The following is a 57,671-nucleotide window of genomic DNA, read 5'->3' as shown; positions in this document are numbered from 1 at the left end:
GTTGTCGAAATGTCAGCATCAACACGAACATCACAGGAAGCAGCAAATGCTGTCGGTTGTCAAGTGAGCCAAATTGCAAAGTCATTGATATTTAAAACAGAAAATACTGAGCGGCCAGTGCTAGTCATTGCCAGTGGCACAAATCGGGTTAATGAGAAGATAGTGGGCGACTTAGTTGGTGAAAGATTAGAAAAGGCGGACGCAAAATTTGTATTGGAAAATGCAGGATTTGCAATAGGCGGTATTCCGCCAATTCGAAGAGAAAGCTATGCTGCTGTATATATGGATGAAGAATTGTTAAAATATGAAGATATTTGGGCGGCCGCTGGTACACCTCATGCCGTATTTAAAGTAAGCCCCAATGTATTGAGCGACATTTCCGGAGCCAGTATTATTTCAATTAAATAATGGGTAAAGGCTGTCTGATGTGTATATTTTAGGAGGCGAGAGAGATGACGGTAAAAAGATTATGCGGTATTCCTGGTTTTTCAATTGACAGGGTGGCGAGCGCTGCCGGTAATGATCCGGAAATATTGAGGTTAGAAAATTTGGATACGGACATTGCGCCACCGCACGGGGTAATAGAGGCATCAAAATATGCCATAACAAATGATGATGCAAATAGTTATCTTCCGTTTACTGGTAATTTAACGCTGTGTTCGGCAGTAGCAAGTCATCTTTATAAACAAACCAATATTGTTTATGATCCTCTAAAAGAAGTTGTAATTACATGCGGAGGAACAGAAGGAATGTTCGATACCTTGCTCGCGATTACTGATCCAGAGGATGAAGTGATATTGACTGATCCTACTTATGCCGGAATGATCAATCGTGTACGGTTAGCGGGAGCCATTCCGAAATTGGTGCCTTTTCAGTTAGTTGACGGTCAATGGAGGTTGGACCTAGATATACTGCAAGCAAGGGTTACAGACCGAACTCGAGCGTTATTTATAATGAACCCATCTATGCCGTCTGGGGCTTTATTAAATATGCAAGAATGGCAGCAAATAGCTAAAATATGTATAGAACGGGATATTTGGCTTATATATAACGCGGCAATGGAGCGTATTATCTATGATAACCGACTGTACATTCATCCTGCGTCATTGCCAGGCATGGCTAAACGCACCATTACGGTTGGATCAGTATCAAAAGAGTATAGAATGATTGGTTGGCGTGTTGGTTGGGTAGCTGGACCAGAAGAGATAATTAAAGATATTTCATTAGTACACATCTATAATGTAGTAACACCGACTGGATTATCACAAACGGCTGCTTGCTGTGCGTTACAGTCACCTGATAGTGATCTGCTGGCAGCTGTTAACGAATGGGCAAGACGCCGAGATGAAATTGTTGAACAACTTGCCGGATTGCCTGTCATATCAGCAGCAGGCGGATGGTCAATGCTCTTAAATGTTAAAGAGTTAGGGTATAGTTCCTTTGAAGCATCGGATTTGTTGCTTAAGCACGGAAAGATAGCAGCTACTCCCATGCGTGATTGGGGAGAAAAAAACAGCGACCAGTTTATTCGATTGGTATTTAGCAATGAATCAGTAAAGCGCTTGAGCGATATTCGTAACCGAGTACTACGCTCGTTAACTTAGATCTGTGCGGGGTTCTCGAAAAACTAGACACGAAATAACGGTATAAAAACGAATGAATTGTAAAGTTTCGTTGAATTCCTTCATGCAGCTCGGATATAGCTGGCTTTTCGGGCGTCTAAAAAATGAGATGTTCTGAATCGCAACTGGTCAGGCGTAAACACCAGGAGCTGCGATACAAAATATGAATATTATGCTTGGACTGGATGAAGGACTGGGATTAAGTGTAAATTAGTTATCCCGTAAAATTTCTACAGTTTGGGAAGAAACAAGCTTAGAGTGTATCTTTAGGAGAAGGTTATATGGTAACCTCTCATTGGAGCGATGTGACGACAGGGGAAGTTGGTTCGATGAGTGAAGCTATTAAACGTGGCGAGGCGGCGATAAACGGCAAAGCGCATCAGAATGCTTAATAGACTAAAAGGGTTGTCTCAACTTTTTGAGACAGCCCTTTTAGTTATAATTTAACTTATTTTTAGCGTGGGAAAATATTCGGTGACCAATTGGATAGCGTTTTGAATCATAGGGGCAAGTAAACTTTTTTATAGCTATCGGTTAAGCAAATTGAATTTGGGCCAATTATTATAGGAATGGAATGTATGGAATAAAAAGCGTTATTGAAAATAGCTCGCTGATTACGTGAAAGTATTTTTTAAATGTGAAGTACAAAATAATAGTTGCAAAAAATGAGAAGATATTTTATTATTTATACATAGATATACTATGCATAGTGATTTGATGCTTTGCGAAAAGGTGGTTTTGATATGCGGGTTAATAAGGAATTGCTAAAGGGGAGTACGGTTATCCTAATTCTAAAATTACTTGAAAAAAAAACGATGTACGGTTACGAAATGATTAAGGAATTGGAAGGTAATTCTGGAGGCGTGTTTCGCTTCAAGGAAGGGACACTTTATCCCATATTGCATTCACTGGAATTAAACGGGATGGTTGAGGCGTCTTGGTCAGATGCCCAAGGAAATCGGCCTAGAAAATATTATCAATTAACCGATCAAGGTAGGGTGCAGCTTGAAGAAAAAAGACGAGAGTGGGTTGTATTTCGCTCAGCAGTCGAGCAGGTTTTAGGGGAGGCGATAGTATGTCTTTAGAAAAAAATAGTATGATACAAGTTTATTTGGATACAGTAAGTTCTCATATCAAGTGGCGTGAAGTGCATGGTCAGGTGAAATCGGAATTGCTGTCTCATCTAGAAGACATTGTCATGGAGTTGAGAAATGACGGCATTTCAGAACAGCAAGCAGTTACGGAGGCAATACATAGAATGGGAGATGCAGATGACTTAGGGCGACAACTCCAACAAACGCATGTACCACAGAAAAATTGGCCATTGGTTGCAATTGTTACGTTATTGAGCGGCGTGGGTATAGTTTTGATGTATATGCTGGAAATGAGTGGATTATTTACACCATCGGTGCATGTATTCACTAAAAGCCTTATATTTACTGGCTTTGGCGTTGCCATACTGCTTTGGCTGTACTATTGCGATTTTCGAAAGGTGCGCTCCTATACCACATATTTGTATATCGGTACAATGCTACTTTGGTTTATGGGTTTATTTCTTGGGACATCGATTAATGGGAAACAATTTTTAGCTTTTGGGCCTATAAGCATAGACTATAGCGGTATAATTCCGTATGTCTTGGTTGTTTCGCTTGCCGGGATACTTGCAGATAGAGATTGGTCAAACCAGCAATGGGTAAAGAAGGTGTTATTGCTTTTTATAGTCACTTTTCTTTTTTGTGTGATGAGCAACAACACGCCGCTTTCATTTATGTATACGCTGGTATTTCTAGTTCTTATGGCTATTGACGGTGCTAGAAAAGTGCAAATTACTGGATTTTTGATGGTGCCATTAGGGTATATATTAATTAAAATGTATCAAGAAGTAGGCAGTTTAAATTTGGCTTATTATCAATCTGCAAGCTTATGGGGGCAGAGTAATTTAGGGGTAAATGCAATAACTGCTTTTCATACCGATTTTTCCTTTCTCTACTTTATTCAGGAATACGGCTGGTTGGCAGGTCTCATGCTTATTTTTGCAGGAATTGCATTACTGTTAATTCTGGTCAGTGCAACCTTGCAGGTCAAGGACCGATTTGGCAGAATGACAGTAGGGGGACTTACTGTTTGTTTTGCTGTACAAATGACTTGGCATGTGTTGATGTCATTAGGAGTTATGCCTGTAGTATCTATAAGTATGCCTTTTATTAGTTTTGGAGGTTCGCAGACGGTTATACATCTGGGAGCTATCGGGGTTATATTAAGTATCTACAAGCGAAAGAATTTGATGAGAGCTCGTGGCTGACAATTAAATGTGTCCATTTTTAGGAGGCGAAATTTGTAACCGCCCGACTTATTTATATGTACTTGAAATGGTGGGTTTGAAAATTGAAGATGGTATAATAATCTGGACACAAAGTTAAGCACGGAAGGTGGACCAGATTATGAAGAGAGCCGTATATGACAAACAGTTTAAAATGGCAGCAGTCAAACTGTCACAAAGTACGGATAAGTCCGTTCTCGAAGTTGCTCGAGAATTAGGCATTAGCAGCAGTAGTCTATGTCGGTGGATAAATGAATATGATGAATATGGTGAGAGTGCATTCCCTGGTCATGGGAATGCGCTCTTAAACTTTACTTACGAGATTAAAAAGCTGTAAAAACAAGTAGAAGAATTGAAAATTGAGAATGAACTATTAAAAAACTCCAGGCCTTCTTGAAGCAAAAGAAAGTGTAAGATTTCTATTTTTAAGAGAGAACTGTAAAAAATACAACATCAAGAAGGCCTGCAAAATACTTAATATATCAAAATCTGGATATTATGCATATATAACGCGCAGGAAAAGCAATCGTGCTATAGAAAATGAAGTGCTTACTGAAATAATCACAGAAATATTTAAAGTGGTTGATACCCGTCAGAATTATGGTTGGTTACTATAGTTGGGGAGGACCATTCTTTTACTCCCCTGAAATGCGCTTTACTTCTGTGGTAAGCTTTCTTACGGAAATAATGCTGCCTAACAGACCAATTACGACAACGATAATTATCCAAACCATAGAACTAATTCTTCCTGTTGTTTCAGCTCGAAGTAGCTGATAGTTGATAATGGTAAACATAAGCGAAGTAAATAGAGTGATCATGCTGGTAAAACCGGCACCAAGTAGCCTGATTTCTTTCTGCTTTTCGTCTGGCAGCTTTAGCGCTTTTGTTTTATCTAATTGCGGTAAGTTGAGGTACGCCAGTGATCTTGGTGAATAGACAGACCAAAACGTTACAGCAGCTATTAAGGTAAACACTCCTAGTTGAATAAGAGGCAGTTGGAGTACCCCAATCCATGATTTCGATTCCCATCTGTTAGGAGTACCAGACAAATCAAAATGGACAGGGAAGGTATTTGGTAGAGCCGAATAGGCAGGAATGGCAAAATAGAAACTGACTATCACTAGAATAAAAGATACAAATTGCAAGGTTAAGAAACCGCACAGCTTTTTACTAGACTCCTCTTGAGATATCATGATTATCCCCCTCTGTTGACCGGAAATAAGATAGGCACAATAGTAAAATGTTACTGTGAACTGAAAATACGTTGTGGCCTGCTAGGTAATGGCGATTAGCCTAAAATAAAGAATGAACAAACAAATAAGCCGGGATAGTCTTACATCAAAACGCTAAATAAAAAGGCCCGAAGTTAGACTTCGGGTCGCCATCATCCTGGGCCCTTCCAAGATTCGCGTTTTTTCATGGTTTGTCGAACGATTTTCAGCCAAATTCTCTTGGCAAAATTTGCAACTGGTACCATAATTAGAAATGGATGGGAATTTAAAATGTCGCCGCGTCCTAAAAGTGTCACTAGCACCTTTAGGCACGCGCAGGTGAAAGGACCACCTACACGTAACAGTTCATGTCCACGACGACAATATTAATTATACCCAATGATTTCCTGAAAGACAAGCAAAGGTATGTTCGGGTATAATCGGTTTGTTCGTGGGTCAGGGCTATGCGACTGCATGCAATCATCGTAGCACAGGGAAAGCGGTTCAAGTTAGAGCCGAGTCCCCTAACGACACATCATCTATGAAACGAAGCCGCTTGTGTAGGTAAGTATATCTGGCACAGGCGGCTTTTAAATTCCCCAAAATAAGGGCGCGGTATGGTTCGCGGCCTGTTTATGGGGAGGGATAAATGTGTATCATCGTGTACTGAAATGGGAGGCGGTATTGTGGTAGAGAACCTGTTCGATTTTTTGGCTGCAGCCATCGAAACGGAGAACTGGGAACATGTTTCACTCGAAAGAGTGTCCAGCGACTATTACCACGCTTCTCAAAAAGCCGAAAACTATTATGAAAAACTGAAAGAAGTTTTGCCGCCGGAAATGCATGAAACTTTGCTCCGGTTCGATGATGAACGAAATCACATGGAAAATGCCAGTATGGATGTATATTATCGCCAAGGCTTTTCCGATGCGCTGCGGCTTATTTTGCAGGCCATGCTCTGGAAACCGGGCAGAGGGTAAAGTTTTTGCTGATTTAAAAGACTAGGGACGGTGGTTTTGTCCCTAGTCTTTGTGTATGAAATCCTCCCGACAGGACAAACTAATTATATGTTAACCGATACTATTAAAGATATAGAATTTGGGGTGTACGTATGAATACCGGCACCGACCTAAGCCAGCTAAAGCTTTCCCTGTGGAACGCGGCATATTTACAATGGAAAAGTGAAGTTCTTTTTTCAAATCAGTGGTGGCTTATTATTGCCACTATAGTAATTTCATACATAGTTTGGTGGGTTCTGATTGATAAAACACGCTTTGCTCAGCTGCTTTTATTCGGTTCGCTTGTATCTGTCGGAAGAATTGTATTTGACATAATTGGTAGTAATATGGTGCTTTGGAGTTACGATATTCGCGAATCCCCCTTTATGCCAAGCCCGTTTCTTCATAATTTGACCATCTCTCCTTTGGTATATATGCTGCTGCACCAATATACTTCAACCTGGAGAACCTTTCTTTTATGGAACGCAATCATTACAGCCGCCTATTCGTTTATATTACTTCCGTTTTTAGTTTCCACGAAGGTCTTGACGTTTTATAACTGGAACTATATGTACGCTTTCATTTCCGTATTCTTTATTACTTCGTTGTCAAGAACCGTATCTGTTTGGGCGCAAAATTTAGAGAAGAGGGCACCTAAATTCTAAACTAATTTAATCCAGGATTGAATACATTATGATCTACACGTACTTGCCATTGGTGGTAAGTACGTAAAAGTCAACAAGCTCGGAGGAAAAATAAGTAAATCATCGAATTAAAGCCTTAGCTATCATAATAATATAGCTAAGGCTTTAATCATAATATAGAACGGTTTATTAAGTAAGTGCTAAATAATTTATGGGGGACAATAATATGGTAATAGCTATTTTGCCGTTATTTTATTTAGTTCCGTCTTTAGTAGCCTTCCGATACTTTTGACTTGGGCAATTGTATCTTCCTGTTCCTCAAAATCACGAGGTAAATGTTTTTTTTCTATTTTGTTCAATACCCCATGATCCTTAACAACATTTCCGACACTGCAGTTATGTCCATAGCCACATGTATAGCATTGTGAATATCCATGTGCATTTACACCGCCGATTACTGCCATCCTGTTCGACTTCATAACTCCTCCGATAGTCATACTGATCATATCATTTTCCTGTATAATATAAGAAGTACTGACTACTACACCCAGCTTACCTGCTAAACTGAAAGCTCCTTTGTGACGAAAGCAGAAAGTTCTTTCCAGACAAGCATGCCCAAGTGCATTAATCATTCCGCCATAGTTGGGCGCACCAAATACAATTGCATCAGCAACCAGCATTTTATCTGCGATTTCATTCCAGTCATCTTTGATTTTACACTTATTATCGGCTGCACATAGTGTACACCCCAGACATCCGCTGATTTTTTTGCCAGACAATGATAGGTACTCATATTCACAATTACTGGATTCTAGCACCGCTTTTACTGTTTTAGAGGTGATTCCATCCTTTCTGCCGCTTGCACAGATTCCCAATATCATATAATTCATCTCCTTAAGATGTTTTCTTGATTTTAATACAGAAGTCGTTAATGATTCTGTAAAATATTTTACAAATGCGTGGAAAAATCCATTTCAAAGATAATTGACAGATCAAGTGCCATGGTTTATGCTAATTACAAAAAAAATATACTCAAAGTATACTTCTGTAATACTGTGAGTATATTTTTCTGTCAAGTGGGGAGGATTATTATGTATAAAGAAATATCGAAACGTAGTGCTAATAAAATAAAAAACAATGATTTAATTATAGCAGTAGCAGAAAAACTCTTTTTGCAAAATGATTTTGAGAACACAACAATGGACGATGTATCAAAAGAAGCCGGACTTACAAAGCGTACAATATACAAGTACTTCAACAGTAAGGAAGATCTATTCTTTGCTGTAGCACTTAGAGGGGTAGAACAAATCAATTCTAAGTGCGAAGAAGCATTAATGAATGGAAAGAATGCACTTGAAAAAATTCGTCTGACGAACAGAGCAATTTACCAATTCTACATTGAAAGTCCGGGTATGTTACGACTCATGAATTATCAACCTCAAAATAAGCTTAATTATGAGGCAAGTCCCAGCTACCGTGAAATGAGAAGACGGAAAGATGAAATCATTCAACAGTATATGGAAATAATTGGTGAAGGCAAGATTGACGGTAGTATAAATACAAAGCTAGACACAAAAATGGCGGTGTATTTCGCATTTTGCGCTTCTTTTGGCTTATTGAAAATGATATTCACAATGGAAAAGAGTTTCTTTTGGCTTAGGGATGGACTCGATGAGAATGAATTTCTCCTCTTCAGTATGGATTTACTTGCAGACGCTTTAAAATGAAGTTATTATCAGCACTTCAATACCATATGTATGAAATCCTCCCGACAGGAAAAGCTAACTATATCCGAAATGTGGAGGAATGCCTAGTGAGTAATCAAGTACTACAATGGTTAATGCTAATTGTACCTTGGGTAACTTTGTTTTTCATGCCCAAAGAATTTATAAAGCGGTTTATGCCCATAGCTCAATTTTCTATAATTACAAGTATATTATTTGTGGAAATGGGGCAAAATTTCGGGTGGTTCATTTTTGGACAATCAGCTTATCCATTAAGAACACCTTCATATATTTTCGGATTAAATTGTGTTACAACTATGTGGTTATTTTACTTTTTTTATGGTCGTTTTTGGAGATACATCGCAATAGATATGATAATGAACTTTGGGTTTATATATTTATTTCATGTCTATTTTCTCGGCAGTAGAGGACTTTTTTATGAGGTGAGTCTCACTCCCTTATTAAATGTAGTATTTGCAACTATACAAGGGGCTTTATTATATGCCTATCAAATCTGGCAAGAAAGTATCTTCGCCCAAGCTGAAACTAGAAGATCCACTAGTTACTTTACTAACTTTGAACCAGCAAATAAGCCTCTAACTGAAGGTCAAGACAAAGAAAAGGATAATGAACAGTAGATTTCTATATGCCGCTTAAAGCGGCTTTATTCTTTTACAACATAATATTGACAGTATAGACGCATTCGCTAAGATCATCAGGGAGGAGTTTTTACGGTGAGTTAAATAGTTATGGTCATCGTACATACCGGACAATCCAAGAGAAGCCTGCGGTTTTGTTCCTTTTCTTGATGAAGTACCATACAGTTCAAGAGTTTCCTCTGTTGTCGGTATGTTAATATCTGAACCGTCAGCGGCAAGAATAAGAAAACCATTCATCGTTTTTAAATAATGAGCATTATAGTTGTCGCACTTCATTTTACAATCCAAGAAAATAAAGAAATTAAGTCATAAATAATCCTTGATTTAATATAATTCATAAATGATTTATGAATTGGGGATGAAGGAATATGACCAAACGATATCTGACCAGTAATCAGGGGACAACAGTTATTGATGATCAGCATTCTTTAACGGTAGGAGAGAGAGGGCCGATCCTTCTCGCAGATACGGTTTATTTTGAGAAGACTGCACAATTTGACAGGGAAAAGGTTCCTGAAAGGGTTTTCCATGCTAAAGGCGCTGGCGCTTTTGGTTATTTTGTACCTTATAAATCATTCGATTTCTTGACTCAGGCGAAATTTTTACAGAATCCTGAAAAGGCCACACCCGTTTTTACCAGATTTTCGGTAGCCGGTGGCTCGGCGGGTGGTGCCGATACAGTGCGGGATGTTCGCGGGTTTGCAGTGAAATTTTATACGGAAGAAGGCAATTATGATCTCATCTGCAACCATGTTCCGGTATTCCCGCTAAGAGATCCGCTGCAATTTGCGGACTTTGTTCATGCCGTTAAGCCAGATCCGGTCACCAATGCACGTGGTGGACCGATAGCGGCCAGCCGTTTCTGGGATTTCATGTCTCTAAGGCCCGAGTCCATGAACTTTCTCATCTACCTATTTTCAGATATTGGTACTGTCAAAAGCTATCGAACAATTCAAGGCTTCGGAGTCAACACTTACAAATGGATCAATCTGCACGGGGAAGAATGGTATGTCAGGTATTGCTGGGAGCCTTGTGCGGGTGTTGAATATATAGACAGCAAGACAGCAACTCAACTTGCCGGGACTGATCCTGATGTGGCGAGCAGGGATCTCTTTGATACCATTGCGGCCGGGGAATCTGTCGAATTTGAAATGCGGATACAAACAATAAAAGTTGAGTTTGAATGCGACCAGCAGTTTGATATCTTGGATCCCACTCTTATATGGCCAGAGAATTTGTTTCCGTTGATTCCGGTAGGCAGGATGGTGCTAAATAAAAATCCTGAGAATTATTTCGCCGAAGTGGAGCAGTCGGCGTTTTCGCCTGCGGCAATTGTACCTGGCATAGATTTTTCTAACGATAGGGTGCTGCAGGGGCGTATCTTTCCCTATGGCGATACCCAAAGGTATCGTATCGGTACCAATTATTTAGAACTTCCGGTAAATATGCCCAGGAGTCATGTTGATAACAAGATGCAGGACGGATTCATGCAAATCAAGTGCAACGCAGATATCGCCAATTATTTGCCGAATACTTTAAATGGTGGAATGCCCGCGTGGGCACCTGAGAAAGGAAAGCCCTCGCAAGAATATGTTTCAGGAAGCGTGGGCCGACAGGAAATACCGGGAGACAACTATTATCAGCCCGGTTACAGATATCGAAGCATGTCGGGACTGGAAAAGAAACATCTGGTTTCTAATATAATAGAAAGTTTGAGTCTGGCTTATGAGCCTATTCAGAGAAGAATGATTGGACATTTTATGCGAACAGATAGTGAACTCGGCAACAGAATAGCTCAGGGATTAAATTTGAATATATAAGTGGCGTGGTTTTGAGAAGTTATTAAGTATTACTGGGAAGCGCAGGGACGGTTTGTATTACATTTCACCGCCTGCGAACTAATAAAGGTATAGGCTATACTCGATACGGAGAACGTACATTGGTAACGGCTAAAGCCCCTGCTAAATTATGTTAATTTAGCAGGGATTTGTATTTGTATAATGAATATTAGACGTAAGAAGTTTGGCTAGGCTAACATACAATGTGACTAGGCGAAGATTGTTACTACATATGTTAGGAAAAATTAATTTGGGTAGATACTCATATGAAGATAGGTATTGTAGGACTTAGTAACATATGTAAAAAAGCTTACTTACCAGTAATTACGGCTGTAGAAGGTATTGATTTAATATTTTGTACTAGGAATAAAGAACAGTTGGAAAAATTATCAGAAAAGTATAGAGTAAGTAGCTATGTTACATCAGTTGACGATTTAATCGCGTTAAATAGGTAAGCCTAATGATGTTACTACATTTATTTTAGATGATTTTATTCATGTAATAGATACCTTACGATTTTTAATGGATGGGGAAATAACAGATATAAAGGTTCATAGTCTTAAAAAGCAGGGATTATTGTATAATGTAGTTGTTACATTATCTAATGAAAAAATAACTGCTATAGGAATTATGAATAGAGATAGCGGAGTGGCAGAAGAAGTTGTAGAGTATATGAGTTCAGGTAATAAATTAGTGGTAAGAGATTTAGTAAATGCAACACATTTCAAAGAAAATATCGAGACAAAGATTAAATTTAAAGATTGGGACCCAATTCTTTATAGAAGGGGTTTTTACCACACGATAGAATGCTTTTTACATGCAGTAAAAAACAATGAGCCATCAACTCCTTCCATAGAGGATTCGTTGGTAACTCATCAAATATGTGAGGAAATCATTAATTTGATAAACATAAAAAGAGATAGTGGTTAGAGGATGTCTAAAGAAGTGGTAATATCGAATAAATTTCAGCTAAATTCTCTTGCAAGATTTACAATCCGTACTATAATTAGAAACGGATGGGAATTTAAAATGTCGCCGCGTCCTGAAAGTGTTAGAGCACTTCCAGGCACGCGCAGGTGGAATATCACCTACACGTAACAAATTACTGTCCACGACGACAATATTAATTATACCCAATAAATTCCTAGAAGACAAGCAAAGGTATGTTCGGGTATATTCGATTCGTTCGTGGTCAGGGCTATGCGACTGCATGCAATCATCTCAGCATAGGGAAAGCGGTTCCATCGAGAGCCGAAGTACCCAACTGACACAGAATTTATGAAATGAGGCCGCTTGTGTAGGTAAGTATACCTGGCACAAGTGGCTTTTAAATTCCCCAAAATTAGGGCGCACGCTGTTTTGTTCGCGGGTGGCCTGCATGTGGGGGGATAGATGTGTATAATATTGTACTGAAATGGGAGGCGGTATTGTGGTAAAGAGCATGTTCGATTTTTTGGTTACAGCCGTCGAAACGGAGAACTGGGAACATGTTTCACTCGAAAATGTGTCCAGCGACTATTATCACGCTTCTCAAAAAGCCGGAAACTATTATGAAAAAATTAAAGAAGTTTTGCCGCCGGAAATGCATGAAACTTTGCTCCGATTCGATGATGAACGAAATCAGATGGAGAATGCCGGTATAGATGTATATTATCGACAAGGCTTTTCCGATGCAATGCGGCTAATTTTACAAGCCGTGCTCTGGGAAGCCGGTAGAGGTTAATGCTTCTGCTGATGCACGGCTTTTATCAAAAAAACGGTGCCTGATTCAAATGGTGCGGTCCAGGGTTCTTCCTGACATACTAATACCCCAAATCATAGCTTGCTATTTTATGATTTGGGGTATTTTTGCCATGTCTGTTTAACCAGGCAGTATACCCACTCTACTAGATATAGGTGACCTTGCTATTTTTCTTTTTGTACTGTGTGGGAGTTAGTCCGGTTATTTTTTTAAAGGTTTTTGAAAAATGCCTTTCCTCAAAAAAACCAACCTTGGCAGCAATCGTATAAATCGGTTCATTGCTAGAAGACAAAAAAGTTTTGGCATTTTCGATGCGATAAGCAATGATATATTTTATGATACTGATGCCGAGCTCCTTTTTCACGATCTGACTTAAATAAGAGTGGCTGACGTTTAATTTAGCTGAAATCTCATTCAAGGTAATATTTTCCATATAATGTGCATGAATAAATTCAATTGCCTCCATGACAATGGAGTTTGTAACGGTTAATTTATTTGAAAGTTCAAATCTTAGTGAATCTAATGACTCGATAAACTTATGACATTCTTGTTCTATTGAAGTAAAAAGCAATTTTGTGGGGGGGAGATTCTCCGGCTTTCTTTTATTGTAGGTGTCATTGTATTTGTCTGCTAACGCAGTGGATAAGGCGGTATAGCAATAGTAGTAGAGATCATAGTCGAGGCTGGGTTTGACAATGTCTAAAAATAATTTTTTTATTAATCCGTTTAAGTTTGTGTTTAACAAATCATATTTAATAAGTTCTTTAATTTCTCTGAGAATCTTGTCGATCAACTTATAATCGATTTCTTGTCTGATTGAATGAAGATATTTTGAGGTGATCAATTTGGCATCGCGGCAAAAAAAACTGTATGCTTTTAAATCGTGCAGGGATTCATAAGCAGTACGGATGTTTTCAATACCTTTGATATAGTCACTCATGTAACGGAATGAAGTTTTGCAGTTGGCTATCTTGTTAAGTCTGCTAGTTATGTCGAATAGGATATTTTCTTTGCGGGCTTGACTGACAACTTTTAAATCATTGATGATGATGTACAATTGCAACGGATTCACATAAAAGACTTCACCGCCACTATAAGCATCAATAACTGCCTGAAATTCTTTGATAATTTCGTTTCCGGTAAAGTTATAGACACTTTTATTGAGGTTGTGATCCGAATACTCGATTTCCATAATATCATACATATAGAGATAGTAGCCATTGTTATTTAGATTCAGATTGACTTTTCTTTTATAATACTGGAATTCGCGGTTCGTTACACCTCGCAAAATTTCGTGAAGGTATTCATCTTTTTCTAGTCGATTGATCCTAGCAGTCATAATCAGATTCGATTCTTCCTGGTTGTCCATATTGGTAAAATAACAATGGTAATCTTTGCTGAGCGCTTGGGAAAAGAACTGCTTTATTTTATTGATATACTGGCTGTCCTGATGGTTCGTTAGCGAGCAGATGATTTGATTTTCGGCTACGATATTGAAAATGAACAGCGTAGAAACAATACCGGAACATAACAGGTCATGAAAAAGGTTCTGGATTTTAAATATGGGATGCAATAGTTGAATGATAATAATATCAGCGCGAATTTCCACTGCTTTTTTAACAACGGCTTCATAGGAATCAACAGATGAGATAGACAAATCCTTTGTATCCGCATTCGAAAATTTATAAATTCTATTTATAAATTTATCTTCCGCATACAGAATCACTTTTAGCAAGATGATCTCCTCCTCTAATGAGGTCCTTTTTTGTTTTATCAAAAGCCGCTACCCTGTCGAATATGTACTCCAATTAGTGTAAAATGATGCGTTTCGTCTCAGTAAATTTAGTGAAAAATTGAATTATGCAATTCCTTCAGTAGAGAAGAATACTAGAAATACTTTTGGTAGCAGAATCAATATTATTATATATTTTATTATTGCAAGGAGAAAGTAAATAAAAACAAAATAATCTGATGAATCAAATAAATCTCGTAATAAAACCCACATTGTCCTAAAAAAAACACACAAAAATGAGCACATAAACCTCTAGAATTATCTTGTGAGGACTAAATGGATCTCATGATGCGAGAAGTAAAAAGGAGTTGTTGGGTTAATGACAAGTACGGAGGACTTGTATGAAAAAAGTGGTTCCAGTCCTGGTTTCTACAAATTGGGTCGAAAAGAAGTTATGGGGTATTCACTTGTTGATTTTGCTATGAATTTGGTTTTTCAGTCAATCCTCATGTTTTTAACTTTTTATTATACTGATGTCTATGGATTAACGGCTGCAGAACTTTCCGTGATGTTCCTTATTTCCCGAGCCTGGGACATGATATGGGATCCTGCCATAGGGGTAGTGGCAGAAAGACTTAACCCCAAGCACGGCAAGTACAAAAGTTATCTCCTCTACGGAGCAGTTCCTTTTGGCGTAGTTGCTATTATGACTTTTACTGTACCAGAATTTAGTCATGTGGGTAAGTTGATTTGGGCTTACGCCACCTATAATTTATTAATGACTTTGTATACGTTTATCATTAATCCTTATGTTTCCTGTACTACTGTTATGACAGCTGATCCTATGGAAAGGACGAAACTTAACTCGGTAAGAATGACGTTAGCTCAGTCCGGCGGTGTTGTAGTTGCTTTATTTATTCCGGTGCTGTCCCAAGTATTTGGGCAGGGTGATATGGCGAAAGGCTATCAGCTTACGATTGCTTTACTTGCCGTTATTAGTTCATCCATCTTGCTTTACAGCTATACTACTTTGCATGAACGCATTAAAGTCAACTCTCATTTGGATCCGGTTACGGTAAAAGAGTGGTTTCGGCAAATTACCCATAATCAGCCAGGTATTATCATATTTTTGTTGTTTTTGGGCGTCTATGCATTTTCAACGATTCAGTCGGCGTCTGGCATTTACTTTATGACATACAACGCTGCCAGGCCTGATCTTGTGCCGCTATTCTCCATTCTAAACGTATTGCCGTCAGTTGTGGCAGTGCCTTTTGTACCTTTACTTGTTAGAACCATTAAGAAAAAAAATACGGTTGCCTTGGGGCTGATTCTAGGGGCTATCGGTTCCAGTCTAATGTACTTTATTCCGGTCATACAAATTACTTTGCTTATGATCAGCAAATCTATCGCCGCCTTAGGCTATGGTGTGTTGATGGGGATTCTATGGTCTATCTTGCCGGATACGGTGGAATATGCGGAATACAACACAGGCAAACGCTATCCGGCAGTGGTATATACTTTGATTACGCTTGGCTTAAAAGCAGCCTTGGCTATCGGCGGGGTAATCCCAACGATTATTTTAGCCAGTGTTGGTTATATTCCTGCCGCACAACAAACGGCAACAGCCTTGGACGGTATTTTGTACATGACCTCTATTTTGCCCTGTGTTGTTTGTATTGTGACTTTAGCCATTTTCATGTTCTTTTATCATTTGACTGAGGAACGTGTCACAAGCATAATGAACGAATTAAACGAACGAAACAAAACCAAGCTGGATGCCAGCCAGGCTGAGTCTGTTTAGGAAAGCCGAAAACTGAACAAGAGAGAATATATTTTGGAGGGGTTAAAATTGTCAAAAAAATTGCAGGACTTTTCATTGGACGTATTTTCTTTGCAAGGGAAAGTCGCCATCGTAACCGGTGCCAATCAAGGTCTCGGTATGGCCTATGCGGTGGCTTTTGCCAAAGCGGGAGCTGATCTTTTCATACCTCACTATACTGCTGATGTATCCGAGATTAAGGAACTCATTGAAGAAACGGACCGAAAAGTTGGCTTTCTTCAGGGTGATCTAACCGATTCGCAGTACCGGGAGGAGGTGGTTGGTGCCTGTTTGGCTAAATACGGAAAAATCGATATTCTGGTCAACAATGCGGGGGGGAGTATCTTTGGCGAGTTCTTGGATTATCCTGATTCAGCTTGGCAAAAAATCATTGCTATCGACTTGAATGCCGTGTACTACCTCAGCCACAGTGTGGTTAAAGAGATGATCAAGCAAGGTTCAGGCAAAATTATTAATATTGGCTCAGCCCTCTCGTTTACCGCCGACAAAAAATGTCCGCCCTATACAGCCAGTAAACATGCAATCCTTGGTTTGACAAAAGTTTTTGCCAACGAGGCTGGTCCTTATAATATTCAGACCAATGCCATAGCTCCCGGCTTTTTGGCTACCGATGTCAACAGAGAATTGCGTGAGGACAAAAATTTTTATAATAAGATCACTAACCGGATTCCTGGCGGTCGCTGGGGCGAACTTTACGATTTGATGGGTACTGCCGTATTTTTGGCAAGCAGCGCCTCGGATTATATTAATGGCTGGACCATCAATGTCGATGGCGGATTTACGACCACATTATAAAAGGAGGCTGTTTGTATGAAAACCATTGCGGCTGTTAAAATCGGCAGTCTGAAGGATCCCAATGAGCAGACCAGAGGGCGCGTAGCGGTACTTGATTTTCCCGATCAGAAACTAGGCGACGAGGATGTCAAAATCAAGGTGGCCTATTGTGCGATCTGTGGCTCAGATCCTCATTTAGTGGAAGGTATTTTCGATCTGAAGCCGCCTTTTGGTCTCGGACATGAAGTGTCCGGCGTTATTGTAGCTTTGGGGAAGCACGTTACTAAGAAAGGTCTTAAGGTCGGCGACCGGGTAGCAGGTAATTTTTTGAAGTTCTGTGGTACTTGTTATTACTGTCTAAATGGACAGGAGCAGTTTTGTAAAAATGCGAATGATTCCAACAGACCTGGCATGGCGGAATTTATTGTATGGCATGAATCCCAGGTATGGAAAATTCCTGACAGTGTCAGTCTGGAAGAGGCTTGCCTGCTAGAGCCGATATCCATTGCGGTCAGAATTCTGGATAAAACCAAGATGAAGGTTGGTCAGCGAGTCGCTATTTCCGGCGGCGGTCCTATCGGTCTGTTGACCCTTCAAATGCTGAAAATGTTTGGAGCCACTTCTTTAACTCTCATTGAACCAATTAAAGCCAGGCAAGAACTGGCGTGGGAATTCGGTGTGGAATATATCATTGATCCTGTAGATCAGGATGTATGTGAGCAGGCTAAAAAAATTACTGACAACCGGGGCTATGACCTAGTAATCGAGGCATCCGGTTCTCCTAAGGCTGCTAATGCAGCGTGTGATATTGCCGCGAAAGGAGGTACTGTTCTCTACATTGCCATGTTCCCTAAAAATTACGAAATGCCCTTTAATTTATATGATAAATGTTATTTCAATGAGCTTACCGTTTCCGGCATATATGTGGCTCCCTACGCTTATCCGCGGGCTGCCCAGATGCTCCCCAGAATGAATCTGCAACCATTTATTCAAAAGATTTTTACCATTGATCAGGCCGAAGCGGCTTTTGCTGCCCAGGTTAGCGGTAAGTATATTAAGATACTGATTAAATGCAACGATTTTTGATCAGCGGCAAGCCGAGTAAGATAAATCAAAATAAAAGGAGATGCCAATGATGTACAATTATAATTTGAATGTCGACATGGAACTTGTACAGCAACTGGAATGTAAAGCGGTAGAAATTAGAAAAATGCTTTGCAGTTTTATCTATGAGATCGGTATGGGGCATTTGGGGGGAGAACTGTCTGTTACTGATATGGCGGTAGCACTGTATTACAAATACATGACTTATGACCCTAAAAACCCTAATTGGGAAAAACGCGACAGGCTGATATTAAGCAAAGGTCACTGCGGAGAAACTTTGTATACTATTTTTTCTGATCTGGGCATGTACACCATGGAGTACATGATAGAACATTTTGAGACGCTAAAAACGGCTAAATTCGGTATGCATCCCAACCGGAAATATGTAGAAGGCATCGAAGCATCCACAGGTTCCTTGGGTCACGGCTTATCACTGGCCACCGGTCTGGCTTTGGGTGCAAGAATGTCGAAGGCGCCGTGGCGAACGTTTTGTATCATAGGCGATGGAGAAATACAAGAAGGTTCTAACTGGGAGGCATTTATGGCAGCTGGCCATTATAAACTGGGTAATTTGGTGGCTATCGTTGATAAAAACGGTCTTCAGATGTCGGGTTCTACTAAAGATACGATTGATGTCGATCCACTGGGGGACAAAATCAAGGCTTTTGGCTGGGATGTTATCGAAATCCAAGGCAATGATATGTATGAAGTTTGCAATGCATTGCAGTCTTTGCTGCCTGCAGATCCTATCACACGAAGACGGCCCATTTGTATCATATCGAACACAACCAAAGGTCAAGGCGTTGATTTCATGGAAAACAATTGTGCCTGGCATGGTGGTGGTATTGCCAAAGCTCAGTTAGATGAAGCTCTCGTATCCATAGAAAATTGTAGAAAGGTGAGATGAATCATGGCAGTTGAAACCACTTTTGATTTTAATCAGATGTTATCATCCGCAAGAGAAGCCTATGGAGTTGAATTGATGAAAATGGTGGATGAAGGCTTAGATTTTGCCTTTACCTGTTCCGATAATGTAGCATCGTCGACATCGACTGGCAAGTTTATGAGGAAATATCCTGAACGCTGTGTGAATGTGGGAATTGCTGAAGCCAATCAGGTGGGTATATCGGCAGGTCTGGCTCTTTCTGGGAAAATCGTATTTTCACAGGTATTTGGACCCTTTCTTCCCTTGCGGGCAGCCGATCAAATCCATACGGATATAGCCTATAACGATGTGCCAGTCAGGTTGATCGGTACTCATTCCGGGGTTACATCCGGCGGTGGGCCAACTCATAATGTAATCGCTGACCTGTCTTTCTATCGCGCTGTGCCTAATTTAACGATTGTCGTACCGGCAGATGCCAACCAATGTGCCCGAGTGGTCAGAGAGTCCATGAAGTATCCAGGCCCTATGATTATTCGCATTGCCAGAGGCGCCGAACCGGATGTATACAAGAATAATGATTATGAATTTACTATCGGCAAAGCTATTACTATCAAGGAAGGTAAAGATCTTACTTTGATTGGTACGGGGAATAGCGTACACTGGTCGCTTATGGCTGCCAAAGAATTGCAGGAAAAAGGCATCACAGCCAGAGTCATTGATATGCATACCATCAAGCCCTTTGATACTGAAGCTGTTTTACAAGCTGTCAAAGCGACGGGCTGCGTAGTGACGGTGGAGGATCAGAGTATCAATGGTGGGCTTGGCGGCGCTGTGGCCGAAGTGATTGCGGAAGCCGGCATCCTTTGCAAGTTTAAACGAATCGGTCTGCCTGATGAGTTCTCTGTCATCGGCGATCCTGACGAGATTTACAAGTATTATGGGTTGGATGGACATGGAATTGCTGAGACCGTAACAAAACTGTTTTTTTAAATAGCAAAGCTTCAAAACAAGTTTAGATAGAACGCAATAAAAAATGGAGCAGCAGAGGATATGAGAGCGTTAATCAAGAGTTAGCGGTGGGCGTTCATGACTTCTGCTGTTTATTTACTTCTTTATTGTGTTAATTATAGAATCCACTATTCGATTTGAAAGGATGGTTTTATGTCAACAATGAAACAGTTATGGTTTGCTGCTGAAAACAGAGTGGAACTTCGCGAAGTGGAGATTCCCAAAGTAGGACGCAATCAGGTCAAGATTAAAATCGCCTACACAGCCTTGTGCGCAACGGATATTCATCAGGTTTCGATGGGTTTACTGGGCGCCAAGCCGCCAATGCCCTTAGGACATGAAGCTTCCGGCGTGATTGAGGAACTCGGGGTAGGCACGGAAAACAGCGGTTTGAAAATTGGTGATAAAGTATGCCTTTATCCAACTATAAACTGTGGAATTTGTCCGGCCTGTAAAAAAGGGGAACCTCAATACTGCAAAAATTTCAAAACAACAGGAGCATTTGCCGAATATGTGGTTACTGACATCAGCGCAGTATTTAAAATTCCGGATGATGCCGATTTAAAGAAGTATTGCCTGGCTGAACCTGCCAACTGTACAATTCGCGCGATGGATCTGGTAGGCATCAGACATGGCTGCTCGGTTGCTATTTCTGGAGTGGGCGGCATCGGCTCGATTATGCTGAACATGATTTTATTGAGCGGGGGTGTTAAGATTACGGCGATTGATCCGGTTGAATCCAAGCGCAAATTGGCATTGGCTATGGGTGCGCAATATGTCATTGATCCGATTGATGAGAGTATCGAAAAACGTGCCGACGAGATTACCAATGGGTCTGGCTTTGATTATGTGTTCGAAATGTCCGGATCTCCTAACGCTGCCGAACCGGCTCTGCAAATTCTGGCTAAATGCGGAACGCTGGTATACTTTGCGGTTTATCCGCCGAAATATGAAATGCCTTTAAATTTATACGATTTATACATGAAAGAAGGCCGCATCCAGACTGTGTTTACAACCAATACCATTATGCCACGCACAATCAGCCTGATTCCAAGATTGCAACTGGATAAGATTATCGGTAAAATAATGCCGCTTAGCGATGGGGTTGAAAGTTTTGAAGTATTTAAACAAGCAATTTATCCTAAGATCTTGCTGGACTGCAGTAATTAGTGTTTGAGCAACCGCTGCGGTCGGCTGGCCGAATGCGGCAGGGGGTGTGTTAAAGTTGAATATTTGTTAAAAATCGGAAATGAAAATTGATTTTCCGATTAAAATGAAATTGTTTGTAGTAGGAGAAGAAAGGTGAATGAGCTGTGCTTTACGGTGCTTCCAACGCAATCGGCCGTAGTCAAGGCTTGTTATTCACTGGCCTGTTATTTTCTCCTAGTAACGATTTATGCCTGCGTAAATAATCCCTATAGCGCGATGCCGGCAGCAATGACTCTTGACGGAGACACCCGGTCGAGTCTGGCTAGCTATCGCATGACTGCGGCCTTCATCGCAACATTGATTCTTTCACAGTTCATGCTTCCTTTTGTAGAACGGATGGGGCAGGGGAACCAAGCCAACGGGTTTTTCTTCGCAGCCCTTACTTTTTCGGTTATTGCTTTTCCCTTTTATCTGTTTTGCTTTTTTAATACCAAGGAGGTCGTTAATGTTCCGTCGGAAGATTTTGATTTTCGTAAGTTGATGAAAGTGTTGAGCGGAAACCGGCCGGTTTGGATTATGTTAATCACCTTTGTCTTCTGGGGGTTCTACGAGGCATCGGTCGGCGTTGTCAAACTGTACTATTTTACTTATTTCGTTGGCAATCAGTCATTGTTTATTTTTAACGCCGGCCTTTTGTATCTGGGGCGGGTATTTGGTGCATTTTCGCTTTCAAAACTGGTCACCAAGGTGAATAATAAGCGAACATTACCGATGATCAGTTTTTTAATCAGTGGTGTGTTGATGATTATTATGAATTTTTTGCCTGTACATACTCAGGCAGGGCTTATCATTTATAACATTATGACTTTTATCACGGGTATTGGCGGCGGCCTCGGTTTGGCGTCAATGTTTGGCATGGTGCCAGATACAACCGAATATTCCCAAAATAAATACCATGTTCGTGTCGCCGGTTTTATCTCATCATTTATTAACTTCGCATTTAAAGTCGGGATGGCACTTTGCACCGCCGTTATTGGCTGGGTGTTGGGATTTTTGGGGTATTCCGCCAATCTGACCCAAACTCCAACAGTTTTGAGCGCCATTAATATCTGCATGAATCTGGTTTGTGGCATCACTTTGATTGCCGGAGGTATTCTTATGGCTTTTTATGATCTGGATAAAAATAAATTTTCACAAATGGTTGATGAACTGGGAAGCTCAGATGTGGATTCAGTGGGATCGGCTAAATAAATTTTCCGTGGCTGGGCTCAACAGCAAACTGAAATAATTGAATGCATTATGGTGTTATTGGGTACCGACCATTCTGAAAGCAGCGCAGCACACTAACCATCGCATGTTTGGTAGCTAGCTGTTATCTGCATAAAGGTATTGTATGTCAAACTAAGCTTAGAGACTAACGGTTTCATTTTGTTTTTTGTCTTAAACAAAACGAAAGGAATGATCATAAAAATGGCAAAAACTGATTTGGCTAAAGCGATGGCGGAACTTGATGAAGAGCTGGTAGTGGCAGGAGTTACAGAACAACTGGCTGGCGATGTTCCGGCTATCGACGTCCTGGCTCAATTGCAGCAGGGTATGGAACAGGTGGGGAAACTTTACGAAGCAGGTGATTATTATTTGTCCGAACTGATTATGTCGGCTGACGTGTTTTCCACGGCTGCCGAGCTGTTGGGATCGGCTTTGACGGCAGACGGTGCTTCGAAAAAATTAGGCACCATGGTTTTGGGTACAGTCAAGGACGATATCCATGATATTGGTAAAAATATTGTTGCCACTATTTTAAACTGCAATGGGTTTCAAGTTGTGGATCTCGGCGTGGACGTCCCCATCTCCGATTTCGTAGCTGCGATAAAGACCCATAAACCACAAGTTGTCGGGATGTGCTGCCTGCTGACAACGGCGTTCGACGTAATGAAGGCAACCGTCGCCGCCGTTAAGATGGCCGACTCTTCTGTCACCATACTAGTTGGCGGTGGTCCGGTAGACGCAAGTGTCTGCAAGTATGTTGGCGCTGACAAATACTGCCGAAACGCCTATGATGCAGTGGCAGCCATCAGGAAGGCCGTGGGAGTGAATTAATCATAAGATATTAATTATACTCATCACGCCGTTAGCTCAGAATAAGTTGAGGAGTGGATTAATCATGAAAACAGCACAACAATTACTGAAAGAACGCACGGAAAGATTGAGAAAGACGATTGCCTTTGAAAAAACCGATCGAGCTCCAGTTTTCCTTAATGGGGATGCTTTTTTCGCCAAGCATGTAGGCATGAAGCTATCGGAGTTTTGCGCAACTATGAAAGCGTCCCATAAAGCCATTCTTGATTCATTTAAAGATTTTGGCGATGTTGATGGAACAGGCAGTACTTTTGCGACGGCAACGATGTTTCCACTAATGTTTTACACTAGGATCAAATTGCCGGGGCGTGAGCTTCCTGGTGATACTCTGTGGCAACTTGACGAACGGGAAATGATGACGGTGGCCGACTATGACACTATTTTGAATAAAGGCTGGAAAGATTTCAGCTATGATTACTTGAAGAATCGGTTAGGCATTGATCTTGATTCGCTAGTTGCCCAGCTGACAGATGTTCCGCAATTTAAGAAAAATTTCGAAGCTGCCGGCTATGTGGTATATAGTCCCAGCGCATCAATCACAGTAAATGAATTCTTGAGCGGTGGACGATCTTTCCCAAAATTTATGCGAGATCTGTTTAAAATGCCTGACAAGGTGGAAGCTGTTTTAGATGTCATTCTTGAAGAAACGCTGGCCGATTTTCGGCAACAAATACGTGCTGTTAAACCGTTGGTCGTATTTATTTCGCCAGCTCGGGGGGCCAGCCAATTTTATTCACCGAAGCTATGGGAACGTTTCGTCTGGAAATATTTGAAGGCAACTGCTGAAATGGTCATTGAAGAAGGTGCGGTAGCCGACCTTCACATTGACGGTAACTGGGAACGCGATCTGGAATATTTCAAAACCTTACCTCGACAGAAATGCATCTTCGAGTTAGACGGCGCAACCAATATCTATAAATCGAGAGAAGTTCTCGGCGATCACATGTGCATTAAAGGGGATGTTCCCGCCGCCTTGTTGGCGCTTAGTACTCCTGATGAAGTATATAACTATTCGGCTAAATTGGTTAAAGATTTGGGCCCCGGCTTTATTCTAGCTTCCGGTTGCACCATACCGCCGAATGCAACCGACGAAAACGTCAAAGCCATGATTGCTGCCGCCACCGGTAAGTAACCAGGGAGTAGTGATCTTAGTCAAAATGAGAAAGTAAAAAATAAAATAAGAAGGTGGGAAAAATGATAGGAAAACGACTGGTTGTATTCTTGAGCGGTGTATTCTTATTCTGCATGGCGGGAACGGTCTTGGCCGCAGAGGGGGCAGACAGTTCCTCTAACAATGATTCTATCGAATTGAAAGCCGAATTGCAGGATATTCGGCTGCGCGTCAAAGCGCTTGAAGCCGCACTGGCCGCCAAACAAGATGAACTGGATAAAAAGAATAAAAATAAGAGTGAGCTTACTAATTTAGATGTTCGCGTAAACAATTTGGAAAAAAAAAGCGAGAAAAATGATAAGTTGAGTGATACGTTATCTATTTCTGGATTCCTTCATTTATCAGACCAATATTGGAATAATAGTGGTGACTTTAAACATATTACGGCTAAGACGGGCGAAACGCCGCACACGAACGATGGTCATTATCCGGCAGTGGGTATTGACTTGTATATCAATTACAAAGTCAATGATAAATGGCAAATAAAAAGTGAAGACGAAGTTGTTAGAGATTTAAGAAGCGGTGGTTACTGGTCTAATGGGGCCGATGGCTCAGTAGCTGCTTCACAGCATGCTGATCAACTGTATGCAGAAGGTATTGTTGGTGCTACTACTCTTAAAGCTGGTAGATTCGATTACGGAGCTGCTTATGGCCTGATAGTAGCACCGGGACGTAGTAAAGGGATAGATGGCGTTCAATTTGCCTTTGGCAATAAAATAAAAACGATTCTTACTTACGGCTATTATGGGCAAGCTTGGTCTGGTATTGCGATCAATTCCAATATTATTTCGTCGGCAACAGATAACCGCTATGCTGCTCTTGAATTTGACACACCCCTTTCACAAGATTCCAATTTTAAAGTTGCTTTTCATAACATAAGAAATGATGGTTCAGACCTCACAGTCATGTTACATAACATTAATTTGTGGGAAGTTGGCGCAGATAAGCTGATTGCTAAAGATTTGCAGCTATTTGCCACTTGCGGCCAATCGAATGCATCTACCCAAAATAAAGCCTATGCAGCCGGGTTGACCTATAAGCAGGTTGATATCAAAACGCCTGGCTCCTATAGCATTACGGCAAGTTATCTCAAAGCAGAAGCAAAATCATCGATAATGCCTCCTGCTTCTAATTACTGGGTTTCTAAATACGATTGGGGTCTGGAAGGTCCTGAACTAAGTGCCGTGGCTATGTTCGCTAAAAATCTGGGGATGAATGTTTGGGCTTCCTCCCTCAAAGCGACTGACGGTATTCACAACGGAAAAATAAATACTGTAAAGGCCCAATTTAGCCTTTACTTCTAAGTAAAGCGAGCAATGTAAATTTCACATCCATTGCAAGAAGCACGGGTTTACATTGGTATTCACCATGGTTTTATGCGATAACATGAAATCACATACATCCCCGTGCTCTGTAGTTTTCGACTAATAAGGTAAGGCACAGACGATATTTTCACAACGTTTTGTGCCCGGAGCGTAGCGAAAGGAATGGTCATAATAATGAAAATTGAGGCAGCAGTTGTTTTTGAGAAAGGACAACTATTTCAAATTAAAGAACTACAATTAGATGCCCCAAAACTTAATGAAGTACTAGTTAAAGTAATAGCTTGTGGTGTTTGCCATACTGATGAAGTTGCACGTCAACAAATTATACCAGTATTTCTTCCTGCAGTATTTGGTCATGAAGGTTGTGGAGTTATTGAATCAGTAGGTCCAGGTGTTACTAATTTTAAAAAGGGAGATCGTGTTGGTTTATCTTATGGATATTGTGGTACATGTGAAGCATGTCGTTCTGGTCATCCTTATGGATGTGAAGAAAACCGCCATTTAAATTTCTCTGGAAGGCAATTCGATGGAACTAAACGTATTCATTATAATGGTAAAGAAGTATCTTCATTCTTTGGACAGGGGGTATTCGCTACATATGCGGTTGTTCATGTTAATAACTTAATTCTTGTACCAGACGGTGTGGATTTAGCTATGGTTGGTCCTATGGGGTGTGGTATCCAAACAGGTGCGGGAGCAGTTTTAAATTATTTAAAACCAGATCCTGCAAGTTCTATTATCATTACTGGATGTGGTCCGGTAGGATTAAGCGCTGTCATGGCAGCTAAAATTGCTGGATGTACAACTATTATTGCTTGTGATATTGTAGATTCTCGTTTAGAAATGGCTAAAGAATTAGGCGCAACTCATACAATCAATAGTAAAAATGTTGAAAGTGTAGTTGATGAAGTTAAGAAACTAACTCGTAGTGGAACAAACTATGCTATTGACTGTACAGGTATTGGAACATGCTTAAGACAATCATTAAATTGTACACGTAGTTTAGGTACCTGTGTTGTCTTAGGTGCTACACAAGAACTTACAATTCATGTAGAAAATGAATTAATGGGAGCCGGAAAGAAATTAGTAGGTTTGGTTGAAGGATGTTCTATCCCACAAATCTTTATCCCGAAATTATTAGAATATTATAAAAATAACAAATTTCCATTTGATAAATTAATTACTTATTATGACTTCAAAGATATTAATCAAGCATTTGAAGATACTCATAAAGGCAAAGTTATTAAAGCTATATTAAAAATGAAAGACTAGGAGGTAATAATAATGAATCCACATTATCCACATCTAGGTAGTCCTATTAAGATTGCTGGATTAACATTAAAAAATCGTATGGTAGGTGCACCAATTTCAATTCCAGAAATTGGACCAGATGAAAACTTAACAAGAGATAACTTGGCTTTTTATGGCTTGCGATCAAAAGGTGGAGTTGCAGCTATTACAATCAGTGAGGGAATTGTCCATAGTGCTACAGGAAAAACTCATACGAAACATATTCTATTAGACACTCGTATGAGTTTACCTTCATTAACAGAATTAGCTAGTATGGTCCATCGTCATAATTGTTTGGCTTCTATTGAGTTATCACATGGAGGTAAATATGCTGGTAACCGTAGCCAAGCAAACGAAAAAGCTAAGCGTTTTGGTCCTATTGATGAGATTTGGCCAGATGGTACACATGTCTATGAAATGCCAGAAGAATTAATTCTTGAAATTGCTGATAGTTTTGGTAACGCAGCAGCCATGGTTAAAGAAGCTGGTTTTGATATGATATTAGTTCATGGTGGTCACGGATGGCTACTATGTCAATTTATGTCTCCTAACACTAATAAGAGAACTGATAAATGGGGTGGAAGCCTCGAAAATAGAATGCGTTTTCCATTGCTATGTATTGAAAAAATTCGTGAAGTAGTTGGACCTAATTTCCCAATCGAATTTCGTATGAGTGGAGCAGAATATACTGAAGGTGGCTATGACATTAGCTATGGTGTTAAAATTGCTCAAGCATTAGATGGTAAAGTAGACTTAATTCATGTATCTGCAGGTGTTCATGAAAATAGGGACGCATTTGTTATTACACATCCTTCTGTCTTTATTGAACATGGATGTAATGTCCACTTAGCAGCAGAAATTAAGAAAAATGTTAAAACTCCGGTTGCTACATTAGGTGGATTAAATGATCCTGATATGATGGAAGATATTATTGCTAGTGGTAAAGCTGACATTGTTGAAATGTGTCGTCAATTAATGGCTGACCCTTTCTTTCCTGAAAAAGCGTTAACTGGCAGAAAAGCTGATATTACTAAATGTTGTCGTTGTTTTAGCTGTTTTGGTGCTTATATGACTACACGTACAACTGTCTGTGCATTAAACCCTATGATTGGTAGAGAAAGAGAACATGAATGTGCTTTTTCTCCAGCAACACCTAAAAAGGTATTGATTGCTGGTGGTGGTCCTGCTGGTATGTCAGCAGCTTTACAAGCTGCTGCTCGTGGACATCAAGTTATTTTATTTGAAAAGAATAGTCATTTAGGTGGTCAATTACTTTGCGAAGAATATATTCCATTTAAACAAGATTTATTTAACTATTCTCAATTATTAGCAAAGAGATTAGCCGAAACAAATGTAGAAGTACGTTTAAATACTGAATTAACTCCCCAATTAGCTCAAGAATTAAATGCAGATATGATTATGTGTGCAGTAGGAGCAGTACCTGTTGTACCTCCAATCCCAGGAATTGATATTAGCGGTAAAGTAGTAGGATTAGACGCTATTCATCAACCTCAACCAGCGGTTGGAGATAAAGTAGTTATTTTAGGTGGAGGATTAGTAGGTACAGAAACAGCTATTTATTTTGATAGTCTAGGAAAAGATGTTACTGTTGTAGAAATGAAAAACGATTATGCTCCAGATACATCAGAAATGCATAAAATTGCCTTAGAAGTAACATTAAAGAAAGGTCATGTTAAAATGCATTTAAATACAAAAGCTAAAGAAGTCACTGAGGAAGGGTTATTATGTATAGATAACAATGGAAATGAAGTTTTATATTCTGCAGATTCTATTTTTATTGCTGCTGGTATGAAACCAAATTCAGCATCTGTTGAAGCTCTACGTTATGCTGCACCTAGATTCTTCCAAGTTGGAGACTGTTTTAAAGTGGGTAAAGTATTAGAAGCAGTTCATGGTGGTTACTACGGTGCTTTAGATATCTAACATTAATTGGGCGTTCTTAAAATAGAACATATTGTAAAAACCAAGCGGCTCTCTTAGTAATCAATAAGCCACACCCTTTAATCCTCTGAATTAGACACGAAACTTGCTAACAGACTCCTGAAGGACTTGGCGATTTTCTTTAACAGCGACGTTTTTGTTATTAATTATGCTCCAAATATTATAACTTCCAAGAACGAGTGCCATAAAAGCGCACATACCAGCCATGACAAGAATTAATTTGTACTTTATTTGTTTCACTCATTTGTTCTCCCCCAGGATATCTTTAGTTTACGCAAACCAGCCTAGCCAGACTCAATGCTTTTATGGCTTGCTCTCCCGGAAAAGGTCGCTTTGAAGAACGATTAAATGAACTGCCGCTACAAACTTGTACAGCTTTTGTGCAAATGTATCGGCAGTCTTTATTTTCATTATGTCGAACGAAAATTCAAATATACATTCATTGATAAGATGAAGAATCTGATTTTTGAATGGTAAATTTTTCATGGCGAAAAATGTCGAAATCAGTGTATTTTTGAGTAAAAAATGGTAAAATCGCCCATATGGGCGATAGTAATGCTGAATCAAGATATAGTATATTGAAGTTGTTCAAGGCAAGAGGGTAAAAATTGTCTGGAGGTAGTATGATGGATAAGATTACAATGCATTTGGCAAATACTGAACAGGACGTACAAGAGGTATATTATGTTAGACGTGAGGTTTTTGGCAAAGAGCAAGGGTATCGTAAGCAAGATTTAGTAGTGGGGAGCAAACCGAATGAGTATCATATATTATGTAAGAAAGGTGGTGTACCCATTGGCGCTGTAACTTGCGAACAAGGTAATTCTTTAGGTTCCATCTCTTTGGAGCAGTATTTTGATCTAAAACCCTACTATGAGCAATATGGAATGGTAATGTATTATTCTAGGCATGCGATTATCAAGGAATATAGGGGAACGACCGTAGCACTTGCTTTATATTATTTTCTTTGGTTATTTGCAAAATATCGGAGTTGTGGTTTTGTGGTCAATGTTTCTAGGAAGGATAATAAGTCAGTGATAGCCATTATGCCCAAACTGGGGTTTAAAATAGCCGGAGAATGTATATATGGTTCTATTGGAGAAGTTTGTGTGTGGAAGGCTGAACTTAATGATTTTTTATATGATCTCGATGCACGCAAATCTCGAGCGCTTCATGGTATTATGCCTCGTATTGAACTACCGGAAATCATGCAGAGTGTATCTTAATACTAGCGATAATTTTGAAAAAGTGTTATATAAGATAATAAGGTAGAGCAAGTGAAAAAAGAAGAATAGCTGTGCTTTCGCTAGCGAAGGCTCAGCTATTCTTCTCATGCAATGGACAATCTATTGTATAGTATATAGATCTTCAACTGGACTGAATTTTTTATATTTGTTGGAATAATTGGTGGAAAGAAGCGGTGACAAAGCCTTAACGGCGAGGGCAGCACGCGACGGCGTGCCTGTTTTTAGCAGCATATTTTTTATATGGGTTTTTACGGTATTAAGGCTGATTATTAACAACTCGCTTATTTCCTTATTGGTTTTTCCCTGTGCAATCAGTTTAACGATCATTTTTTCCCGTTCAGTGAAAAGATCTTTATATCCCTTTTTTATGTTTTGGTGGGCTTTTTTATCATAGTAGTCAAAGACAATCTGAAGATAATGCTCTTCATTATGGCTATAGGAAAAGCAACTGTAATTTATTTTGGTATACTTATAATCAATTGTTCCGGTCTGGGTTGGCATATAATACGCATCATGGTGAAAGAAGGCAAATTCACGGCAGATTTCTTGCAAACGGCTATATAAGTTATAACAGAAATTTTGCTTAAATAGCAAATTTGCTCGCTGATTGACATAAATACAATGAAGGTTCTGGTCAAAAAAACATATTCCCTGATTGGCATGTTCCAATACATCCCAGGCTCCGGAGTAGAGTTCCGCCATTTGAAGTTTGGTGTACACTGATTGGATGTGGCCGCTTAATAAATAGAATAGTGTCATTTCGCTATTGCTGAAATCGTTTCGGGATAGTTTTCGGTACATGCAAATTCTTCCCGTAAATCTTCCTTGAGTTACTACATTGATTACTGCCATATGATAGAGATTATTAGCAAGATATAATTCGGCGAAACTGGGGGATTTCTTCCAAGCACTAAAATAATTAGAATCGGATCTGCGTTCAGTAGGTAATATATTTGAGGTAGAAAATAAATGATTTAAATGAAAGTCGTGTTTTTCATATGTCTTTTTGTAGTTTTGAAATATTTTAGGGTCTGTATCTAATAATTTTCCACAGGTCACACTGCGTGTAGCAGGATCGGGATGGAAATAGCCGCCATTATCATATAGAACTAGCTCTTGCAAACTGCGTAACAAGGTAGTCTCAAAAAGGTCAATATCTGTACATTCGTGTATTGTTAGAGCAATTTTATTAAAACGTACCAACTCAGTTTCTGAGATATGCATGTGAAATACCACCTTTATTTATTTGCTCATAGGCTAGGGAAATCTTATTGTTACATTTCGAAATAAATTAAATATTCCCTTCTAAGCTTTGTAAATTGGGGACGAAAGGAATAGTATAAGTCACCCATGTGGGTGATGGTGAAAGTTAAGCTGATGTAGTACGATTAGTTTTAATGAACTCTTTCTTGGAATAATTATTATTTCTTAATTAACTTAATTAAGCTGAATTTTTAAAATGATTATATAATATTAAAATGAAAGGGGGTGCTATCCATATTGCCCTGGATTCTTGCGCTATTGTACGAAGGGGGGGATTTACTGACGTGCTAACGTTTGTAGCTTGCTTTTCGCCGTCATATACAATTAAATGGTCACAGGACAGTAAAGAAGAGTAACAGGAGGTAGAGTAATTTACCATGTTAAAAGTAATTATTGCTGATGATAACTTTTTTATGCGGCAGGTTCTGAAAGACGTTCTCGTGGAAATCCCTGAAGTAGACATTATTAGTGAAGCAGAAGATGGACAACAAGTGGTTCAATTGGTTGAAGAACTGGATCCTGAAGTTGTATTTTTGGATATTGATATGCCCGGAAAGAACGGTATTAAGGTGGCCAAAGAAATTTTAGATATTAATTCTAAGATTTTTATAATTTTTGTTACAGGTTATAGTTGCTATACACATGAAGCTTTTGAAGTTTATGCGTTTGATTATTTAGTCAAACCTGTTGATAAGGGACGAGTCCGGCGAACGATAAATCAAATTAAGATTTTTACAAGAGAGAGGATTCAGACGGGACTTTTGAAACGGGCAAAATCATTGTTACAGGGTGAACATTCTAAACTAAAAGTTTTGTCCAATGAAAAAAGTATATTTGTAAATATTTCAGATATTATTTTTGTGACACGCAGCGAGCGTAAAACCATAATTTATGTTGTGGGAGGCAGTGTGATACAAACGAATGAGCCGCTTCAGAGTTTGGAGAAACGATTGGAACATTATCAATTCTTTCGTTGTCACAAGGGTTTCATTATTAATCCAAGTATGGTGCTGGAAATTTTTCCATGGGGCAATAAAACTTATCTGGTGAAGTTAGCAAATACCAAAGAAACAGCATTGATGACCGTGGAGCACGTGCGGGAATTTCAAAAGCAATATTGTATATAAAAATAAAATAGTATTGTTCAAGTCGTAATCCTCTTGGGAGAGGGCAATGGTTAGTAACTTATTGTCTTTTTACTAAGAGGATTATTTTTTTGAAATTTTACTGCAGAATCAACTGTTTAAAGATGATAGTGGTAAATCGACTTTATGATCAAGTAAATGGGCTTTTTCGACAATAGCTATGGTAATGTTTTGGAATATTTGATAAAAAAGTAAATATAAAGAGGTTTTAACAGCAATGATGATTAAAAAATTCTCTCAAATTTTTACTGCGGAGGCGCGTAAAAATATTGGGAGAACGTTATGCTTTTCTGCAATGGGGATGTTTTTTTTAGTCCTTAATGGTCTGTTTATGCTGTGATGGAGGTGAATATTATCGGATGGTATGTATTGCGTACTTCTGTTGGTAAGGAGGACGTAGCATTAAAGATTTTACGAAAAATGTGTTTGGATGTAGAATTTATTTTTCCTCGGCGAAGAATAAGCTGGCGGAAACAAGGTCGGATTATTCAATTAATACGACCCTTGTTTGAAGGGTATTTTTTTGTTGTCTGTTCTGAAGAGCAGATTACAGTATTTGACCGATTGCTACGAATAAGCAGTTTAAATATTGCTTGGTTAGTGTATAGTGCTGGATCATTGGTTCCGATTCTTAATGAAGAGAGGCAGTTAATTGAGCGGTTGATCGATAGTGAAGGGATTGTGGACGTGAGTACAGTTAAGAAACAGAATGATCAACTGGAGATCGTGGATGGGCCGTTGGTAGGATTAGAGAATATTATTAAGAAAGTTTCGGGCCGAAAACGCCGGATAACAATAGAAATTTCCCTATTAGAAGAAAAAAGAAAGGTAGAGCTTGAGGCAATTTTACTTTAATACCGAACTAGGAGGCGACCAGAATGAATACAGTACGTTCATTAAATGCCTGGATTCCATATCGAAGGCCGAGCTATAAAAGCCGATTGCGTCTTTTTTGTTTTCCTTATGCAGGCGGTAGCGCTTCAGTTTTTCGTGAATGGATTGATTCTTTTCCGGCGGGAATAGATGTCTGTCCTATTCAATATCCCGGCAGAGAAAAAAGAATAACTGAGCCACCGTTTACATTAGTGGAACCGTTAATTGATGCATTAGTCAATGGTTTATCGCCAGAATTTAATATTCCTTTTGCTTTTTGGGGGCATAGTTTGGGTGCTTTGATTAGTTTTGAACTGGCCAGACGACTTCAAAAGCGGGGAGTTTATCCTGTTCATTTATTTATATCGGGCTATTGCGCTCCTGTAATAGCGAAAAGAAAGTTTCCGATGCATTTGTTGCCAGATGTTGAATTTGTAGAGAGATTGCGCGCATATCATGGTACTCCCGAAGTTGTATTAAACAACAATGAATTAATGAGGGTGTTATTGCCCACGCTCAGAGCCGATTTTGCACTTCATGAGACATATGTATATCCATCTGCTGCTCCGCTGAATTGCCCTATTTCCGCTTATGGGGGAATAAAAGATCCAGAAGTGTATTATCATGATTTGGAATTGTGGAAGATGCAGACTATACAGAACTTTAAATTACAAATGTTTCCTGGCGATCATTTTTATATACATTCCTGTCGTAGACAGTTAGTTAATTCGATTATTAATGATTTAATATTGGATTATAGAAAATCTTCTTTAGAGCAGGAGGGTATAAATACTGGAACGTGGATTTAAATTGTTGTGGTTAAAAAGTGTCACTTCGTTAATTGTGGGTTTAAAATAATTAAAGTTAACGCCTTAGGCGTTTTATTTTTTTCGGTACATACTTTAGGGTTTGCTGAAAAAGTTTCATTGCTAGCAGACCTTTTAAAATAATAATGGGGTGGGAATATGGAACTGGTCCAACTGGCGGGGGTGTATTTTCTCGGGACAGAAGAATATAATTTTTCGAACAGTATGATAACGACAGTGATTCTGAAAGAGAAAATTGATAACGATCAGTTGGTTTCAAGTTATAAAAAGCTTATTATTGACAATCCGTTACTGCAGACGAAAATTGTGGAATGCCCTGGACACAGTAGATTTTATTGGGGACGGTTTTCATCTGAGGAACTGAAGGGGCGGCTTGATTTTGAAGAAGGACAACTTGTTCAAATGATTGACCGGGAGACCCTTTTAAGCCAATATTATCCGACCAATCAACGGCTTCCCTTTTGTTTATCAATTGTAGATGAAAATACGGTAGTTGTTAGTATGAATCATATTTTAGCAAATGGGCGGGGGTTGGTATTTTGGATTCAGAAATGGCTTCAATATTATAGGGGCGAAAACAGTGCCGATCAGGAGCAACTGGGAAAGAAGTCTATCTGGCAGACGAGTCTGCATATGCTGAATAAACTGGGTGCCTTTTTGTGGCTGCCGGTTTTTCTTACTGATTTTATTTTGAAATCCGGTAAAAATGCAACGCGGGATACTGTGGATTTAAGTTACGGAAAAAAGCCGCGTCCAAGTAACGATTATGTTGCTAAGGCGTATACCATTCAACCGGAAGATACGCAAGAAATCCTGCGGCGGTGCAAATTAAAAGAATTGACGTTAACTGAATATCTGTGTGAAGTTTTGGCCCGGGCACTTTTGCAGTATGATCAGAGGAAAAACCGTGTTTTACTTTCTATTCCAATGGATTTGCAATCACTGGTACCTTACTCGCCAAAACAAACGCCCGGAAACTTGATTGCAAGTCTTCCGGTGCAGTTCTTTCGGGGAAAAGAAATCGAAAAGCAGGTAAAAACCGTATTTAAGTGGTTTAAACGGGGAATTCCTTTTAGTTTGTCTAGCACGATGGCTATCACTTACACATATGTGAAAGCTAAAAACAAATGTTTGAGTTTGTGCAAAAAAACAATACCTGAACGAACGATTCTGGGGGATTTTTCCTTAACTTATTCCAATTTAGGCGTGATATCCTATCCGGTTATGGAGAAAACAGTGGATTCCATTTATTTTTGTTTCAAATCACAATCAATTTTATTAGTTTCTTCTTCTATATCTGGCAAGTTATGTATGGAAATATCCTTTTCGAGAGATCTTTACAATGCAGAGGAAGTATTCAATTTGTTTGATAAAGTGCTGACTGTAGAATATTTGTTGAATCCGAAACAAGAATTTAAGGAGGAAATATAATATGCATAAAACAGGGGTTGTGCATGCTGAATATCCATTAACTTCTTATCAAAAGGATATTTGGCTGGAGCAGTGTTTGTATTCGGGAAAACCTATTTATAATTTAGGCGGGTATATAGCTATTCAGGGTATCATCGATCCGGAGATTTTTGGTGAAGCCATTCATACATTAATAAAGAATAATGATTCCTTGCGAATAAGAATAATTGAAAAAGCAAGTGAACCTTATCTGAAAATATTGTCAGAAGTGAAGTACGATGTTCCGTTTTATGATTTTTCGAGCAGAGAAGAACCTGATACAGCCTGTCTTAATTGGCTCAAACAGGAATTTTTGAAACCATTTGAATTTGATGGTAATTTATTTCAGTTTGCTTTACTTAAGTCTGATGATCAAACGTATTTTTGGCTTTTAAAATTTCATCATATCATTATCGATGGATTTGGCGTTTCCATGCTGTATAAACAAGTTATTGAAAAATATAATCAAATAGCTACCGGGAGTAAAGAGCCAGATAAAACCATTTATTCATATACAGAATTTATTGAAGAAAATAACAGATATCTTTCTTCTCCAGCGTTTTTAAAGGATAAAGAATTTTGGCAAGAGAAATATCAAGCCATTCCGGAGCCGCTTTTCAACCGGAATATGGATGATCATGGCAATTCGGTGGTAAGTGACAGGATTACTTTTAGTATAAAAAGGAGCTTGTATGATCAAGTGGTCGCATTTAGCCAAGCCAATGGCTGTACGGCCTTTCATTTTATTTTGGCGGTATTGTCTATTTATTTTGGCAGAGTATGTAGTCGGGATGAATTGGTTATCGGCGTTCCTATTTCGAATCGTGGTAAAGCAAAAAACAAGCAAATTATGGGGCTTTTTGCAAATGTGATTCCCTTACGCGTTCAGTTGGAAGAAAAGCTAAGTTTTAGGGAACTGATGCTTGCAATTAAAGGAAATCTTATGGAAGATTATAGACATCAGAAGTTTCCATTCGGAGAAATATACCGGACAGTTTTTAATCAGGCGAAGGATAAAGGTAACCTTTTTGACATTTCTCTTTCTTATGTTAATCGTGAATTTAGTGAAAACTTTATTACTGCCAGTAATTATGATATTGTAAGCATGGCTCATCAGCATGAACGAAATGCGTTAACTATATTTGTAAGAGAGTATAACAGTGAGCGGGATATAGATATTGATTTTGATTATCAACTTAGTGCATTTGAAAAATTTATTCCGATTGATCATGTTGCGATGCATTTTAACTATTTGCTGGGTGAAATGCTTAAGAGCAGTGAGAAAAGCATTTCTGAAATCGAAATAATACCTGAAGAAGAAAAGCATAAGCTTTTGTGTGATTTTAATGATACCAAGGCAGCGTATTGCCGAGAGCAAACCATTCAGACAGTATTTGAGGAACAAGCGGCAAAAATGCCGGAAAAATTAGCGGTAGTAGCTGACAGTAAGCAGCTGACTTACGGGGAGTTGAACGCCAAGGCAAATCAATTGGCCAGAGTATTAATAAGAAACGGAGTAAAGCCTGACGGTATTGTAGGTATCATGGCCAATCGGTCAATTGCGATGGTTATTAGTATTTTAGGAGTACTTAAGGCAGGTGGCGCTTATTTGCCGATCGACCCAACCTATCCACCGGACAGGATTCAATATATGTTGGAGGATAGTTCTACCGGCATTTTGCTGACTCAAGGCCAGTTGAAAGATAGCTATGCTTATCAAGGGAAAGTACTTGATATGGAAGATATTAGTTTATATAGAGGCGATGCGGGCAATCTAGGTAGGATAAATACGTCGGAAAATTTGGCGTATATTATCTATACTTCGGGTTCAACAGGAAAACCAAAGGGTGTTATGATTGAGCACCGGGGAATTATCAATCTGACTACCTTTTTTAGCGAGAATTATCAGTTAGGTGGACAGGATAAGATGCTGCAATTTGCTAGCAGTTCCTTTGACGCTTCCGTTTGGGAAATGTTTACCAGCTTGTTGATTGGAGCAACATTGTTCATTGTAAAGCGTGAAACGATTAATAATCTTGTTGATTTTGAAAATTATATCAATAACAACGGAATAACTGTAACTCTCTTGCCACCTACCTACTTGAATGGTATAAAGCCGGAAAGGGTACCTAAATTAAAACAATTATTTACAGGTGGATCTGCCATAACAAAAGGGCTGGTTGATAAATGGAAGGACCGGGTGGCCTATCGTAACGCTTATGGACCTACTGAGGCAACGGTTATTGCCACTACATGGGAATACAACGAACAGGAACTGGGCGACGGGCTGGTTCCGATAGGCGGTCCGATCAGTAATACGGAGATTTGGATTCTTGACGAGGGGAATCGGCTGCTGCCTATGGGGGCGGTAGGTGAGTTGTGTATAGGGGGAGACGGACTGGCGCGCGGTTATCTTAACCGACCGAAACTGACGGCGGAAAAATTTGTACCTCATCCTTATTGTAAGGGTGTACGGATGTACAAGACCGGGGATCTTGCAAGATGGAAGCCTGATGGTAATATCGAATACATTGGCCGGAGCGATTCCCAGGTAAAGATCAGGGGATTCAGAATTGAACTGGGAGAAATAGAAACGCGGCTAGTAAAGCATCAATCGGTTAAGGATGCGGTTGTAATTGAAAAGAAGGATTCACAGGGTGATACATATTTGGTTGCATATTTTGTTTCAGATGATAAATTGACGGTAGATGAACTTAGAGAATATTTGGTAAAAGAACTGCCGGATTATATGGTTCCGGCCTACATAATACGACTGGATCGTATGCCATTGACGCTTAATGGTAAAATTGACAAACGGGTGCTGCCTGAGCCGGACCGTAGCATCGATTCGGATGTGGAATATATAGCGCCAAAAAACGAAACGGAAGCCGTATTGGTTCATGTATGGCAAAATGTATTACAGACGGAGAGGATCGGAGTAAAGGATAACTTTTTTCATTTGGGCGGAGACTCGATCAAAGCGATACAGGTATTGTCACAATTGAATGATTATGGACTAAAACTGGAAATGAAAGATTTGTTTAAACATCCCGTGATCGAAGAGGTAAGCAGCTTAGTCAAAAAAGTTGCAAATATAGTGGAGCAAGGTATTGTTGAAGGAAATGCAAATTTGACGCCTGTGCAGCATTGGTTGTTTGAGCAACGGTTTGGCGAAAAACATCATTTTAACCAGTCGGTTTTGATTTATGGTTCCCAAGGTTTTGCTGAAGGTATTCTGCGAAAGGTATTTACCAAACTTGTTGAGCATCATGACGCGCTCAGAATGGTAGTAAGCAGGGAAGGCGACGGAATTGTTCTCTATAACAGGGGAATGGAAGGACAACTGTATTCTTTGGAAACTGTTGACTTATTAAACCAAGATAACTTCCTGGCAGCTATCGAAGCCGAGGCGGATAGACTTCAGAAAAGCATCGATCTTGATAACGGGCCATTGGTTAAGGCTTGCCGCTTTCAGACTAGAGCGGGAGATTACCTCCTGCTGGTGATTCATCATCTGGTTGTTGACGGAGTATCCTGGAGAATTATACTTCAGGATCTTTTTAATGGATATATGCAGGCGTCCAAAGACGAGGAAATTAAATTTCCGGCTAAGACAGATTCATTTTCCGATTGGTCGGCGCAGTTATCTGCATATGCCAACAGGCGAGAACTGTTAAGTGAGATTGATTACTGGGTTGGTCTGGAAGCAGTGAATATAAATCCGTTGCCTAAAGATCGGCCAATTACCGAAAGAAAGTATCAGGACATTGAGCAAGTTCGTGTGGAATTAACGGGAGAGGATACGGCAAGATTACTTAAAGATGTGAATCGAGCCTATAATACCGAGGTTAACGATATTTTGCTTGCAGCATTAGGATTCGCGATTGGGGAATGGACCGGTCAGGAAAATGTATTAATTAATCTTGAAGGGCACGGCAGGGAGGAAATCATTCAAAACGTAGATGTATCCAGGACAGTCGGCTGGTTTACCGCTCAATATCCGGTGGTACTGAATTGGGGAGAAAAACGGGATCTTGCCAACCGGATAAAAGCTGTAAAAGAAAATCTTCGGCAGATTCCTAACAAGGGAATCGGTTATGGAATTTTAAAATATCTGACGTTACCGGAAAATAAAGATTCACTGCGGTTTAATTTAAAGCCGGAAATAAGCTTTAATTATCTGGGACAATTCGATATTGTGACAGATCGGGATCTATTTTCTATTGCGGATGTTTCCCTGGGCCAGGGGATGTCGCCCAATATGGAATGTCCGTATGCTGTTGATATAAACGGCATGGTTAATCAGGGAAGATTGATGCTTACCTTTGCATATCATAACGGTGAATATGAACGTGAGACCATTGCAAAATTTGCCGCACGATTTCAGGAAAAGTTGACTCAAATTATTCATCATTGCGCAAAAAGCGACGATACGGAACAGACGCCTAGTGATTTTACTTATAAGAAGCTCACAATGGATGAACTTCAAGCGGTCTTCAGCAATGTAAATACTAGAAACATAAAAGATTTGTACACGCTGAGTCCGATGCAGGAAGGTCTGCTGTATCATGCAATGCTGGATCATACATCGTCAGCGTATTTTGAACAAGTGATGTTGTCAATAGAAGGCAGACTGGATATCATTCAGTTGGAAAGAAGTTTCCAAATGCTTGTTGATCAGCATGATAGTTTCAGAACCCTGTTTGTCTATGAAAAAATAGTTCCTCCGGTTCAAGTGGTTATGAAGGAACAAAAGGCTTGTATACAGGTTGAGAACATTACTCACTTATCAGCAGAGGATCAAAAGGCATTTATCGCGGCATTTAAAGAGCAAGATAAAATGAAAAGATTTGATCTTTCGAAGGGGCAACTCATACGATTGAGTATTATTCAGACCGGGAATGATTGCTGTAAGTTAATATGGAGTTTTCACCACATCATTATGGACGGATGGTGTTTGGGGATTATACTTAGAGAATTTTTCCGGGGATACGCCGTTTTGCATAAGAATCAGCTGCCACAGCCTGCGGCAGTTTATCCGTACAGTGACTACATAAACTGGTTGGATACGCAGGACGATAATACTGCGGCAGCTTATTGGGAGGGATACTTGCAAGACTATGAGGAAACGGCTTTACTTCCTAAAAACGCTGGCGTGCCTGTACAGGGAAGCTATGAGGGTGCGGAATTCCTGTTTAGTCTGGAAGAGAATACAAGATACGATCTTGAAAATATGGCCAGGAAAAGCCATGTAACGTTGAGTACCTTGTTTCAGACAGTTTGGGGACTCTTACTTGCCCGATATAATAACATGAATGATGTGGTGTTCGGAACCGTTGTATCAGGCAGACCGCATGAAATTGCGGGCGTAGAAAACATGGTGGGATTATTTATTAATACGTTACCTGTAAGAATAAAGTTTGACGATAGCCAGGAACTTGTTTCATTGCTGCAGTCAGTGCAACAAGCTGCGATTGATGCGGAACAGTATGGTTATTGTCCTCTTGTCGAAATACAGGGGAGGACAGTTTTAAAAGATGATTTATTCAATCATATTGTGGCGTTTGAAAATTATCCGCTGGAAGAGGTAACAAAGGATGACACTGGCGTAATGATAACGGGGAGTGAAGTTTTTGAGCAAACAAATTATGATTTAAATGTTGTCATTATTCCCGGACGGGAATTGAGTATTAAATTTATATACAATGCTATGGTTTATGATAAATGGTTTATTGAGGGACTTGAAGGGCAGATCAGGGCCATGTTGGCAGACGTGCTTGATCATCCCGGAGTCTTGGTCAAAGACATAAGCATAATGACGGAAGCGGAAGAAAAGAAACTCCTGTATGCTTTTAATCATACAGAAGTAGAATACTCGAAAGATAAGACGATACCGGAATTGTTTGAAGAGCAGGTGATGAGAACGCCTGACAATATTGCGGTGGCTTTCTTGACACAGCGGCTTACTTATCATGCGATAAATGAAAAAGCTAACCAGCTGGCGCGGATGTTAAGAGGTAAAGGAGTGAAAGCTAACAGCATAGTGGGCATTATGGCGGAACGTTCACCGGAAATGATTCTTGGAATTATAGGAATATTAAAGGCCGGAGGAACTTATTTGCCGATTGATCCGGAGTATCCGGCGGATAGAATCAGTTATATGCTGCAGGATAGTAGAACCAGGATATTATTAACGCAGAAGCACTTGGTTCATAAGATTAGCTTTGCCGGGGAACTGATTGACTTGGATTGTCCGGATGTATACCAGGGGGATTCTGCGAACTTAACGCATGAAAATACGATGAGAGATATAGCCTATGTCATTTATACCTCAGGGTCAACAGGTACGCCAAAAGGAGTTCAAATTGAGCAGGCTAGCCTGATGAATCTGGCATCCTGGCACCGTCGGGTGTATAACATCGCATCGGAAGACAGAGCTACCGTTGTGGCTGGACAAGCTTTTGATGCTTCTGTATGGGAGATATGGCCCTACTTGCTTGCCGGTGCCGGTCTTTATATTCCGGATCACGAAACTAGAATGTCGCCGCTGAAATTGATTGAGTGGTTACAGCATTATCAGATTAGCGTATGCTTTATGCCGACACCGTTGGCAGAAGCGCTGCTTGTTGAAAAATGGCCCCCGGTTATTGCCCTGAGGGCTATGCTGACCGGCGGTGATAAATTGCATCGCAGACCAAGCCCCACGCTTTCGTTTAGGTTATTTAACCATTACGGTCCGACAGAAAGCACGGTTGTTACAACGTGGGGCGTTGTTAGTCCGGCTAACCATGACGCTGCGCTTCCTCCCATCGGCCGGCCGATGGATAATACGCAGGTCTATATTGTAGATAGAAACAATCATTTACAGCCCGTCGGTGCTTTAGGAGAGCTATGTATTTCCAGTGACGGTTTAGCCAGAGGGTATTTGAATAGGCCGGAATTGACGGCGGAGAAATTTGTAGAAAATCCATTTACACCTGGCAAACGGATGTATCGGACCGGTGACCTTGCCAGATGGCTTTCAGACGGAAATATTGAATTTGTAGGCCGGATGGATCAGCAGGTCAAAATTCGGGGATTTCGGATTGAACTGGGGGAGATAGAAAACCGGTTGTTACAGCATCCGTTTGTTAAGGAAGCGGTGGTTATTGTCAGACAGGATCATGCGAACGACAAATATTTAGCGGCCTATGTAGTCGCAGAAACAGAAGTGACAACGGACGAGCTGAGAGAATATATGCTCATGGAACTGCCTGAATATATGGTACCAGTGTATTTTACCCAACTTAATAAATTGCCTGTGACTTCTAACGGCAAGATCGACAGGCGAGCATTGCCTCAGCCTGATGAATGGAGAGTGTCGGAAGAAAAGTATACCGCTCCAAGAAATAAGGCTGATGAAAGGATACAAGATGTCTGGCAAGAAATACTTGGACTGGATAGAATCGGAATTGACGATAATTTTTTTGTCTTAGGGGGAAATTCGTTAAAAGCTATACAGGTTGTAGCTAAACTTGCTCTGGATTTTGAAATCGGAATAAATGATCTTTTTCAAAGTCAGACGATCAGAAAATTGTCAGATACGATCAAGTATTCAAAAGACAGACTAAAAGAAATGCTAGAAGGGATGGGCGAAATAGCGGCTACACGCGAAAAATGCAGTGGCTTTGACGGTGAATTACGATGTGCTTTACGTGATTACAGGCTTAAAAATAAGGTTTATCAGCAAATGGATCTTTTTCAAACTTTGCAGGGGAAGAATATTCTGCTTGTTGGCGGAACGGGATATCTTGGCATACATATTTTATACCAGTTATTAAAACATACGGATTACAGGGTTTTTGTGATGGTAAGAGGTGAAAATGATAATGTGGCAAGGGACCGGTTATGGGGTAAGTTGGATTTTTATTTTCATCTCAAACAAAGTCAATGTGATTGCTTTCAAACAAGGTTGTGTGTATTTCACGGTGATATATCAAAAGAGTATTTTAGTTTAACTCCGGAAAAATATCTGGAACTAGCTGATAAAATTGACTATATTATAAATTCTGCAGCTAATGTAAAACATTATGGCCATTACTCGGAATTTTCTGATGTTAATGTAACAGGAAATCAAAAACTTGTTGAATTTGCCAGTATCGGTATTCCCAAGGCCTACAATTTTATATCTACAACGAGTATTGGCAGTGGATTTATAGATGGAAAAGATAAGGTGGTGTTCACAGAATATGATTGTGATTTGGGACAAAATTCGGATAATTATTATGTAGCAACAAAGTTGGAAGCGGAAAAGTTCTTGTTCAAATCGCGCCGCGAGGGATTAGATGTAAATATTTTCAGGGTGGGAAATCTTGTGTTTAATTCTTCATCAGGTGTTTTTCAAGAGAATATAACCAATAATGCTTTCTATGCGCTTGTAAAATCGCTAATAAAACTGGGTTGTTTTCCGGAAATAAAAGATAACATCCTGAATTTTTCTTTTATCGATTATGTTGCTAAGGCAATTGTATTACTATTTGATAAGAAAAACTTGCAAGGTGAAACTTACCATATTTTCAATCCACGCCAAATCAGCATCATTTCATTTGCTGAACTTTTAAAACAAACCGGGATTCAGGCTGATACCGTTGCGTTAAATAAGTTCGTGACATATTTATATGCTCGGTACGAGGATGAAGAAATTCAAAACTACATTACTAGAATTCTTGTTCATTCTAATGTGTTTTTTGAAGGGGCGAGTAAAACCGCTTTTATTGTACGGAATCAAAAAACCGAACGTATTTTGCAGGCGCTAGATTTTAACTGGCCTAAACTAGACAGTTTAAAAGTAAAATTGATGCTGGAACACTGCCGGAAAGTCGGCTTTATTTAATTAATAAACGGGAAAAAAGTAGAAATATGTCAGAATTCTTTGTGAGTGGAGGCTAAATGGAAACAGTCAGCATTACAAAATGTGAGAGCTACCGGTATGAAGAAGTAAAAAAAGCAGTTTATGATTGTTTGGATCAGCTTAAGGAAATCAAGAGCATAGTAAAAACGGGATCAAGAGTTTTGGTTAAAGTCAATTTGTTAAAGAAAAATGTGCCTGCTGATGCAGTTACCACCCATCCGGTGGTCGTAGAGGCAATTGTCAGGTATCTTCAGGATCTAGGATGCAATGTGATTATCGGAGATAGTCCGGGCGGCCCGTTTGTTGTAAAAAGATTGACCAGTATTTATAGAGCAGCGGGGATGTTTGATGTTGCTAATAGAACGGGCTGCGAATTGAATTATGATACGTCCAGTGTACGTGTTTATCATAAACAGGCGCAAAAATTGAAGCACTTTGAGATCATTAATATTGCTACGAAGGTTGACTTCATTGTGTCAGCAGCAAAATTAAAAACTCATGGCATGATGGTTTATACTGGGGCGGTAAAAAATTTGTTCGGTGTCATACCCGGACTGAAAAAAGCTGAGTATCATTTAAAAATGAATAATACGGAAAACTTTGCCAACCATTTAATTGACATATGTGAGTATATCAAACCTATATTTACGGTCATTGACGCAATAGAAGGGATGGAGGGCGATGGACCTTCGGCGGGGGAAAAAAGGCATGTTGGGCTTATTCTGGCAGCTGAAAATCCCTATGCACTGGACACTGCAGCCGTTAATATTGTGGGAATACATCCACTTCAAGTTCCTACAATGAAGGCAGCCAGAGAAAGAGGGCTTTTCAGCGGTGAGCTTAAGGATGTGTCGGTTCAGGGAGTTCAGCTTAATGATCTGCAGATACCTCCGTTTAAACTACCAAGGTCGCTAGACAAGAGTCTATTCAGTGGTATTGTTCCCTCATTCTTAGAGTCTTTTTTAGTAAAACGCTTACGGGCCAAACCGGCGTTTAATTATACTGCCTGCATTTCTTGCGGTGAGTGTGCAAGAGGTTGTCCGGCCCAAATTATCGATATGAGTTCGGGAAAGCCAATACCGGATTTGGATAAATGTATTAACTGTTTTTGCTGTCATGAGCTATGTCCTAAAAAGGCGGTTGATATAAAAAAGCATTGGCTGTACAGGCTGTTATTCAAATAAGGAATTTACGGATATAACAGGTGAAAGGGGGTATACAGGGATGACGGGTATAGTATCACCGTTCAAAAATAATTTTGGATTTTCAATGAAAACGACGGCTGATTATGATGAAAAGATGCTTTACCCGGAAGAATTGGAGCTTCTCAGTCCTAAAGCTGTACAAAAACGCCGGTGTGAATTTTGTATTGGTAGGTCGGCAGCTCATAGCGCATTAAGCCAAATGGGCATCAATAAATGTTCTGTGTTTAAGGGAGCTAATGGCGAACCGATATGGCTGTGGGGATTGTGGGGGCCATAAGCCACTCTGATGAAATAGCGCTTGCTGCGGTAGCACGCAAAGAAAATGCCGCAGGGCTTGGTTTGGATATTGAGATGATGGAAAAGAGCACAGCCAGGAGAGACTGCTTATGATATTTTCAGCGAAAGAGAGCATCTTTAAAGCTTTTTTTCCACTGCTGAATGTATGGATTAATTGCTTGGAGTTTGAACTTATTTGGCGGGAGGCTGCCGGACAATTTACCGGAAGCTTGTTAACAAGTTTCCGGTAAGATTATGACAAAGGATATACCTTTACAGTTGGATGTAGGAAGTTCGTTCATTATGTCTATACGTTTATGACTTTGCCGCCTGTCTGATACAAAGTAATTTCATAGAGTGAAATCTGAACAAGAGAAGTAAGCCTCGCACTAAATTTGCGAAGGGCTTACTTCTTTTTCCAGTTATATTATAAAAATTAGTGGCTTAAAGTGCCTGGAAATTTGAGGGGGCGTATTAAATGATTGGGAAATTACTGCCTTGGCTGGCGGCTGCGGATGTACCCGGGCCTGACTCAAATGCGGCTGCGGTGGAACTTACGGATGTGCGAAAGGTTTATTTGACGGGTGCCGGTGAGTTTGTGGCTTTGAAAGGAATCAATCTTTGGGTAGACAGTGGTGAATTTGTGGCAGTGGTCGGTAAGTCTGGCAACGGGAAATCGACTTTAATCAATATGATTACAGGCATAGACCGGCCTACTTCAGGGGAAGTGCGGGTAGCCGGAACAGCGGTGCATACGCTGACGGAGGACCAGATCGCCGTCTGGAGGGGGCGTATGGTAGGTGTCGTGTTTCAGTTTTTTCAACTGCTGCCGACTTTGACAGTGTTGGAAAATGTCATGCTGCCTATGGATTTTTGTAATGTCTATGACCGGGCGGAACGGCCGGAGCGGGCTATGAATTTGTTAAATTTAGTGGGCGTTGGAAGTCAGGCAAATAAGGTGCCGACGAATCTGTCCGGAGGCCAGCAACAACGGGTGGCTATTGCGCGCTCTTTGGCCAACGATCCACCGCTTTTAGTAGCGGACGAACCGACAGGTAATCTTGATCCTCGAACTGCCGAAGCAGTCATTGAGTTGTTCAGAGAACTGACTCAGGGTGGTAAGACCATTCTTATGGTTACCCATGACGAGGATTTAGCGCAATGCGGCAGCCGGATTGTCACGGTCTCTGAAGGACGGATTGTATCAGATGGGCATGGGGATGGGGCGCTATGAATCGTTATGGTTATTTATCGCCGCGTTGGTGTAAGGTATGGTCAGATCTCTATGGTAATAAGATACGTACGCTTTTAGTAGTGCTTTCTATTTCCGTTGGAGTGTTTGCAGTGGGAATGGTTTATAGTTCCTATTTAATGTTTCAGCGAGATATGGTTGCCAGTTTTATGGTGTCATCCCCAGCTAACGCAAGTCTGCTTGCCGATCCGTTTAATGAGGAACTGGTGGAAAGCATTCGCAGGTTAAAGAATATTAAAGCCGTGGAGGGACGACGCAATGTCAATCTGCGAATCAGAACTGGCGATAGTCAGTGGCAGCAGATGATGTTGGTGGCCATCCCAGACTATATAAAGCAGAAAGTAAATGTGGTACGTCATTTATCCGGGGCATGGCCTCCGGGGGACGGCGAGGTACTTTTGGAACGATCATCGGTAGTTGCCCTGGGAGTGAAGCAAGGCGATCGGCTGATAGTAGAAACGTCTACCGGGCATCAAGGAACCGTAAAAGTGGCCGGAGTTGTATATGACCCCAATCAAACGCCTAGCCCGTTTAGCGGTAATTATTATGGTTATATCAATATGGATACGTTAGAAAAGTTGGACGAGTCACGTCAATTGAACCAAGTAAATCTAGTGGTTGAACCCAGGGTGCTGCAGGGGAATGATACAACAGCAATTAAGGCTGCAGGTCGGCAGGCCTGGAGAAAATTGGAACAGGGCAATACGCTGGTGTCGTGGATGCAGGTCAATACACCTGGGGAACATCAAATGCAAGGGACAATTAATGCCCTATTGCTGCTGCTGGCAGTGCTTGGTGTACTGGCATTGTTCTTGGGATCATTTTTATTGGTAAATACCGTATCGGCCATTTTAGCTCAACAGATACGTCAGGTGGGAATTATGAAATCTATTGGGGCGAGTAGGACTCAGATATTACGTATGTATCTGAGTCTGGTAGGAGCCTATGGTATTTTAGCACTGATCGTGGCAGCTCCTCTGGGGGCCTTGGCTGCCAAGGCGGTAACCGGTTTTATTTCCGAAATGTTCAATTTTGATTCGGGAGGATTGGCGTTACCGCCCAGAGTCGTAATTTTGGAAACGGCAGTTGCTGTTTTGGTGCCTCTCATGGCAGCTTTAGTTCCGATATGGCGTGGAGCAGGTATCACGGTTCGGGAAGCACTAAATGATTACGGTATCGGTGGTATTCAGACTCCGGGATGGGTGGACAGGCTGGTTGATTCCGGTTTGGAACGGCTCAAAAGATTACCACGACCGGTATTGTTGTCACTTCGTAACACTTTTAGGCGTAAGGGACGTCTGGTGCTTACGCTGCTAACGTTGACTGTAGCTGGGACAGTATTTATGGCGGTGTTTTCCGTCCGGGCGTCTTTGTATTCAACTTTGGATCAAGCATTGGATTATTTTCATTATGATGTTATGGTGGAATTTGATCATACGGTTAGAGCCAGTAGAATGGAACAGGCAGTATTGGAAGTGCCTGGAGTGAAAGCGGTGGAATGCTGGGGGCGAATGTCCGGCCAAATATTGGCAGACGAAAGGAAAGAGTCGGAGACAGAAGCCAGTAATAATGTGTTTATTCTTGCACCCCCGGTAGAAACGCAGATGATTTATCCTCAAATAATTGAGGGACGGTGGTTATTGCCTGATGATGAGAATGCTGCGGTGGTGAATACCGAGGTGCTTAAAGACAGCCCTCAGTTAAAAGTGGGCGAATCAGCTGTGATAATGGTGGGAAAACGCAAACTGAAATTCAGGGTAGTTGGTATTGTTCAGGGTCTTCTGGCCGGACCGATCGTATACACTCCTTATGAGTGGTTTTCCCGAGCCGTGCAAGAAGCCGGACAGGCCCGCTCAGTACAGGTTGTGGCAGATTCTTCAGATACCGTGGTACAAAGTAGTTTGGGGAGAAATTTAGCAGAATATCTGAAAAAAAGCAATTTGCGAGTTAAAAATGTGACAATAACCTGGGAGCAGAAACAACGGATTCGTTCCCAATTTGATATTATTACCACTTTTTTACTTATGATGGCAATCTTGCTGGCAGTTGTGGGGGCTTTAGGCTTGGCTGGTACGATGGGCATTAACGTATTAGAGAGGACCCGGGAAATCGGAGTGATGCGGGCTGTGGGTGCTTCTAGTTGGGATATTGGCAAAGTATTTGTGGTAGAAGCCCTCTGTATCGGATTATTGAGTTGGATGGCTGGAATGATTTTGGCCGTACCTGTGGCGGCAATGTTAAGTTATCAGGTGGGGATGTTGTTTTTGAAAAATCCCCTGATGTTTTCATTTAGTTTACTGGGAGTGGGTATTTGGCTGGGGCTGGCTATTTTGTTGTCAGTCGTTGCGAGTTTGCTGCCAGCCTGGAATGCAGCTCGGCTGAGTGTGCGGGATGTACTAAACTATGAATAAATATTGAGCGGGGAGAGGCACGAATATGGCATTTGCAAAACGATATGGGCTGTTGATTTTGATAGTGATCGCTGTACTTGCGGCAGGTCTCGGATGGTTGTTACGCAGTCATCCAAATGAGAATAAGGATATATCGCCGGTGAAGGCGGATGACCGGATATTGGCTGAAGGGATTGTATGTCCGGTGCATTATGCCGAATTAGCTATGCCTGTGGATGGAACGATTGGCGAAATATTAGTTAAAGAAGGGGATAAGGTGACAGCCGGACAACCAGTTATTCGGTTAGTACGGGAGGATTATCAAAGCCGTGTGGGAAGTGCTCATGCGAATGCAACCGGAGCGGCGGCAGTTGTAGAACAGTCTAAGGTGAATATGGCGGAGGCTGAGCGTGAACTGCAGCGTCAGGAGCGGCTGGAAAGAGCCGGGGCGGCAACCCGGCAAAAAGTCGAACAGGCTCAGACCGATGTAGTGCGAAAGCAATCGGCTTTGGTGCAGGCACAGGCTGAGTTGACGGCTGGGGAAAAGAAGGTGTCTGAATCTCAGGACGCGCTGGATAAGACAGAGCTAAGGTCTCCGATAAGCGGTACGGTGGTTTTTTTGGAAGTGGAAGCTGGCGAACATGCCGAGATCGGAAAAGTATTGGTACGGATTGCTGATGAGTCAGAATGGGAAGTGAAGACGGACGATTTGACCGAATTGTCTGTCGCTAACGTCAAGAAGGGGAATCCGGTAGACTTGACATTTGACGGAATACCTGGTTTGGATATTGCCGGAAAAGTAAAGTTTGTTCGCTCTTATGGGGAGAAGAAACGGGGCGATATGACCTATACTGTGTTTATTGCTCCGGAAACGTGGGATGAACGGCTGCGCTGGAATATGACGGCGCAAATCGCTATTACGCCGCTGAACGAGGTTGACAAATAGTTACTTTTAAGGAGAGTATAGCATGATAAAACCAAATGGCTGGTTAAAATTTCTGATTACAGCTCTTAGCTGCATCACGTTGTTGGTAAATAGTAAAGAGGTATTTGCGGCGCCGATAGAACTATCTCTGAATGACAGTATTAACCTGGCGCTGAAAAATAATTCCAACATAAAAATGGCAGAAGTTGACAAAGAAAATTTTGTCTTGGTTGCTGCAGAGGCTAAAGCAAAATTTGGTCCCAGTTTAACATACACACATAGCGATATTCGGACGGGGATTCCCGCTTTTACTTTGGAAAAGTATTTTGCAGGTACTGCATATGCCGATGCTGCGTTTGGTGGTACCTATACTTTTTTTGGCGATACCCTGAGTGTCAGCATACCGCTTTATACGGGAGGGGAGTTAGAAGGACGGCGTGACCAGGCAGATAACAATCTTAATATTGCTGATCTTGAAGTGAAGAAAATCAAGCAACAATTAAGATTTGATACTTTAACCGCTTATTTCAATGTTTTAAAGGCTGGCGCACTGTTACAGGTCAATCAGGAAACGTTGGATAATCTTACTTCACATCTGGATAGCGTTCAAATACAGTTTGATGCAGGAACCGTAAGTCAATCGGATGTACTTAGTTCGGAGGTGGAAGTGGCAAATGCACGGCAAGAATGGATAGAAGCCAAGAACGACTACGATTTAGCGCTTGTCAGTCTTAAAGACGTTACTGGATTGTCGCCTAGCAGTGAAATTCGTGTGAAAGATGAGTTAGATTATCAGAAATATCCATTTTCCCTGGAAGAATGCTTGAAGTACGCTCAAGATGACCGTCCGGATATCAGTCAAATGCAAATGAAGGTTGAATTTTGTAGGACCGGGGTAAAAGTTGCTAAAAGTGATAGATTGCCGCGAATCAATTTTATTGGCAGTAATAATTGGAATGATGACAAATTTCCCGGTCTGAAGCAAGATTACTGGATGGTTGGTTTAACTGCATCAATTAATGTATTCGATTCCGGCCTTACTAAGGCCAGGATCAAAGAAGCGGAAAATTCAGTTGATAAAGTTCTGGAACAAGTAAGGCAAACCAAGACGGCGGCGGGTGTGGAAGTGAGCCGGGCTTATCTGAGTCTGAAAGCAGCTGAAGCGCGGATAGAAACAAGTAAAGTTGCGGTAGCCAAAGCTCAAGAAGCCTTTAGAATTAACGAGATTCAGTATAGAGAAGGGGTAAATACCAATTTGGCTGTTATCGACTCACAATTGGCGGTAGCCAAAGCCAAAAATAATTATCATCAGGCATTGTACGATTATAATTGTAGTAAGGCCAAGTTGGATAAATCCATTGGGATCGACTGATTGCGGACTAATTCCGCAGCTTTCATCATGCTCTTATGTGCTATGTTAGTTCCACCTGTTGCGGATGCCGGATTACTTCCTAATCTGTAACAATGAGCATTTAATTAACATAATATAATCCGAGAAAAGTAAATTTAGCAGGTGATGAAATTGAAGTACAATGGGCTAACAGGAAGGGTCGTGACACCGGGGGATCCCGAATATGAGCAAGCCAGGCAAGAATATAACGAGGCGATAGACTCATATCCTGCTGCTATCGTATATTGCTTTAACCCCTGTGATGTAGCCAACGCGATCATTTGGTCGAGAGAACAGGGAATCAAATTGCGGATTCGGTCCGGAGGTCATAACTACGAAGGTTACTCGACAGGAACGAATAAATTGGTTATAGACACTACTTGCATGAGTGACATAAAAGTGGATATTCCTGATGGCACTGTCGAAGTCCAGGCGGGAACAAGATTATTGTCTCTATACGAAAGGCTTTACCAATATGGATATACTTTTCCCGGAGGAACTTGCCCGACAGTAGCCATATCCGGACTGGTTTTGGGAGGCGGCATAGGATTATCCACCCGTTATCTGGGGCTGACGGCGGATAGCCTTGTAGAGGCTGTAATGGTCGATGCCAGTGGAAATAAGTTAAAGGCTAATCACGATTGCAATCCAGAATTGTTTTGGGCGCTAAGGGGTGCGGGCGGCGGCAATTTCGGCGTCGTGACCGGATATAAATTTCGGTTGTCGAAAAAAGTAAACAAAATAACCTTGATTCAACTGCGCTGGGATAATAATACGTCGGCAAGAATCCAATTTCTGCGGGTCTGGCAGGAGTGGCTGCCTCATTTGGACCGACGGATGAGTGCATTTGGCGGAATATATAAGTTGGGAGCCTGGGTGAATGCATTTTTTTACGGGCGTCCGGAGGAGGCCAGACAAATCTTGGCACCTCTATTGAATATATCTGGAATAACCCTTGATAATATCCAGTATGTCCCTTTTATCGATGCCGTAAAAATAATTGGGGCAGGTTATCCAAAACGAGAAGCTTTTCAGACAGCGGGAAGATTTGTGCATAGGCATTTTTTGCAGAGCGAATTGGAGAAACTTATCGATATTATAGATAAAGCGCCGTCTGACAGAAATTCGTCCATTCGGGTATACTCCCTAGGGGGAACTGTCAGGGATACGGATATAAACGCGACAGCTTTCTTTTATAGGCAGGCCGACTATATAATGGCAATCACGTCCTCGTGGGAAAGCAAAGACGAAGCGTCGGCACATAAGGAATGGGTAAAGAAGGGTTTTGACTATATATATACTATTACGCGGGGGTCGTATGTAAACTTTCCCTATAACCGAACGCCGAATTATGAGCAGGCTTATTCCGGGGAGTATGTACCAATACTACGGTGTGTCAAGAAAAAATATGATCCCCATAATATATTCAGTTTTCCGCAAAGCATAAAAATTCCGTTATAAGAATGCCAGAGCAAACGGAAAGAAACCGCTTCGACCCTTGCGTAATGCGGAGGTTGAAGCGGCTTTTTTAATTATGCCATGGAAGGAAAAGAAAAAATGGCACTCCCTATGAAAAATGCTTAGCTCTGTGTTGAAGAAGGTCGGCGGAAATAAGCTTGGTAATTTGACGTGGCTAGCATTTCCACGTTAGTTTTGTACTATACTGGAGAAAATAAATTTAAACGAAAATATCCGGATTTTTCAGCATGTATAATCTTATGAATTAGTATCTGTAGGGTGTTTGAAATTAGCTGGCACAAGGGAGATACGATGACGATGGGAAAAGCAATAATCGAAACAGGATGGAACTTAGACAACAGCTATGCTCGTTTGCCAAAATCACTTTTTACCAGTCTTAACCCAACTCCTGTATGTTCACCAAAGTTAATCATACTCAATTATTTGTTGGCAACATCGCTAGGGTTAAACGTGCGGGATTTACAAAGCAAGGAGGGGGTAGAGGTGCTTGCTGGCAACCGGATTCCCGAAGGTGCTTTACCTCTTGCTCAAGCTTACGCGGGGCATCAATTCGGGCATTTTACGATGTTAGGGGACGGCCGGGCTCTGCTGCTTGGCGAGCAGATTACTCCCCTAGGTGAGCGGGTTGATTTTCAGCTAAAGGGTTCGGGTAAAACACCATACTCGCGCGGAGGTGATGGTCGAGCGGCGCTTGGACCAATGCTGCGTGAATACATCATCAGCGAAGCTATGCATGCGCTAGGTATTGCGACTACCCGCAGTCTAGCGGTGGTTACAACCGGTGAGTCAGTAATCCGTGAAACCGATCAGCCTGGTGCAATCCTGACCCGAGTGGCTGATAGTCATTTGCGCGTCGGAACTTTTCAATACGTTTCAGAATGGGGTACCGTTGATGAGCTCCGGGTCCTGGCGGATTATACATTGCAACGACATTTTCCAGACATTGATGCTGTTGAGAGTCGCTATCTTTCTTTACTTCAGGAAGTGATCAAGCGTCAGGCAATGCTGATTGCTAAATGGCAACTAGTTGGCTTTATTCACGGGGTGATGAACACCGACAACATGGCCATTAGTGGAGAAACCATTGATTATGGTCCTTGTGCCTTTATGGATGCCTATGATCCAGCAACGGTATTCAGTTCCATTGATATTCAAGGTCGGTATGCTTATGGTAATCAGCCACATATTGCCGAGTGGAATCTCGCGCGATTTGCTGAAACTCTATTGCCGCTGCTGCATGTAAATCAGGCACAGGCTATCGAATTGGCCCAGAATGCGATTTCTGATTTTGCTGAGTTGTACCGCTGTAATTGGCTCGCCGGAATGAGAGCAAAACTGGGAATATTTAGCGAGGAGATACAAGATGAATCACTTATTGAAGACCTTCTTAGTATGATGAAAAAGTATCGTGCGGATTACACCAATACTTTTCGTGCATTAACTTTTGATATGCCAGAGGACACAGTCTTGTTTGGAACCCCAGAATTTGCTAAGTGGTATGAGTTGTGGAAGGTAAGATTAGACAGGCAGAAGGAATTGAAAGTATCCTCGCAACAGTTGATGCGGAACAGCAATCCTGCGCTAATTCCACGGAACCATCAGGTAGAGAACGCACTAGAAAGCGCAGTGAAACAAGGAGACTACAGCGTGATGGAGCGGCTACTTGTTGTTCTTTCAAGCCCCTATGAACACTCGCCTGAACAGGCTGATTACTCCATACTGCCTGCGCCATCATCTCGCCCTTACCGAACGTTTTGCGGTACCTGATCCTTAATAGACATTGGTCAAAATTGTTGGCTAATGTCTATTTTAATGAGCTTAAGGGCTTATTTAAAATAATTATTTCGAAAATTGGAATCTTAAAAAGGGCAATAGTCCTATAAACATATTGCAAAGAAAACACGATATATCAGAATGGATACACTTAATTATTGAGTGTATCCATTCTGATTGCCGAATTTGAAAAAAATTCTATACATTGTTGCTGCAATGGGAATCGGAATCTGGAAGTAAAAAATAAATGAGGTGTTTTTTAATTGAATCTAAGAACTTTTTTTCGTAAGTCAGTACTTGGAGCAGGTGCCTTGATCTTTTGCATTTCGTTAGGTGTAGGCCTGCTACAACCAACAAAGACAGAAGCCTTGAGTCTCGGCGGACTCGGCGGCACAATAGCAAGTACTGCCGCACAACAAGAGAAGGTAAAGAAATCTCTGGACTACTATGAGAATGATGGTAGAAATGAACTTTTTGCGGAGCTTAAAAAATCAGACGGTGTAATTGATGACTCCGATCTAAATGAAGAGCTTGGACGTATTATGACAAGACTGACAAGCGCCATTGCTAAAACAGATCCTTCCATAATGAATAAGCCATACAATTATTTCATTAATCCACAAACAGCATTCAATGCTTATTGCAGTCTGGGACATAATGTTTCCGTCAATGTTGGTGTATTTTCCTTTTTTGATAATGACGAAGGCAAGATAGCAGCAGTTGTTGCGCATGAATTGGTTCACGGACAAAAAGGCCATCCTATTAATGGTGCCAAGAAAAAATTGACCGTAGATTTTATACAGAAGATTGCAGGCTCGCAAATGAGTGGAGGCGGCCAATTGGCTGTTGATATAGTTGCTACTAATGCTAAGGCTGTTGGCGTAACCAAACCAAATGAATGGGAAGCAGATAATGTTGCCTTTTCTTATATTACAGAGGCTGGTTATAATCCAGGCACTCCGGCCGCAGTATGGCAGCGTGTAATCGACAATATGGGCAAGGGTGGGTCTAAAGGCCTTTTTGACGATCTTTTAAATCCGTCGACTCATCCAGGCGAAAAAGAAAGACGAGACAACTATGCTAAAAAACTGACTGAGTATAGCAACAATAAAGTGAGTGTTAATCCTGCGACGGGAGATATCAAGGTAAATAATAAGCCTTTTATGAAACCAGCCGCTTTTTCTAATATGAGTGCCCTAGAACGCAGCTATCTAATTGCCGGTCATCTGGCTGCTGTTTACCATAGTAAAGAATCTCTCGCCCAAGCAACTAATGATAATGGTGTAGTACGAATTGGCGATGTAGCAATCGTACAAACCTGTTCTGCTGATACAGATGCAGATGAACTTGTAAAAATTTTAAATGAAATACAATAACAAGGGTAATAAGGACACCCGCTGTCAATGAATTGGCAGCGGGTGTCCTTATTTTTTACCATTACTCTCAAATGTTTTATTTATCTGGCTGGGGAGCGAGTGCTTTGACGCCTTGGATATTTAATTTTGTCACTAATCATTATGGACTTATGAATATATCTTTGAATTGAAGCTCCATCCTAAAGGACTTATAATGACATTACCGGAATAGAAAGAATATTTCTGCAGAAATAACTTGGTGATTTGCGATGAGAAGAATGAGGGAGGGTGACAATTAATGTCAACTGTTCAACTGAATACTCAGACAGGTAATCCGAGTACAAGCCAGAAAAAAATTCAGAATTTTGGGAGACTTCTAAGTGGAATGGTAATGCCCAATATTGGAGCCATTATCGCATGGGGCTTGATCACCGCACTTTTTATCCCCACAGGTTGGCTGCCCAATGAATATTTAAGCAAACTGGTTGGACCCATGATTATTTATTTGCTTCCCCTGCTAATCGGATATACGGGCGGGAGAATGGTAGGAGACAGCCGAGGCGGGGTTCTCGGGGCCATTGCAACAATCGGTGTAATAGTTGGCGTAGATATCCCGATGTTTCTTGGGGCTATGATTATGGGCCCGCTTGGTGGATATGTAATAAAAAAGTTTGATGAAGCGATTGAAGGAAAGCTGCCGGCTGGGTTTGAGATGTTGATTAACAACTTTTCGGCAGGTATATTGGGTGCATTGTTGGCATTATTGGCTTATACAGGAATCGGCCCGGTGGTTTT

At 40.7% G+C, this 57,671-nt stretch carries 49 protein-coding genes (1 of these 49 running past the window's edge); 43 read left to right on the top strand and 6 right to left on the bottom strand.

Going from position 1 to position 57,671, the window contains the following annotated elements:
• The 5 genes from Ga0466249_RS21815 to Ga0466249_RS21790 all read left to right on the top strand — a co-directional run.
• On the top strand, positions 1–408 hold the 3' portion of the coding sequence (locus Ga0466249_RS21815; protein ID WP_215831608.1) for a YbaK/EbsC family protein. Its footprint begins 72 nt before the window's first position; 408 of the gene's 480 nt are visible here — the last part of the coding sequence; its start codon lies beyond the left edge, outside the window; its stop codon occupies positions 406–408.
• Positions 409–452: 44 nt separating this feature from the next.
• Entirely contained in the window at positions 453–1,604 is a 1,152-nt protein-coding gene (locus Ga0466249_RS21810; RefSeq protein ID WP_215831607.1) for a pyridoxal phosphate-dependent aminotransferase, read from the top strand.
• 761 nt (positions 1,605–2,365) lie between these two features.
• Complete coding sequence (locus tag Ga0466249_RS21800) at positions 2,366–2,707, top strand: PadR family transcriptional regulator (RefSeq protein WP_215831606.1); 342 nt, start codon at positions 2,366–2,368, stop codon at positions 2,705–2,707.
• Positions 2,698–3,924: an FtsW/RodA/SpoVE family cell cycle protein gene (locus Ga0466249_RS21795; protein WP_215831605.1), complete on the top strand. Its 1,227-nt coding sequence runs from the start codon at positions 2,698–2,700 to the stop codon at positions 3,922–3,924. Before Ga0466249_RS21800 ends, Ga0466249_RS21795 begins: the two co-directional genes overlap by 10 nt.
• A 139-nt stretch (positions 3,925–4,063) precedes the next feature.
• On the top strand, positions 4,064–4,279 hold the full coding sequence (locus Ga0466249_RS21790; RefSeq protein ID WP_215831604.1) for a transposase: 216 nt from the start codon (positions 4,064–4,066) through the stop codon (positions 4,277–4,279).
• Positions 4,280–4,577: 298 nt separating this feature from the next.
• On the opposite strand, the gene Ga0466249_RS21785 is transcribed toward Ga0466249_RS21790, so the two are convergent.
• Positions 4,578–5,135, bottom strand: a complete 558-nt coding sequence (locus tag Ga0466249_RS21785) for a DUF1648 domain-containing protein (protein ID WP_215831603.1) — start codon at positions 5,133–5,135, stop codon at positions 4,578–4,580.
• A gap of 704 nt (positions 5,136–5,839) precedes the next feature.
• Between Ga0466249_RS21785 and Ga0466249_RS21780 the strand changes: the two genes are divergently transcribed.
• Positions 5,840–6,133 carry a DUF6809 family protein gene (locus tag Ga0466249_RS21780; RefSeq protein ID WP_215831602.1) on the top strand — a complete coding sequence of 98 codons (294 nt, stop codon included), beginning with the start codon at positions 5,840–5,842 and terminating at the stop codon, positions 6,131–6,133.
• Between the two features lie 131 nt (positions 6,134–6,264).
• A complete protein-coding gene (locus Ga0466249_RS21775) occupies positions 6,265–6,816 on the top strand; it encodes a CBO0543 family protein (RefSeq protein WP_215831601.1) in 552 nt (183 codons plus the stop codon).
• 215 nt (positions 6,817–7,031) lie between these two features.
• Here the strand turns inward: Ga0466249_RS21775 and Ga0466249_RS21770 are convergent, their stop codons facing one another.
• Positions 7,032–7,676, bottom strand: a complete 645-nt coding sequence (locus tag Ga0466249_RS21770; RefSeq protein ID WP_215831600.1) for a flavodoxin family protein — start codon at positions 7,674–7,676, stop codon at positions 7,032–7,034.
• A gap of 210 nt (positions 7,677–7,886) precedes the next feature.
• On the opposite strand from Ga0466249_RS21770, the gene Ga0466249_RS21765 reads away from it, so the two are divergent.
• A complete protein-coding gene (locus Ga0466249_RS21765; protein ID WP_215831599.1) occupies positions 7,887–8,522 on the top strand; it encodes a TetR/AcrR family transcriptional regulator in 636 nt (211 codons plus the stop codon).
• 86 nt (positions 8,523–8,608) lie between these two features.
• The gene (locus Ga0466249_RS26760) at positions 8,609–9,157 is read left to right on the top strand and encodes a hypothetical protein (protein ID WP_312889818.1); all 549 of its coding nucleotides are present in this window, start codon (positions 8,609–8,611) and stop codon (positions 9,155–9,157) included.
• Between the two features lie 15 nt (positions 9,158–9,172).
• Here the strand turns inward: Ga0466249_RS26760 and Ga0466249_RS21755 are convergent, their stop codons facing one another.
• Positions 9,173–9,454 carry a hypothetical protein gene (locus tag Ga0466249_RS21755; protein WP_215831598.1) on the bottom strand — a complete coding sequence of 94 codons (282 nt, stop codon included), beginning with the start codon at positions 9,452–9,454 and terminating at the stop codon, positions 9,173–9,175.
• A 92-nt stretch (positions 9,455–9,546) separates the two neighbouring features.
• Here Ga0466249_RS21755 and Ga0466249_RS21750 point away from each other — a divergent pair, with 92 nt between their 5' ends.
• The 4 genes from Ga0466249_RS21750 to Ga0466249_RS21735 all read left to right on the top strand — a co-directional run bounded on the left by Ga0466249_RS21750 (position 9,547) and on the right by Ga0466249_RS21735 (position 12,739).
• A complete protein-coding gene (locus Ga0466249_RS21750) occupies positions 9,547–10,998 on the top strand; it encodes a catalase (RefSeq protein WP_215831597.1) in 1,452 nt (483 codons plus the stop codon).
• A 284-nt stretch (positions 10,999–11,282) separates the two neighbouring features.
• The gene (locus Ga0466249_RS21745) at positions 11,283–11,471 is read left to right on the top strand and encodes a hypothetical protein (RefSeq protein ID WP_215831596.1); all 189 of its coding nucleotides are present in this window, start codon (positions 11,283–11,285) and stop codon (positions 11,469–11,471) included.
• Positions 11,464–11,946 carry a hypothetical protein gene (locus tag Ga0466249_RS21740; RefSeq protein WP_376769318.1) on the top strand — a complete coding sequence of 161 codons (483 nt, stop codon included), beginning with the start codon at positions 11,464–11,466 and terminating at the stop codon, positions 11,944–11,946. The genes Ga0466249_RS21745 and Ga0466249_RS21740 overlap by 8 nt, the downstream gene beginning before the upstream one ends.
• 499 nt (positions 11,947–12,445) lie before the next feature.
• On the top strand, positions 12,446–12,739 hold the full coding sequence (locus Ga0466249_RS21735; protein ID WP_215831594.1) for a hypothetical protein: 294 nt from the start codon (positions 12,446–12,448) through the stop codon (positions 12,737–12,739).
• Between the two features lie 163 nt (positions 12,740–12,902).
• Here Ga0466249_RS21735 and Ga0466249_RS21730 read toward each other — a convergent pair whose 3' ends face one another.
• Positions 12,903–14,483, bottom strand: a complete 1,581-nt coding sequence (locus Ga0466249_RS21730) for a helix-turn-helix domain-containing protein (protein WP_312889819.1) — start codon at positions 14,481–14,483, stop codon at positions 12,903–12,905.
• A 385-nt stretch (positions 14,484–14,868) separates the two neighbouring features.
• Here Ga0466249_RS21730 and Ga0466249_RS21725 point away from each other — a divergent pair, with 385 nt between their 5' ends.
• From Ga0466249_RS21725 to Ga0466249_RS21670, 12 genes are all read left to right on the top strand, one after another.
• Entirely contained in the window at positions 14,869–16,290 is a 1,422-nt protein-coding gene (locus Ga0466249_RS21725) for an MFS transporter (RefSeq protein ID WP_215831592.1), read from the top strand.
• A 48-nt stretch (positions 16,291–16,338) separates the two neighbouring features.
• Positions 16,339–17,124 (top strand): SDR family oxidoreductase, encoded by a 786-nt coding sequence (locus Ga0466249_RS21720; protein ID WP_215831591.1) that lies wholly within the window; start codon positions 16,339–16,341, stop codon positions 17,122–17,124.
• 15 nt (positions 17,125–17,139) lie between these two features.
• Positions 17,140–18,189: a zinc-dependent alcohol dehydrogenase gene (locus Ga0466249_RS21715; protein ID WP_215831590.1), complete on the top strand. Its 1,050-nt coding sequence runs from the start codon at positions 17,140–17,142 to the stop codon at positions 18,187–18,189.
• A 46-nt stretch (positions 18,190–18,235) separates the two neighbouring features.
• Positions 18,236–19,114: a transketolase gene (locus tag Ga0466249_RS21710; protein ID WP_215831589.1), complete on the top strand. Its 879-nt coding sequence runs from the start codon at positions 18,236–18,238 to the stop codon at positions 19,112–19,114.
• Between the two features lie 3 nt (positions 19,115–19,117).
• Complete coding sequence (locus Ga0466249_RS21705; RefSeq protein WP_215831588.1) at positions 19,118–20,083, top strand: transketolase family protein; 966 nt, start codon at positions 19,118–19,120, stop codon at positions 20,081–20,083.
• 171 nt (positions 20,084–20,254) lie between these two features.
• Entirely contained in the window at positions 20,255–21,271 is a 1,017-nt protein-coding gene (locus Ga0466249_RS21700) for a zinc-dependent alcohol dehydrogenase (protein WP_215831587.1), read from the top strand.
• Between the two features lie 132 nt (positions 21,272–21,403).
• Entirely contained in the window at positions 21,404–22,501 is a 1,098-nt protein-coding gene (locus Ga0466249_RS21695) for an MFS transporter (RefSeq protein WP_215831586.1), read from the top strand.
• 219 nt (positions 22,502–22,720) lie between these two features.
• On the top strand, positions 22,721–23,350 hold the full coding sequence (locus Ga0466249_RS21690; protein WP_215831585.1) for a cobalamin B12-binding domain-containing protein: 630 nt from the start codon (positions 22,721–22,723) through the stop codon (positions 23,348–23,350).
• Positions 23,351–23,414: 64 nt separating this feature from the next.
• Positions 23,415–24,521: a uroporphyrinogen decarboxylase family protein gene (locus tag Ga0466249_RS21685; RefSeq protein ID WP_215831584.1), complete on the top strand. Its 1,107-nt coding sequence runs from the start codon at positions 23,415–23,417 to the stop codon at positions 24,519–24,521.
• A 62-nt stretch (positions 24,522–24,583) separates the two neighbouring features.
• Positions 24,584–25,864 carry a hypothetical protein gene (locus tag Ga0466249_RS21680; RefSeq protein WP_215831583.1) on the top strand — a complete coding sequence of 427 codons (1,281 nt, stop codon included), beginning with the start codon at positions 24,584–24,586 and terminating at the stop codon, positions 25,862–25,864.
• A 195-nt stretch (positions 25,865–26,059) separates the two neighbouring features.
• The gene (locus tag Ga0466249_RS21675) at positions 26,060–27,157 is read left to right on the top strand and encodes an NAD(P)-dependent alcohol dehydrogenase (RefSeq protein WP_215831582.1); all 1,098 of its coding nucleotides are present in this window, start codon (positions 26,060–26,062) and stop codon (positions 27,155–27,157) included.
• A gap of 12 nt (positions 27,158–27,169) precedes the next feature.
• A complete protein-coding gene (locus Ga0466249_RS21670; protein WP_215831581.1) occupies positions 27,170–29,119 on the top strand; it encodes an oxidoreductase in 1,950 nt (649 codons plus the stop codon).
• A 90-nt stretch (positions 29,120–29,209) separates the two neighbouring features.
• On the opposite strand, the gene Ga0466249_RS21665 is transcribed toward Ga0466249_RS21670, so the two are convergent.
• Positions 29,210–29,377 carry a hypothetical protein gene (locus Ga0466249_RS21665; RefSeq protein ID WP_215831580.1) on the bottom strand — a complete coding sequence of 56 codons (168 nt, stop codon included), beginning with the start codon at positions 29,375–29,377 and terminating at the stop codon, positions 29,210–29,212.
• A gap of 383 nt (positions 29,378–29,760) precedes the next feature.
• Between Ga0466249_RS21665 and Ga0466249_RS21660 the strand changes: the two genes are divergently transcribed.
• Positions 29,761–30,363, top strand: a complete 603-nt coding sequence (locus Ga0466249_RS21660) for a hypothetical protein (protein WP_215831579.1) — start codon at positions 29,761–29,763, stop codon at positions 30,361–30,363.
• A 120-nt stretch (positions 30,364–30,483) separates the two neighbouring features.
• On the opposite strand, the gene Ga0466249_RS21655 is transcribed toward Ga0466249_RS21660, so the two are convergent.
• Positions 30,484–31,608 (bottom strand): response regulator transcription factor, encoded by a 1,125-nt coding sequence (locus Ga0466249_RS21655; protein ID WP_215831578.1) that lies wholly within the window; start codon positions 31,606–31,608, stop codon positions 30,484–30,486.
• Positions 31,609–32,024: 416 nt separating this feature from the next.
• Here Ga0466249_RS21655 and Ga0466249_RS21650 point away from each other — a divergent pair, with 416 nt between their 5' ends.
• From Ga0466249_RS21650 to Ga0466249_RS21570, 17 genes are all read left to right on the top strand, one after another.
• A complete protein-coding gene (locus tag Ga0466249_RS21650; protein ID WP_215831577.1) occupies positions 32,025–32,774 on the top strand; it encodes a LytR/AlgR family response regulator transcription factor in 750 nt (249 codons plus the stop codon).
• A 357-nt stretch (positions 32,775–33,131) separates the two neighbouring features.
• Positions 33,132–33,647, top strand: a complete 516-nt coding sequence (locus Ga0466249_RS21645; RefSeq protein WP_246588958.1) for a transcription termination/antitermination NusG family protein — start codon at positions 33,132–33,134, stop codon at positions 33,645–33,647.
• 23 nt (positions 33,648–33,670) lie between these two features.
• Complete coding sequence (locus Ga0466249_RS21640) at positions 33,671–34,474, top strand: thioesterase II family protein (RefSeq protein ID WP_215831576.1); 804 nt, start codon at positions 33,671–33,673, stop codon at positions 34,472–34,474.
• 156 nt (positions 34,475–34,630) lie between these two features.
• A complete protein-coding gene (locus tag Ga0466249_RS21635) occupies positions 34,631–35,923 on the top strand; it encodes a peptidylprolyl isomerase (RefSeq protein WP_215831575.1) in 1,293 nt (430 codons plus the stop codon).
• Position 35,924: 1 nt separating this feature from the next.
• The gene (locus Ga0466249_RS21630; RefSeq protein WP_215831574.1) at positions 35,925–44,813 is read left to right on the top strand and encodes a non-ribosomal peptide synthetase; all 8,889 of its coding nucleotides are present in this window, start codon (positions 35,925–35,927) and stop codon (positions 44,811–44,813) included.
• Between the two features lie 56 nt (positions 44,814–44,869).
• On the top strand, positions 44,870–46,015 hold the full coding sequence (locus Ga0466249_RS21625; RefSeq protein WP_215831573.1) for a DUF362 domain-containing protein: 1,146 nt from the start codon (positions 44,870–44,872) through the stop codon (positions 46,013–46,015).
• 40 nt (positions 46,016–46,055) lie between these two features.
• Complete coding sequence (locus Ga0466249_RS21620) at positions 46,056–46,313, top strand: hypothetical protein (protein ID WP_215831572.1); 258 nt, start codon at positions 46,056–46,058, stop codon at positions 46,311–46,313.
• The gene (locus Ga0466249_RS21615) at positions 46,286–46,426 is read left to right on the top strand and encodes a hypothetical protein (RefSeq protein WP_215831571.1); all 141 of its coding nucleotides are present in this window, start codon (positions 46,286–46,288) and stop codon (positions 46,424–46,426) included. The genes Ga0466249_RS21620 and Ga0466249_RS21615 overlap by 28 nt, the downstream gene beginning before the upstream one ends.
• Positions 46,423–46,563: a hypothetical protein gene (locus Ga0466249_RS21610; protein WP_215831570.1), complete on the top strand. Its 141-nt coding sequence runs from the start codon at positions 46,423–46,425 to the stop codon at positions 46,561–46,563. Before Ga0466249_RS21615 ends, Ga0466249_RS21610 begins: the two co-directional genes overlap by 4 nt.
• 227 nt (positions 46,564–46,790) lie before the next feature.
• Entirely contained in the window at positions 46,791–47,546 is a 756-nt protein-coding gene (locus Ga0466249_RS21605; protein WP_215831569.1) for an ABC transporter ATP-binding protein, read from the top strand.
• The gene (locus tag Ga0466249_RS21600; RefSeq protein ID WP_215831568.1) at positions 47,543–49,975 is read left to right on the top strand and encodes an FtsX-like permease family protein; all 2,433 of its coding nucleotides are present in this window, start codon (positions 47,543–47,545) and stop codon (positions 49,973–49,975) included. The genes Ga0466249_RS21605 and Ga0466249_RS21600 overlap by 4 nt, the downstream gene beginning before the upstream one ends.
• 25 nt (positions 49,976–50,000) lie before the next feature.
• Positions 50,001–50,900 (top strand): HlyD family secretion protein, encoded by a 900-nt coding sequence (locus Ga0466249_RS21595; RefSeq protein ID WP_215831567.1) that lies wholly within the window; start codon positions 50,001–50,003, stop codon positions 50,898–50,900.
• 22 nt (positions 50,901–50,922) lie between these two features.
• Positions 50,923–52,251, top strand: coding sequence for a TolC family protein (locus Ga0466249_RS21590; RefSeq protein WP_215831566.1), 1,329 nt, complete (start codon positions 50,923–50,925; stop codon positions 52,249–52,251).
• Between the two features lie 150 nt (positions 52,252–52,401).
• Entirely contained in the window at positions 52,402–53,730 is a 1,329-nt protein-coding gene (locus Ga0466249_RS21585; protein ID WP_215831565.1) for an FAD-binding oxidoreductase, read from the top strand.
• Between the two features lie 315 nt (positions 53,731–54,045).
• Complete coding sequence (locus Ga0466249_RS21580) at positions 54,046–55,515, top strand: protein adenylyltransferase SelO (protein WP_215831564.1); 1,470 nt, start codon at positions 54,046–54,048, stop codon at positions 55,513–55,515.
• A 269-nt stretch (positions 55,516–55,784) separates the two neighbouring features.
• Entirely contained in the window at positions 55,785–56,897 is a 1,113-nt protein-coding gene (locus Ga0466249_RS21575; RefSeq protein ID WP_215831563.1) for a M48 family metallopeptidase, read from the top strand.
• Between the two features lie 277 nt (positions 56,898–57,174).
• On the top strand, positions 57,175–57,671 hold a 497-nt coding region (locus Ga0466249_RS21570; protein WP_215831562.1), incomplete at its 3' end, for a PTS transporter subunit EIIC.

This window comes from Pelorhabdus rhamnosifermentans (assembly GCF_018835585.1).
GTDB lineage: Bacteria > Bacillota > Negativicutes > UMGS1260 > UMGS1260 > Pelorhabdus > Pelorhabdus rhamnosifermentans.
The sequence above is the reverse complement of the archived record's forward strand: the minus strand, read 5'-3'. Positions and strand labels throughout refer to the sequence as shown.

Excerpts from the sequence above, each read along its gene's own strand:
- Ga0466249_RS21690 (WP_215831585.1), top strand. The coding sequence starts at position 22,721 with ATGGCAAAAACTGATTTGGCTAAAGCGATGGCGGAACTTGATGAAGAG.
- Ga0466249_RS21715 (WP_215831590.1), top strand. The coding sequence starts at position 17,140 with ATGAAAACCATTGCGGCTGTTAAAATCGGCAGTCTGAAGGATCCCAAT.
- Ga0466249_RS21655 (WP_215831578.1), bottom strand. The coding sequence starts at position 31,608 with ATGCATATCTCAGAAACTGAGTTGGTACGTTTTAATAAAATTGCTCTA.
- Ga0466249_RS21710 (WP_215831589.1), top strand. The coding sequence starts at position 18,236 with ATGATGTACAATTATAATTTGAATGTCGACATGGAACTTGTACAGCAA.
- Ga0466249_RS21705 (WP_215831588.1), top strand. The coding sequence starts at position 19,118 with ATGGCAGTTGAAACCACTTTTGATTTTAATCAGATGTTATCATCCGCA.
- Ga0466249_RS21765 (WP_215831599.1), top strand. The coding sequence starts at position 7,887 with ATGTATAAAGAAATATCGAAACGTAGTGCTAATAAAATAAAAAACAAT.
- Ga0466249_RS21770 (WP_215831600.1), bottom strand. The coding sequence starts at position 7,676 with ATGATATTGGGAATCTGTGCAAGCGGCAGAAAGGATGGAATCACCTCT.
- Ga0466249_RS21745 (WP_215831596.1), top strand. The coding sequence starts at position 11,283 with ATGAAGATAGGTATTGTAGGACTTAGTAACATATGTAAAAAAGCTTAC.
- Ga0466249_RS21650 (WP_215831577.1), top strand. The coding sequence starts at position 32,025 with ATGTTAAAAGTAATTATTGCTGATGATAACTTTTTTATGCGGCAGGTT.
- Ga0466249_RS21605 (WP_215831569.1), top strand. The coding sequence starts at position 46,791 with ATGATTGGGAAATTACTGCCTTGGCTGGCGGCTGCGGATGTACCCGGG.
- Ga0466249_RS21775 (WP_215831601.1), top strand. The coding sequence starts at position 6,265 with ATGAATACCGGCACCGACCTAAGCCAGCTAAAGCTTTCCCTGTGGAAC.
- Ga0466249_RS21680 (WP_215831583.1), top strand. The coding sequence starts at position 24,584 with ATGATAGGAAAACGACTGGTTGTATTCTTGAGCGGTGTATTCTTATTC.
- Ga0466249_RS21645 (WP_246588958.1), top strand. The coding sequence starts at position 33,132 with ATGGAGGTGAATATTATCGGATGGTATGTATTGCGTACTTCTGTTGGT.
- Ga0466249_RS21795 (WP_215831605.1), top strand. The coding sequence starts at position 2,698 with ATGTCTTTAGAAAAAAATAGTATGATACAAGTTTATTTGGATACAGTA.
- Ga0466249_RS21625 (WP_215831573.1), top strand. The coding sequence starts at position 44,870 with ATGGAAACAGTCAGCATTACAAAATGTGAGAGCTACCGGTATGAAGAA.
- Ga0466249_RS21725 (WP_215831592.1), top strand. The coding sequence starts at position 14,869 with ATGACAAGTACGGAGGACTTGTATGAAAAAAGTGGTTCCAGTCCTGGT.
- Ga0466249_RS21700 (WP_215831587.1), top strand. The coding sequence starts at position 20,255 with ATGTCAACAATGAAACAGTTATGGTTTGCTGCTGAAAACAGAGTGGAA.
- Ga0466249_RS21785 (WP_215831603.1), bottom strand. The coding sequence starts at position 5,135 with ATGATATCTCAAGAGGAGTCTAGTAAAAAGCTGTGCGGTTTCTTAACC.
- Ga0466249_RS21660 (WP_215831579.1), top strand. The coding sequence starts at position 29,761 with ATGATGGATAAGATTACAATGCATTTGGCAAATACTGAACAGGACGTA.
- Ga0466249_RS21595 (WP_215831567.1), top strand. The coding sequence starts at position 50,001 with ATGGCATTTGCAAAACGATATGGGCTGTTGATTTTGATAGTGATCGCT.
- Ga0466249_RS21630 (WP_215831574.1), top strand. The coding sequence starts at position 35,925 with ATGCATAAAACAGGGGTTGTGCATGCTGAATATCCATTAACTTCTTAT.
- Ga0466249_RS21620 (WP_215831572.1), top strand. The coding sequence starts at position 46,056 with ATGACGGGTATAGTATCACCGTTCAAAAATAATTTTGGATTTTCAATG.
- Ga0466249_RS21750 (WP_215831597.1), top strand. The coding sequence starts at position 9,547 with ATGACCAAACGATATCTGACCAGTAATCAGGGGACAACAGTTATTGAT.
- Ga0466249_RS21590 (WP_215831566.1), top strand. The coding sequence starts at position 50,923 with ATGATAAAACCAAATGGCTGGTTAAAATTTCTGATTACAGCTCTTAGC.
- Ga0466249_RS21580 (WP_215831564.1), top strand. The coding sequence starts at position 54,046 with ATGGGAAAAGCAATAATCGAAACAGGATGGAACTTAGACAACAGCTAT.
- Ga0466249_RS21810 (WP_215831607.1), top strand. The coding sequence starts at position 453 with ATGACGGTAAAAAGATTATGCGGTATTCCTGGTTTTTCAATTGACAGG.
- Ga0466249_RS21610 (WP_215831570.1), top strand. The coding sequence starts at position 46,423 with ATGATATTTTCAGCGAAAGAGAGCATCTTTAAAGCTTTTTTTCCACTG.
- Ga0466249_RS21640 (WP_215831576.1), top strand. The coding sequence starts at position 33,671 with ATGAATACAGTACGTTCATTAAATGCCTGGATTCCATATCGAAGGCCG.
- Ga0466249_RS21600 (WP_215831568.1), top strand. The coding sequence starts at position 47,543 with ATGAATCGTTATGGTTATTTATCGCCGCGTTGGTGTAAGGTATGGTCA.
- Ga0466249_RS21675 (WP_215831582.1), top strand. The coding sequence starts at position 26,060 with ATGAAAATTGAGGCAGCAGTTGTTTTTGAGAAAGGACAACTATTTCAA.
- Ga0466249_RS21800 (WP_215831606.1), top strand. The coding sequence starts at position 2,366 with ATGCGGGTTAATAAGGAATTGCTAAAGGGGAGTACGGTTATCCTAATT.
- Ga0466249_RS21670 (WP_215831581.1), top strand. The coding sequence starts at position 27,170 with ATGAATCCACATTATCCACATCTAGGTAGTCCTATTAAGATTGCTGGA.
- Ga0466249_RS21685 (WP_215831584.1), top strand. The coding sequence starts at position 23,415 with ATGAAAACAGCACAACAATTACTGAAAGAACGCACGGAAAGATTGAGA.
- Ga0466249_RS21755 (WP_215831598.1), bottom strand. The coding sequence starts at position 9,454 with ATGAAGTGCGACAACTATAATGCTCATTATTTAAAAACGATGAATGGT.
- Ga0466249_RS21790 (WP_215831604.1), top strand. The coding sequence starts at position 4,064 with ATGAAGAGAGCCGTATATGACAAACAGTTTAAAATGGCAGCAGTCAAA.
- Ga0466249_RS21635 (WP_215831575.1), top strand. The coding sequence starts at position 34,631 with ATGGAACTGGTCCAACTGGCGGGGGTGTATTTTCTCGGGACAGAAGAA.
- Ga0466249_RS21615 (WP_215831571.1), top strand. The coding sequence starts at position 46,286 with ATGGCTGTGGGGATTGTGGGGGCCATAAGCCACTCTGATGAAATAGCG.